The sequence below is a fragment of the Arthrobacter sp. STN4 genome (assembly GCF_024539665.1).
Taxonomy (GTDB): domain Bacteria; phylum Actinomycetota; class Actinomycetes; order Actinomycetales; family Micrococcaceae; genus Specibacter.
Genome location: NZ_JAKZGX010000028.1, coordinates 1 through 51,300 on the forward strand (window position 1 = coordinate 1; position 51,300 = coordinate 51,300).

The 51,300-nt window shown below is 66.9% G+C and carries 41 protein-coding genes, 3 pseudogenes and 2 riboswitches; of the genes and pseudogenes, 34 read left to right on the forward strand and 10 right to left on the reverse strand.

Features of this window, described 5'->3' with window-relative positions; all coding sequences use genetic code 11:
* From MMF96_RS19815 to ald, 5 genes and pseudogenes are all read right to left on the reverse strand, one after another.
* Positions 1–130 (reverse strand): annotated as a pseudogene (locus MMF96_RS19815) (pyridoxal 5'-phosphate synthase lyase subunit PdxS); the annotation flags it as partial.
* A 363-nt stretch (positions 131–493) separates the two neighbouring features.
* Complete coding sequence (locus tag MMF96_RS16095) at positions 494–1,705, reverse strand: M20 family metallopeptidase (RefSeq protein ID WP_256884144.1); 1,212 nt, start codon at positions 1,703–1,705, stop codon at positions 494–496.
* Complete coding sequence (locus MMF96_RS16100) at positions 1,702–2,955, reverse strand: PLP-dependent aminotransferase family protein (RefSeq protein WP_176618710.1); 1,254 nt, start codon at positions 2,953–2,955, stop codon at positions 1,702–1,704. The genes MMF96_RS16095 and MMF96_RS16100 overlap by 4 nt, the downstream gene beginning before the upstream one ends.
* 3 nt (positions 2,956–2,958) lie before the next feature.
* Complete coding sequence (locus tag MMF96_RS16105) at positions 2,959–4,167, reverse strand: M24 family metallopeptidase (RefSeq protein WP_256884159.1); 1,209 nt, start codon at positions 4,165–4,167, stop codon at positions 2,959–2,961.
* 126 nt (positions 4,168–4,293) lie between these two features.
* On the reverse strand, positions 4,294–5,412 hold the full coding sequence (gene ald / locus MMF96_RS16110; RefSeq protein ID WP_256884145.1) for an alanine dehydrogenase: 1,119 nt from the start codon (positions 5,410–5,412) through the stop codon (positions 4,294–4,296).
* Between the two features lie 347 nt (positions 5,413–5,759).
* Between ald and ehuB the strand changes: the two genes are divergently transcribed.
* The 4 genes from ehuB to ehuA are packed head-to-tail and all read left to right on the forward strand — an operon-like array spanning position 5,760 to position 8,882.
* Positions 5,760–6,647: an ectoine/hydroxyectoine ABC transporter substrate-binding protein EhuB gene (gene ehuB, locus MMF96_RS16115; RefSeq protein ID WP_176618560.1), complete on the forward strand. Its 888-nt coding sequence runs from the start codon at positions 5,760–5,762 to the stop codon at positions 6,645–6,647.
* Between the two features lie 30 nt (positions 6,648–6,677).
* Positions 6,678–7,379 (forward strand): ectoine/hydroxyectoine ABC transporter permease subunit EhuC, encoded by a 702-nt coding sequence (ehuC, locus tag MMF96_RS16120; protein WP_176618561.1) that lies wholly within the window; start codon positions 6,678–6,680, stop codon positions 7,377–7,379.
* Positions 7,376–8,032 (forward strand): ectoine/hydroxyectoine ABC transporter permease subunit EhuD, encoded by a 657-nt coding sequence (ehuD, locus tag MMF96_RS16125; RefSeq protein ID WP_176618562.1) that lies wholly within the window; start codon positions 7,376–7,378, stop codon positions 8,030–8,032. Before ehuC ends, ehuD begins: the two co-directional genes overlap by 4 nt.
* Positions 8,016–8,882 (forward strand): ectoine/hydroxyectoine ABC transporter ATP-binding protein EhuA, encoded by an 867-nt coding sequence (ehuA, locus tag MMF96_RS16130; RefSeq protein ID WP_256128113.1) that lies wholly within the window; start codon positions 8,016–8,018, stop codon positions 8,880–8,882. Before ehuD ends, ehuA begins: the two co-directional genes overlap by 17 nt.
* A 748-nt stretch (positions 8,883–9,630) precedes the next feature.
* Here ehuA and MMF96_RS16135 read toward each other — a convergent pair.
* Positions 9,631–9,969: a MerR family transcriptional regulator gene (locus MMF96_RS16135; protein WP_256884146.1), complete on the reverse strand. Its 339-nt coding sequence runs from the start codon at positions 9,967–9,969 to the stop codon at positions 9,631–9,633.
* A 195-nt stretch (positions 9,970–10,164) separates the two neighbouring features.
* On the opposite strand from MMF96_RS16135, the gene MMF96_RS16140 reads away from it, so the two are divergent.
* From MMF96_RS16140 to MMF96_RS16195, 12 genes are all read left to right on the forward strand, one after another.
* A complete protein-coding gene (locus MMF96_RS16140; protein ID WP_256884147.1) occupies positions 10,165–10,587 on the forward strand; it encodes an Hsp20/alpha crystallin family protein in 423 nt (140 codons plus the stop codon).
* A 240-nt stretch (positions 10,588–10,827) separates the two neighbouring features.
* Positions 10,828–11,190 carry a J domain-containing protein gene (locus MMF96_RS16145; RefSeq protein ID WP_176618565.1) on the forward strand — a complete coding sequence of 121 codons (363 nt, stop codon included), beginning with the start codon at positions 10,828–10,830 and terminating at the stop codon, positions 11,188–11,190.
* 12 nt (positions 11,191–11,202) lie between these two features.
* The gene (locus MMF96_RS16150; RefSeq protein ID WP_176618566.1) at positions 11,203–11,577 is read left to right on the forward strand and encodes a hypothetical protein; all 375 of its coding nucleotides are present in this window, start codon (positions 11,203–11,205) and stop codon (positions 11,575–11,577) included.
* Between the two features lie 1,883 nt (positions 11,578–13,460).
* The gene (locus MMF96_RS16155; RefSeq protein ID WP_176618572.1) at positions 13,461–14,003 is read left to right on the forward strand and encodes a PadR family transcriptional regulator; all 543 of its coding nucleotides are present in this window, start codon (positions 13,461–13,463) and stop codon (positions 14,001–14,003) included.
* A 5-nt stretch (positions 14,004–14,008) separates the two neighbouring features.
* Positions 14,009–15,718 (forward strand): AarF/ABC1/UbiB kinase family protein, encoded by a 1,710-nt coding sequence (locus tag MMF96_RS16160; protein WP_256884148.1) that lies wholly within the window; start codon positions 14,009–14,011, stop codon positions 15,716–15,718.
* Positions 15,719–15,890: 172 nt separating this feature from the next.
* On the forward strand, positions 15,891–16,670 hold the full coding sequence (locus MMF96_RS16165) for a phosphatase PAP2 family protein (protein WP_176618568.1): 780 nt from the start codon (positions 15,891–15,893) through the stop codon (positions 16,668–16,670).
* A complete protein-coding gene (locus tag MMF96_RS16170) occupies positions 16,667–17,473 on the forward strand; it encodes a DUF1206 domain-containing protein (protein WP_256884149.1) in 807 nt (268 codons plus the stop codon). Before MMF96_RS16165 ends, MMF96_RS16170 begins: the two co-directional genes overlap by 4 nt.
* Positions 17,474–17,577: 104 nt before the next feature.
* The gene (locus MMF96_RS16175) at positions 17,578–17,955 is read left to right on the forward strand and encodes a glyoxalase superfamily protein (RefSeq protein WP_176618570.1); all 378 of its coding nucleotides are present in this window, start codon (positions 17,578–17,580) and stop codon (positions 17,953–17,955) included.
* Between the two features lie 254 nt (positions 17,956–18,209).
* The gene (locus tag MMF96_RS16180; RefSeq protein ID WP_256884150.1) at positions 18,210–19,796 is read left to right on the forward strand and encodes an ABC-F family ATP-binding cassette domain-containing protein; all 1,587 of its coding nucleotides are present in this window, start codon (positions 18,210–18,212) and stop codon (positions 19,794–19,796) included.
* A 145-nt stretch (positions 19,797–19,941) separates the two neighbouring features.
* Positions 19,942–22,005 carry a hypothetical protein gene (locus tag MMF96_RS16185; protein ID WP_256884151.1) on the forward strand — a complete coding sequence of 688 codons (2,064 nt, stop codon included), beginning with the start codon at positions 19,942–19,944 and terminating at the stop codon, positions 22,003–22,005.
* A gap of 204 nt (positions 22,006–22,209) precedes the next feature.
* On the forward strand, positions 22,210–22,644 hold the full coding sequence (locus MMF96_RS16190) for an acyl-CoA thioesterase (protein WP_256884152.1): 435 nt from the start codon (positions 22,210–22,212) through the stop codon (positions 22,642–22,644).
* A 91-nt stretch (positions 22,645–22,735) separates the two neighbouring features.
* A complete protein-coding gene (locus tag MMF96_RS16195; protein WP_256884153.1) occupies positions 22,736–23,632 on the forward strand; it encodes a PaaX family transcriptional regulator C-terminal domain-containing protein in 897 nt (298 codons plus the stop codon).
* 110 nt (positions 23,633–23,742) lie between these two features.
* Here MMF96_RS16195 and MMF96_RS16200 read toward each other — a convergent pair whose 3' ends face one another.
* Positions 23,743–24,159, reverse strand: coding sequence for a RidA family protein (locus tag MMF96_RS16200; protein ID WP_176618196.1), 417 nt, complete (start codon positions 24,157–24,159; stop codon positions 23,743–23,745).
* A 144-nt stretch (positions 24,160–24,303) separates the two neighbouring features.
* Here MMF96_RS16200 and MMF96_RS16205 point away from each other — a divergent pair, with 144 nt between their 5' ends.
* From MMF96_RS16205 to MMF96_RS16245, 9 genes are all read left to right on the forward strand, one after another.
* Positions 24,304–25,194, forward strand: a complete 891-nt coding sequence (locus tag MMF96_RS16205; RefSeq protein ID WP_176618195.1) for a fumarylacetoacetate hydrolase family protein — start codon at positions 24,304–24,306, stop codon at positions 25,192–25,194.
* Entirely contained in the window at positions 25,191–25,673 is a 483-nt protein-coding gene (locus MMF96_RS16210) for a cupin domain-containing protein (protein WP_176618194.1), read from the forward strand. Before MMF96_RS16205 ends, MMF96_RS16210 begins: the two co-directional genes overlap by 4 nt.
* Before the next feature lie 5 nt (positions 25,674–25,678).
* The gene (locus MMF96_RS16215; RefSeq protein ID WP_256884154.1) at positions 25,679–26,557 is read left to right on the forward strand and encodes an acyl-CoA thioesterase II; all 879 of its coding nucleotides are present in this window, start codon (positions 25,679–25,681) and stop codon (positions 26,555–26,557) included.
* Positions 26,558–26,625: 68 nt separating this feature from the next.
* Positions 26,626–28,278, forward strand: coding sequence for an AMP-binding protein (locus tag MMF96_RS16220; RefSeq protein WP_256884155.1), 1,653 nt, complete (start codon positions 26,626–26,628; stop codon positions 28,276–28,278).
* Positions 28,279–28,288: 10 nt separating this feature from the next.
* Positions 28,289–30,688 carry a bifunctional salicylyl-CoA 5-hydroxylase/oxidoreductase gene (locus MMF96_RS16225; protein WP_256884156.1) on the forward strand — a complete coding sequence of 800 codons (2,400 nt, stop codon included), beginning with the start codon at positions 28,289–28,291 and terminating at the stop codon, positions 30,686–30,688.
* Positions 30,689–31,122: 434 nt separating this feature from the next.
* Complete coding sequence (locus tag MMF96_RS16230; protein WP_256128062.1) at positions 31,123–31,725, forward strand: MFS transporter; 603 nt, start codon at positions 31,123–31,125, stop codon at positions 31,723–31,725.
* A 140-nt stretch (positions 31,726–31,865) separates the two neighbouring features.
* Positions 31,866–32,639: a cyclase family protein gene (locus MMF96_RS16235; RefSeq protein ID WP_256884157.1), complete on the forward strand. Its 774-nt coding sequence runs from the start codon at positions 31,866–31,868 to the stop codon at positions 32,637–32,639.
* Between the two features lie 49 nt (positions 32,640–32,688).
* A complete protein-coding gene (locus tag MMF96_RS16240) occupies positions 32,689–34,347 on the forward strand; it encodes a thiamine pyrophosphate-binding protein (RefSeq protein WP_176618189.1) in 1,659 nt (552 codons plus the stop codon).
* A 74-nt stretch (positions 34,348–34,421) separates the two neighbouring features.
* Positions 34,422–35,327 carry a PaaX family transcriptional regulator C-terminal domain-containing protein gene (locus tag MMF96_RS16245; protein ID WP_176618188.1) on the forward strand — a complete coding sequence of 302 codons (906 nt, stop codon included), beginning with the start codon at positions 34,422–34,424 and terminating at the stop codon, positions 35,325–35,327.
* A gap of 56 nt (positions 35,328–35,383) precedes the next feature.
* Here MMF96_RS16245 and MMF96_RS16250 read toward each other — a convergent pair.
* Both MMF96_RS16250 and MMF96_RS16255 read right to left on the reverse strand, forming a co-directional pair.
* Positions 35,384–36,025: pseudogene (locus MMF96_RS16250) on the reverse strand (alpha/beta hydrolase family protein); the annotation flags it as partial.
* A 106-nt stretch (positions 36,026–36,131) separates the two neighbouring features.
* Positions 36,132–36,617: a cupin domain-containing protein gene (locus tag MMF96_RS16255; protein WP_176618187.1), complete on the reverse strand. Its 486-nt coding sequence runs from the start codon at positions 36,615–36,617 to the stop codon at positions 36,132–36,134.
* Between the two features lie 181 nt (positions 36,618–36,798).
* Here MMF96_RS16255 and MMF96_RS16260 point away from each other — a divergent pair, with 181 nt between their 5' ends.
* From MMF96_RS16260 to MMF96_RS16270, 3 genes are all read left to right on the forward strand, one after another.
* Positions 36,799–37,860, forward strand: a complete 1,062-nt coding sequence (locus MMF96_RS16260; protein ID WP_176618186.1) for an MBL fold metallo-hydrolase — start codon at positions 36,799–36,801, stop codon at positions 37,858–37,860.
* Positions 37,857–39,290: an MFS transporter gene (locus tag MMF96_RS16265; protein ID WP_176618185.1), complete on the forward strand. Its 1,434-nt coding sequence runs from the start codon at positions 37,857–37,859 to the stop codon at positions 39,288–39,290. The genes MMF96_RS16260 and MMF96_RS16265 overlap by 4 nt, the downstream gene beginning before the upstream one ends.
* Positions 39,291–39,376: 86 nt before the next feature.
* Complete coding sequence (locus tag MMF96_RS16270) at positions 39,377–41,323, forward strand: penicillin-binding transpeptidase domain-containing protein (RefSeq protein ID WP_176618184.1); 1,947 nt, start codon at positions 39,377–39,379, stop codon at positions 41,321–41,323.
* A gap of 96 nt (positions 41,324–41,419) precedes the next feature.
* On the opposite strand, the gene MMF96_RS16275 is transcribed toward MMF96_RS16270, so the two are convergent.
* On the reverse strand, positions 41,420–42,904 hold the full coding sequence (locus tag MMF96_RS16275) for an amino acid permease (RefSeq protein ID WP_176618183.1): 1,485 nt from the start codon (positions 42,902–42,904) through the stop codon (positions 41,420–41,422).
* 137 nt (positions 42,905–43,041) lie between these two features.
* A riboswitch (glycine riboswitch) is annotated at positions 43,042–43,139 on the reverse strand.
* Between the two features lie 187 nt (positions 43,140–43,326).
* Positions 43,327–43,424: riboswitch (glycine riboswitch) on the forward strand.
* A gap of 150 nt (positions 43,425–43,574) precedes the next feature.
* Between MMF96_RS16275 and gcvP the strand changes: the two genes are divergently transcribed.
* The 6 genes and pseudogenes from gcvP to MMF96_RS16305 form a co-directional block, all read left to right on the forward strand.
* Positions 43,575–46,469 carry an aminomethyl-transferring glycine dehydrogenase gene (gene gcvP / locus MMF96_RS16280; RefSeq protein ID WP_176618182.1) on the forward strand — a complete coding sequence of 965 codons (2,895 nt, stop codon included), beginning with the start codon at positions 43,575–43,577 and terminating at the stop codon, positions 46,467–46,469.
* A gap of 18 nt (positions 46,470–46,487) precedes the next feature.
* Positions 46,488–47,624, forward strand: a complete 1,137-nt coding sequence (gcvT, locus tag MMF96_RS16285) for a glycine cleavage system aminomethyltransferase GcvT (RefSeq protein WP_176618181.1) — start codon at positions 46,488–46,490, stop codon at positions 47,622–47,624.
* A 101-nt stretch (positions 47,625–47,725) separates the two neighbouring features.
* Complete coding sequence (gene gcvH, locus MMF96_RS16290) at positions 47,726–48,109, forward strand: glycine cleavage system protein GcvH (protein ID WP_256884158.1); 384 nt, start codon at positions 47,726–47,728, stop codon at positions 48,107–48,109.
* Entirely contained in the window at positions 48,106–49,425 is a 1,320-nt protein-coding gene (glyA, locus tag MMF96_RS16295) for a serine hydroxymethyltransferase (protein ID WP_309145235.1), read from the forward strand. Before gcvH ends, glyA begins: the two co-directional genes overlap by 4 nt.
* A 164-nt stretch (positions 49,426–49,589) precedes the next feature.
* The gene (locus MMF96_RS16300) at positions 49,590–50,999 is read left to right on the forward strand and encodes an L-serine ammonia-lyase (protein WP_176618179.1); all 1,410 of its coding nucleotides are present in this window, start codon (positions 49,590–49,592) and stop codon (positions 50,997–50,999) included.
* Positions 51,000–51,175: 176 nt separating this feature from the next.
* Positions 51,176–51,300 (forward strand): annotated as a pseudogene (locus MMF96_RS16305) (lipoyl synthase); the annotation flags it as partial.

Here is a 51,300-nt window from a genome sequence, read left to right on the forward strand (position 1 = left end):
CAAGGGCCATGACGGCCACTGCGCCGGCATCCTCGGCAATCTTGGCCTGCTCGACGTTGACAACGTCCATGATGACGCCGCCCTTGAGCATTTCAGCCATTCCGCGCTTGACGCGGCTGCTGCCGGTTATGGGACTGGGCGTCGTGTTGGAGCCAAGTTCAGTTGTTGCCACGAGTACATCCTTCGGTGAAAGACTGACAGTAGTGACCAAAGGCCGGTCACGTTTTCAGGTCCAGGTTCCACCACTTGACCCCTTGTCCATCGACAAGAAGTCAAGTGCCGGTGATGACCTCTGTTCTTCAAAGAGCCAGGACCGAGCTCGTTATATTTGGGTTGTTGTCACGGACGCGTCGTCCTTCTGTCTAGGGCGAGCAACGTGGATCATTCCATGCCTCATTTGTATGGTCTGGCGGCTTGCGTATTGCTTCCGGCGCAAACCCACTTGGCCGGCAGGGCCCGGACCGCTGAAGCAGAATGCGCAGCCGGGCGGAGACTAGGCATTGCTGTGTCGAAGGCACATCAGGGTATAGGCGCGTGCAGCCGCGGTTAGTTCTGCGATGCTGACGGATTCGTTGACTTGATGAGCCTGGTCGTTGAGGCCACCGGGACCCATCACGATCGTGGCTACCCCAAGATCCCGGGCGATGAAGCCACCGTCGCAGGCGGCGGTCCATCCGCCTATCGGGCTTGTCCACCCAGTGTCCGCCAGCGCCGAAACCGAGTTTGCCACGAGAGGATGCGATGTCTCGGTGCGGAACCCCGGCATATCCATGGTTACCTTTGCGTCGACGGAAATTCCATTGGAATCGATGCCGGCCTCACTGATTTGCACGCGGAGCTTGTCGAGGATCAGGTGTGCATCTTCATTCGGCATGAGCCGGCGATCGAGGGATAAGGTGCATTCGGCCGCCACCATTGACGTTCCGGTGCCGCCCCTGACAATGCCGGTGTTCCAACTCCCGGCTCCCAGCAACGGGTCTTGGTCGTCTTGCAGGCGGTCATGGTCGGCGCGGATCAGCTCCAAGATTTTGGCCGCGGCATCGATGGCGTTTCGCCCATCCGCCGGCCGGCCCGAGTGGGCAGACTTTCCGGTCACGGATATCTGAATGTAGCTGTCCCCGCGGCAACCAATGACCGTTTCCAAATCAGTGGGTTCTGCCACGACGCAGGCGGAATAGGACATGGCCAAGCCAGGAGGCGCCGTCTGGCTGGCCAAGGCGGCGTTGGTGTAGGCCCTGATACCTAGTCCCAGATCCTCCTCATCCACCGTGCAGGCCAAGGCGACGTTACCGGGCAGGTGGACTCCTCCTTCTTTCAGGGCCTTCAGGGCAACGGCTACGGCCGCCAGCCCTCCCTTCATGTCCGTGGAGCCCCGTCCGTAGAGCCGCCCATCGCGGATGAACGGCTCAAACGGCGGACATTCCCAACCGTCCCCGACGGGGACGACGTCAGAATGACCGAGAAACATGAACCCGGGCAAGCTCCCACCCGGCAGAACGGCCGTGAAATTTGGCCGGCCCGGAGCAATGGCCTGTGTTTGGGTTTCGAGCCCGGCGCTGCAGCAGAACTCATGGAGGACTGCAACCGTGGCCTCCTCGGTACCGCCGGGATTCTCCCCGCCTGCAGCGATCAGCGCGGAGGTGAGCGAAACAAGTTCGGACTCGGAAATCAGCCCCAGAATGCGTTCTTCCTGTGGCGTGATCACGCGCCGTACCCGACTCTCATGCCGGCGAGTTCCCGGTCCACTGCCCGCCGGAGCCTTACTATGCCTTCTTCGGCCCGTTCGGGGGTGGTGGTTGCAAAGCAGAGCCGCAGGGCGTCGTCGAACTTTCCGCTTGCGGACAGGGCGGGCCCGGGGATGAAGGCGACACCCTCCGCCAGGGCCGTCTCGAATAGCCTGCGGGTGGAGATCCGCGCATCTTCACCCTGTAGCGTGAGCCAGAGGAAGAAGCCGCCTTCGGGATCGGTGGTGGTGACCCTGCCGCCCAAGTGGCGGCGAAGGCTTTCCTGCATGGCGTCCTTGCGGCGCTTGTACTCCGTGCGCAGGCCGGCGAGGTGACCGTCCAGGCCGCCGCGTCGGATGAACTCCGCAATAATGTGCTGGGCAGGAACGTTTGCGCACGTGTCCATGGCCTGCTTGGCATTGATGACGAGCTGGCGCAACGCTGGGTCTGTGTCCACCCAGCCCACACGCAGGCCGGGTGCCAGGATCTTGGAGAACGTCCGAACGGAGAAGAGCAGCGGATCCCCGGGGCTCAGGGCCTGTAGCGAGGGCAGGTCCTGGCCTTCGAAACGCAACAGACCGTAGGGGTCATCGTCAATGATGACCGAATTCCATCGGTGCGCCAGCTCCAGAAGCTGGTGGCGGCGGGGCAGCGAAAGGGTCGTTCCGGAGGGGTTCTGAAAGTTCGGAATGGTGTAGATCGCCTTGGGTGTGCGGCCTGTGGCGGCTACCAGCTCGGGAAGTGCCTCTACGATCAGGCCGTTCTCGTCCATGGGTGCCTCGAGCAGTTCGGCGCCGTAGCTCAATGCCGTGGCGCTGCCGTTGGTATACGTCGGGCTTTCCACGATCACCAGGTCGCCGGGGTTGATGAAGATCTTGCACGCCAAATCAAGGCCCTGCATGCCGCCGGCGGTAATGGTGATCCGTTCCTCGGAGGTGGGCTCCGAAGTCCCGGCCAGGTAGCCAACGAGGGCCTTCAGCAGCACAGGTTCGCCCTCGGTGGCGCCGTAGGTCATGGAACTGTGGTCGATGACCGTGTCGGCGATGTCGCGGAACTCGGCCAGCGGCACTGCTTCATCTGCCGGTGAACCCATGGCGAAGCGGACTATGTCGTGGCTCTGTGCAGCCAACAGGGAAGTGCTGGAATCAATGACCGACCCGACGAGGTCGGCTGCACGGTCAGCCAGTGGCAGGGTGGCACGGGATCGGGTGTCAAAGCGATTAGCAGTCATGGCCTAGGCGCCTTTCTGGATGAGTTCACGGGGGAAGCTGGTAAAGGTTTCCACGCCGTCGGCGGTGACGCGGATCGATTCGGAGAGTTCGTAGCCATAGTTCTCCATCCACATACCTCCGATTATGTGGAACGTCATGTTTTCCGAGAGAACTGATTCATCCTCGGAACGGACGGAAATGGTGCGCTCGCCCCAGTCTGGCGGATAACCGATGCCAATCGAGTAACCAATGCGGGACGGCTTTTCGAGGCCATACTTGGCAAGCGTCCAGTTCCAGGTTCGGGCCAGTTCGCGGACGGGAACACCCGGCCGTACCTCGTCCAGCACCGCGTTCAGGCCGTCTGCGACGGCATCAGCAAGCTTTGCGAGGCGCTCTGGCTTCTTGCCCAAGGTCAGTGTGCGTGCCAGCGGCGTGTGGTAACGCTGGTGTGCGCCGGCTAGTTCGATGACCACGGATTGTCCCGCCTCGAAGCGGTCTTCGCTCCAGGTTAGGTGCGGGGTGTCTGCTGCCTCGCCGGTGGGGAGCATAGGTACGATTGCCGGGTAGTCCCCGCCGATCCCGCCGGTTCCCTTGATCTGGGCCTGGCTTATGGCCGCTGCGGCATCACATTGGCGGAGTCCCACGTCGATCGTGTCGACTGCAGCCTGCATCGCCACCATGCAGACCTGTGCTGCACCGCGCATGAGTTGTACTTCGGCAGGGGACTTGATGGAGCGGACCCAGTTAACCAGCTCGAAGCTGTCCACGAGAGTCCATTCGGGGATGGCATTGACGAGGGACCGGTAGGCCTTGGGAGAGAAAAAGTGGGAGTCCATTTCCAAGCCTACGCAGCCCTTGGCCGCGGGGGCAATGAGATAGCGCTCCCGGAGCGCGAAGGCCACCCAGTCGAAGGGATGTACATGCGGCCGGTGGACGTATTGTTCCGGGTACCCAATGATGCAGCCTTGCGGCAGCCAGCTCGTGCGGGTAGCCCCGCCAGCATCCATGGCCCTGGTGAAGAGGAGCATGGGTCCATCAGCGGGGACGAAGACGAGCTGGGGCGTATAAAAGGACCACGCGTTGTACCCGGTCAGATAGTAGATGTTCGACGGGTCGGTCACAAGCAGGGCCGCCAGGCCTTGCTTGGCCATCCGCCCACGGACGCCCGCAAGGCGGGCGGCATATTCTTCTTGGCTAAAGAGCAAGGAAGATACCCCTAACAAATAGTAGATTGTTTACAATGTAATTCATATGGCGGGCCTCACACAACTGACCTCCACTGACCAGCTCAGCAGCCCGCCAGTTACCGTTCAGTGACGGCGGGAGAGGGAGGTGCGGGCCCCGTCGTGATTCCCGTCCTACGCGGAGACCAGTCGGTGCCAGTCGGCGGCGAGGGGCAAGTCGTGGGCATCCGAGACTGAGCGATGCGCGACCTCGCCGGCGGCGATGTTGAGGCCGGCTGCCAGGATGGCGTCACGCTCCAAGGCTGCCTTGACGCCTAGATTGGCCAGGGCCACGGCGTAGCGGAGCGTGACATTGGTCAGGGCGTACGTGGACGTGTTCGGCACCGCGCCCGGCATGTTGGCCACGCAGTAAAAGACGGAGTTGTGCACCGTGAACGTGGGGTTTTCATGCGTCGTGGGATGGGTGTCCTCGAAGCAGCCGCCCTGGTCCACGGCGATGTCCACCAGCACCGAGCCCGGCTTCATCCTGGAAACCAGCGCATTCGTGACGAGCTTGGGCGCCTTGGCCCCGGGGATCAGCACCGAGCCGATGACCAGGTCCGCCTGCAGCAGCGCACCCTCGATCTCAAGGGTGTTGGAGGCCACGGTCTTCAGCCGTCCCTGGTATTGGGCGTCAAGCTCGCGCAAGCGGTTGATGTTGATGTCCAGGATCGTGACGTCGGCGCCGAGGCCCAAGGCCGTGACGGCGGCGTTGGTGCCGGCGACCCCGGCGCCCAAGACTACGACCTTGGCCGGGCGGACGCCCGGGACGCCGCCAAGCAGGATGCCCTTGCCGCCGGCCGGTGCGGTGAGGCACTGGGCGCCCACCTGGACGGACAGGCGCCCCGCCACCTCGGACATGGGGGCCAGCAGCGGCAGGACACGGCCCTGCTGCACGGTCTCGTAGGCGATGGCGGTGACGCCGCTCTCCATGAGCGCGTGGGTCAGCTCCGGCTCGGCCGCGAGGTGCAGATAGGTGAAGACGATCAGGCCCCTGCGGAAGCGGTGGTATTCGGCCCTGACTGGCTCCTTGACCTTCATGACCATGTCGGCTCGCATCCAGAGCTCATCGGCATCGTCCACAATCTCGGCACCGGCAACCGCGTATTCCTCGTCCGTGATGCCGGGGCCCAGGCCTGCGCCGCGCTCCACCAGTACCGTGTGGCCGTGGGTGCGGAATTCGTGCACGCCTGCGGCTGTGATTGCGACGCGGAATTCGTTGTTCTTGATCTCTTTGGGGACACCAATGATCATTTTTAGGCTCCTTGGTCGCGACCTTACGGCCGCCGTTGGGGGTGGATTACGACTGCAAATCAGCCTCGGCTGCAGGCGGGGGCGATGCCGAGAGACAGCCTTCTGGCTGGGATGCAAGCCTGACTATACGAGTGGGGGCCGGTGATGCCTCCACGGTGGCGAGGCGCGTTGTCGTAAGGCTTGACGCCCGACCCGGTAGGCGAATGAAACGATGACTCAATACAAACTACAACATTACATTCAGGTTGTTGACAATAGTACATTCGCACACTAATTTTGTGTAACACAGGTCACAGAAGATGGCTGGTGCTGACGAGGCCGGGCTAGCCCGGGCGAATGGAGTAGAGATGAACCTTTCACGCCGCAACGTCCTTCGGGGCACAGGAGTGGCTGTTCTAGGCGTCGCTGTAGGGGGGTGGGCGACAGCCTGTTCGAGTGTCGTCCCTGGTGCTACCGTCTCAGGCGGGGCGGGCAACCTGCTGGAAATCGCCAAGTCGCAGGGCTTCCTGCGCGTGGGCATTGCCAACGAACCGCCCTACACACAGGTCAACACGGACGGAACCGTCAGTGGCTGCGAGCCGGACGTGCTCCGTGCGGTTTGCCAGCGGATGGGAATCAAGGACATCCAGGGCATCATCACCCCTTACGAATCGATGATCCCCGGGCTGAATGCCAACCGCTGGGACGTCATCGCCGCCGGATTGTTCATGAAGCAGTCGCGCTGCGGGCAGGTGCTGTACTCCGAGCCCGTTATCGTATCCACTGAATCCTTCGCTACGCCCAAGGGCAACCCGAAGGGCATCACAAAAGTGGCCAATATTGTGGCTGACAAATCGCTGAGGATCGCGGTGCTGCCTGGTGGGTTCGAGGAGGGTGTACTCAAGTCCGCGAACGTCCCTGCTTCCCAGCAGGTCAAGGTGAACGACGGACGGAGCGGGATCGAAGCAGTCAAGGCCAACCGCGCGGATGCCTTCATGCTGCCCACACTGTCCCTGCGGGCGCTGGCCAAGAACGATACCAGCTTCGATGTCACTGCGGCGGTGACGGATGCACCTAAAACGGGCTCGGGGGCCGCCTTTAGGAAAACAGATGCATCGTTTCATGATGCCTACAACATCGCGCTGGCGGCGTTCAAGAAGACCAGCGGATTCTCCGACATCCTCACCAAGTGGGGCTTCGATCCGTCCGCCGTGGTCGGCGTCACCACGGAAGAGCTATGCAAGACGGCCGGATGATCAGCGTCCCACAAAAGGATAGAAGAGCCCATGTATGCAGTAATAGAATATGCGCCGCTGCTGTTGCAGGGGCTGTGGACCACCATTCTGGTAACAATTTTCAGCGGGGCGCTCTGCCTGGTGGTCGCATTCGCAGCCGGCTTGGCCCGACTCTCCACGCACAGATATCTGCGATGGCCCGCGGGCGTCTTCATTGAAGTCTTCCGTGGAACCTCGCTGCTGGTGCAGATGTTTTGGTTCTTCTTTGCCCTGCCATTCTTCGGCATCCAGCTCTTCCCGCTGACCGCAGCGGTTCTGGCACTGGGACTCAACGAGGGGGCCTACGCCGCCGAAGTTGTCCGCGGCGCCATCGCCAGCCGGGCCAAGGGCCAGACCGAGGCGTGCATTGCGCTCGGAATGGAACCGGCGCTAAGGCTGCGCCGGGTCATCATTCCACAGTCCATCCCGGCCATGCTGCCGCCCTTCGGCAACGTCATGGTGGACCTTCTGAAAAACACCTCGTTGGTTTCACTGGTGACGGTGGCGGACCTGACTTTCCGGGCCCAGATGATCCGCAGCACTACCGGACAGACGACAGCGATCTTCCTCACCATCCTGGTGATCTATTTCATTCTCTCCTACCTGCTGACGCTGCTGACCAGCTGGCTGGAACGGCGTTTCGCCCTGGACCGTAAGGCCCTAGTGGCCCAGCGCAAGGAAAACCGGTTGATCAAGGTCGGTGTTGACGCATGATCTGGGACAACCATTTTGCCATCTCGGTCATTCCACTGCTGCTGCAGGGCTTGTGGGTAACCATCGAAATTACGCTGCTGGGCACCCTGATCGCAGCTGTGCTGGGCCTGGTCTTTGCCGTCCTTCGACGGCTGGCCATTCCAGTGCTCTCGCACTTGGTCGCTTTCCTGGTGGTGTTTGTCCGGGGAACCCCGCTACTGGTGCAGGCGTACTGCGCCTTCTTTGTCCTCCCGGCCTACGGCATCAGCTTCGACGCATTCACCACGGGTGCGGTTGTTATCGGCATCAACTACAGCGCCTACATGGCCGAGGTGTATCGCAGCGGCATCCAGGGCGTGCCCGCCGGACAATGGGAGGCGGCGACCGCCCTGAGCCTGCCAGGCGTGCGGACCTGGGGGCGGATCATCCTGCCGCAGGCACTTCGGACGGTAGTCCCGATGCTGGGCAACTACCTCATCCAGATGTTCAAGGACTCTGCGGTGCTCTCCGCCATCACGGTGGTGGAACTGATGGCCGCCGCACAGGCGATCGGGAGCGCCAGCTTCCGATATCTCGAACCACTCACCCTGGCTGCCGGCCTGTTCCTGGCCATCAGCTATCCGGCCTCGCGGCTGATTAACAGATTGGAGCGGCGCTATGCGCCCCAGCATTGAGTCAACACACGTCAGTTCACCCCCTGTCCCGCAGGACACCGTCGTCGCACCGGGCCTGGCAGCTCCGGTCTCCACCGGCGTCGGGGCCGACGCGATCATCAGGTTCCAGGGCGTCAGCAAGAACTGGGGATCCAACCACGTCCTCAAGGCGCTGAATTTCGACGTCGCCGCGGGCGAAAAGGTCTCGATAATAGGTCCATCCGGATCTGGCAAGACCACCATCCTGCGCATTCTGATGACCCTCGAGACGCCGAGTGAGGGACTGGTCACGGTGGACGGCGACGTTCTTTGGAGTGTCAACGCGGGTGAAAAAGTTCGGGAAACCCGCCAGCTGCGTGAGACCCGTCGCAAGATCGGCATGGTTTTCCAGCAATTCAACCTCTTCCCGCATATGACGGCCCTGGAGAACATCATCGAGGCACCAGTCCATGTCCTTGGCATGAATAGGGCGGAGGCGCAGGAACGTGCGGCGGACCTGCTGAAGCTGGTGGGCCTGGCCAAGCACATGAACCACACACCGCCGCAGATGTCCGGCGGCCAGCAGCAGCGCGTGGCCATCGCCCGGGCCCTTGCCATGCGGCCCAAGGTGCTGCTCTTCGATGAGCCGACCTCGGCCCTGGACCCGGAATTGATCGGCGATGTACTCAACGTAATCCGCAACCTTGCCCACACCACCGACATGACAATGCTGATGGTCACTCACGAGATGCGCTTCGCCGAAGAAATCTCTGACCGTGTGGTGATGTTTGACAACGGCGGCGCAGTGGAGAGCGGACCGCCAGCCCAAATCTTCAAGAATCCCCAGCAGGAACGGACCCGGACTTTCCTCCGCGCCGTCCTGCAGCATTGAAAGATGCCCGTGTCCTTCCAGCTCCGGTGGATTGTCCGCCGTCGTCGGGCGCTTGAAAAACGCCAACGGCTCGTATGGGAAGCCTGATGTCCGAATCACTAAACCGTCTGACTGACAACTGAGCCAATCGGCTGTTGAGAACGACTGAGGCGTCCAAAGGGTCCGGGGCAGAGCGCCGAACGCCGTCCGGCGCTCAGCCCCGGCTGATTCCCGAACGGCAGGTGAGCAGGGGTCTGCACCTCCAAGGGAGGTCGGGCGAAAACCTGCAGTTCGCCACTGTCGACTTGTGCCAACGTACAACCAGCGGAACGGAACAAGCCCTCAGCCTCCCTGGTCGGTCCCTGGGCGTGGACTCGGGAATTTCGAGCAGAAAGGGTTGCCAGCCGCTTCACAGTGCCCGTTTGCAGTTGTAGATTCCCTTGAATCCTTATTGGGCGGCCCTGTCCCCGTTCTGGCGGAAAATCAGGTGGCTGGGCGCCAAAGCCTTGACCGTCGAACCGTAGTTGCCCCTTATCGTGCGAAACTGCCCACCAGGAGGACAGGAGTTCGAATCTGCTTAGATCCACCCCGAAAGCCCTCTGACCTGCGGAAACGCTGGGTTGGAGGGCTTTATGTTTGCCCCAAAACTGCGCATTTGAAATCGGTCCCGTTTGCCACGATTGCCTCGCCACGAACGTGTGGTGATCTGGTCCGTCACCGGGTCCTTAATTTTTCGCTGGCGGCCTGTGATCATCAGCCATACGGTGCTTTACCGTGGCGCAGCCGCGCCTGTGTAGTTCCGGGTTCGCCGCGGCACGGCGCCCGGGGCGGCAGCCCTGCGCGACAGTTTTGCCCGTAGGGCCCGGTTTTCCGATTCCAGGGCCAGGACAAGCCGGATGCCGGAGAGGTTTAGCCCCTGACCGAGCAGTTCCGCAATCCGTCGCAGGGTCACCAGGTCATCCTCGCTGTAGCGGCGGGTTCCCTTTTCGGTGCGCCCCGGTTCCACCAGGCCCCTGCGTTCGTAGAGCCGGAGGTTTTGCTGGCCTGTCCCGACGAGTTCTGCTGCGACGGAGATGGCGTACACGCCAGCTGCGTTTGGATTGGGCACCACGCTATTTCGCTCCCGACTTGCCTTCTCGTTTTTGAAGAATTGCCTCTTGCACAAGTATGCCTGTCGTGTTATAAAAAATCTATGTCAGCCACGATAGGTTGTGGCGGGCGTGAGAGAACTGAACAGGACATTGGGTGGCACTAAAATCTAGTGACACTCGGATCAAGTGGCTTTGTGAAGGAGTGAATAGCCATGTTGATGCGTACCGACCCGTTCCGTGAAATCGACCGGCTGGCCCAGCAGGTGCTGGGAACCGCGGCGCGACCGGCCGCCATGCCAATGGACGCATGGCGTGACGGGGACACCTTTGAGGTTGAATTTGACCTCCCGGGCGTGGGCCCGGAGTCCATCAACCTGGATGTGGAACGCAATGTGGTCACCGTGCGGGCCGAGCGTCCGGCCTTGGACGGGGAGAAGGAGATGCTCGCCGCCGAGCGGCCCCGGGGCGTGTTCAGCCGCCAGCTGGTCCTGGGCGACAATCTGGACGCGGAGAACATCCAAGCCAGTTACAACGCCGGTGTGCTGAGCCTGCGCATCCCGGTGGCCGAGCAGGCCAAGCCCCGCAAGATCGCAATCGCCACCAGCGAAGGCGACCGCCAGGCCATCGACGCCTGAGCATCCCAAACTCAAAGGCAGTTCCCGAGACCGGGAAGGCAATCCAGGGCCGTCAGGAGATGCGGGCGGTAGCCATACGGCACGCCACAGCGCCTCACGCGCAATGAAAAGCGGCCACTGGCCCATGCCCTCCCGTACCGGCGGTCCCCGGCGCCCCATGGCCGGGGACCGCTTCAACCACCAATGGACGCCTCTCCTTGGTCCATGGGGCCAGGAGGCTGAGAGGACGTGTGAGCAATCGTGTCAGGATTGCCGGACTTTTATGCTGTGCTGCACCTCGGACCCGATGCCACCGGCGCAGAAGTTGGCCGCGCCTACAGGTCGCTGATGCGCCGCCACCATCCAGACACCCGCCCGTCGCCTGCTACATCCGAGCAAGCTTGCCTCGAGCGGGAGCAGTTGACGCAGATCATGGACGCCTACACCGTCCTGGCGGACCCGGTCCAGCGGGCCCGCTATGACCGCGGCCAGCTGGCAAAAGCGGGCGCAGCGGCATCCCATCCCGGCCCTTCCAACGGGGCCCGCGTGTTCAAGCCGGGGTCACCCACGCATGGGCAGCCGCCCATCGTCGCCGGTCCGCTGCGGTGGGAACCACCCCGGTAGGAGGAACTTTCAATGAGTGCATGGCACCGCTTCGACTCCCCCTTGCTACCGGTTTTCCATGAACGCTTCGAAAAGCGTTGGGGCAAGGGCACCGGACCTTTCCTGGATCCGGAACTCCACGAAGAGCCGTTGCCCCGGGCCCAGTGGATCAACGCCGACACCGGGGCCGCATTGGCCGTTGTCCCGGTATGGTCGGACGACGACGACACCCGCCGCTGGTTTGCCGTGTTCTACCTTCCACCGGCTGGGGACATCTGGCTGCTACGCCCCGGGATAACCAATTACATCCAATCCCCGCGCCAGGACCAGATCACCTTGCGCAACGACGCCTTCAAAAAGGCTGTCGACTACGCCGAAGCCTTTATCCATGGCCCCGGCGGCCAGTAGACCCACATCCGGATCAGCGCCGGCGCTGACGCCGGCATGACGCTTGGCGGCGGATAGGCACGCCGCAAGAGCGGTCACCGCCCCACCAGCTTCCAGGCCCACTATCCGCGGAAGTACCCACGGGCTTTGGCGCCTGGTCATGGTGCTTCCAAGGTTCCCGGTGACTACTGTGCGCCAGGGAGCAGCGGTGCGCTGGCCCGGGCAGCCGTCCGGGCGCTGGTGGGCATTTCCCCCGGGCCCTCAGGGGCCTGGTCAGTTACTGCGGGACTGGCCCGGCGGGCGCTGAGGTGGGCAAGGACCGAAGCCCGGCCGCAGTGCGGGCATGTCGTTTCCCCCGGACCCGTGGGATCGGGGCATTGAATCCCGTCTCGAAAGAAATAGTCCCGCGCGTGGCCATGGCCATCCTCCACATGTTGGGCGTCATAGTCGGCCACCCAGGCATGCCCACATCCGGTGCAGGTAAAAATGAACCGTTCGACTGAAATTTCCTTAAGAATCATGGTCCTCTCCTCCCTTATCGCCCCGTCAGGTCCCGTGCGCCACGGTGGTCCCGCCTGATATGGTGTGCCGCGCCATCGCCGCCCTCTCATCCCATCATGTCACCACGACGGCAGTAAATCTATATTGTCGACCATAGGTTTGTTTTCGTTCGGGGCCTGCTGCCATCCGGCTGGGGGACTTTGCTGTTGAGCCGACGGGCTGCCCTCTCAGGATCAAGGAACGAGCCCGGCCCATCTCCCGCCCGTAAACCCCGGGCGGGCTTTTTCATGCCGCGCCAGACGCCGTTTCCTGCCCAAAAACAGGGCAAAGGCTCCGTGAAGAAAACCGGCCAGGCCACTGGTGTTGGGGGCCGAGCGTTGGTGGAATCCCAGAGGCATCCGTGGTGCCGGTACGACGGCGGCGGGCACCGTCGTTCTCCGTGGGCCAGTCGGTTGCCCAGGCCCTGAAGCGCGCCGCCAGCCCTCCGGATGCAGGGAGTCAGCGTGCTGTACCTGGCAGCTGACGCCTACGAATCAATCCCGGTGGCGTGTTTCCCGTGCACGCGGTGGCCGGCAGCGTGGGGCAGGTGTTCACCCAGGATGCCTCTATTTGCCAGGCGACGGTCACCGGTGCAGTCCCCAACGCGGGGAAGGTTCGCACCGGCCGTTCGGCTGGCGCCGGCCGCATCATGTACTACGAGGGGTTCGTTGAAAAAGCATCCAGCCTGACAAGCGGCGAAGGAGTGGCCGCGGTCCATGACGGCGGAAGCAAGGCGACATTCCCGGGCTGCGGCGTTGCGCTTGGGACGCGCGGCACGCTTGCTGTTTACCGAACCTCCAGCGGCCCGGACTCTGCCCTTGTCCTTCCGCGGTGGATAGCCGGGGGATCCTTGTCGGTGACGCGTCCCTCCGTCGTCCACTGCCCCTAAATGCCGAGAGCTGTGAGCGCGGACAAGGGACCCCTTGCGTGGGTCACGGGCGGCCAGGCCAAGGCGGACATCGGCGTCCGCTGCCTCGGTGCCATGGCCAGTGGGGTGTTCAACGCGTTCGGATCCTTGCGGGCCAGCCGGGCCCGGACACACGCCCGGACCCGTCCCCATTGGCCGACGTCGTCCGTGGCCGGCAATGCCCCACCCCTGCAATGCCCCACCCCGGCAACGCCATGCGTGGGCCGGGGTGTGGTGGATTTGTCATGTGCCGCGCCGGGGCAGGAATGTATCGTTCACTATCGCAGTCGAGGCAGCATGCCTCCGTTGGCGACTGGTCGTCGGGTCCAAATGACGGCCATGGGTCCATGAATAAAAGCAGCAGCTTTTGATTCCCCGGGCTATGGATCTTTGTCCGGGCGGGGCATATCGTTAACTATCGCTATGCATCGTTAGTGACTGACCCGAGGAGACCATGATGCACAATTCATTCCCATCCGGCGGATTTGGCGCCAACGGCCTGGACGGCATCTGGCAGGCCGTTGACGACCTGCGGTCAAGGTTTGAGAAGCGCTCCGGCACCCGGGCCGGCCGCGGCGAAGTCCGGTCGGCAGTGCTGGCGCTCCTTGCGGAGCAGCCGATGCACGGCTACCAGATCATCCATGAAATCGAGGAGCGCAGCGGCGGCAGCTGGAAGCCCAGTGCCGGCTCCGTCTACCCAACCCTGCAGCTGCTGGCCGACGAAGGGCTGATCACCGCCGAAGAGTCCAACGGCCGCAAGATCTACTCACTGACCGAGGCGGGCAGGGAGGAAGCGGCGGGCAGCGACGCGACGGCGCCGTGGGACACAACAGGTCCCACATCGGGCGGTGGGTTCGCAGCGCTGCCCAAGGCCGGCGTCGAGCTTGCCCAGGCCGTGGCCCAAGTGGGCCGCACCGGGACATCCAAGCAGGTGGAGGAGGCCGTGGCGGTGCTCCATGAGGCCCGCCGCCGGCTATACGCCATCCTCGCCCAGGACTGACAGGGTTGGGACCGGCTCGACGCGGCCGGGCAGATGCGGTGCCCGGCGCAGGGGACACCCGCGCCCGCTACCGGCGCATCCTGCGCTTCGCCGCGTGGCACCTGGCGGTGATCTGGTGGTTTGAACTGCTCCTGCCCCGCCTCGGGCTGGGCAGGGTGGCCGAACGCAGCCGGGCCAGGAGGATGCGGCGCTTCGCGCAGCGCTTCCACGTGCTCGCGGTGGAGCTTGGCGGGTTGATGATCAAGGTGGGCCAGTTCATGTCCTCCCGGCTCGATGTGCTCCCACCGGAAATCACGGCCGAACTTGAGGGGCTGCAGGATGAGGTGCCGCCCGTCCCGTTCCCGGCGATCCGTGCCCTGGCCGAGGCGGAGCTGGGCGCGCCGCTGGAGGCCTTGTTCGCCTCGGTCGAGGAAACGCCCGTCGCCGCAGCCTCCCTGGGGCAGGCGCACAGGGCGCAGCTTCTTCCCGGCGACGCTGCCGACACCGGGCTGCAAAGCGTCGTGCTGAAAGTGCAGCGGCCGGGCATCAGCGCCATTGTGGACGCGGACCTGGCCGCGCTGCGCAAGGTGGGCGGCTGGCTCAGCCACGTGCGCCTGGTCTCCGACCGTGCCGACATGCCCGCGCTGGTCAAGGAATTTGCGCAAACCAGCCTCGAGGAGATCGACTACCTGAACGAGGCGGCCTATTTGGAGCGCTTTGCCGTCGATTTTGCCGACGACGGGAGGGTGGAGGTGCCCGGCATCGTCTGGGAACGGACCACCCGCCGCGTGCTCACGCTTGAAGACGTCACGGCCATCAAGATCACCGACGTGGACGCGTTGCGTGCGGCCGGCATCGACCCCGTGAAGGTGGCCCCCGTCTTTGCCGCCGTCATGTTTGACCAGTTGTTCACGAACGGCTTTTTCCATGCCGATCCGCACCCCGGCAACATGTTCATCACCCCCGTGCCCGGCCCTGACGCGGAACATCCCTGGCAGCTGACGTTCATCGACTTCGGCATGATGGGCGCGGTCCCGCCCCAGACCCGCAGCGGCCTGCGGAAACTGCTGATTGCCGCCGCCGCCCGGGACGGCAAGGGACTGGTGGCCGCCATCGCCGAAGTGGGTGTGCTGGTGCCCTCGGCCGACACCGCCGGGCTCGAGCGGGCGATGACAGGGCTTTTCGCCCGGTTTGGCGGGATGGGTTTCGCCGAGCTTCGCGAGGTGGACCAGCGCGAATTCCGTGATTTTGGGGTGGAATTCGGCGAGACGGTCCGTTCGCTGCCGTTCCAGCTGCCGGAGAATTTCCTGCTGGTCATCCGCGCCATGTCACTGACCTCCGGCGTGTGCAGCTCGCTGGACCCCCGGTTCAACCTGTGGGACTCGGTGGAGCCCTATGCCGCGCGGCTGCTGCGGGAAGAGCGCGGCAACATCGCTCGGGACGCGGCCGCCCAGGCGCTCGACGCCGCCGGGACGGCCCTGCGCCTGCCCAAGCGCCTCGACGGCCTCCTCACCCGCATCGACGACGGCTCGCTGGCCGTCTCCAACCCCCGCCTTGAGCGGCAGCTGGCGCGGCTGACCCGCGTGGCGCAGGGGGTGGCGTCGGCCGTCGTGTTCGGCGCCCTCCTCATCGCCGGTTCCGTGGTCCGGGCCGGCGACACGGTCCTTGGCAGCGTGCTGATGGTTGCCTCGGCGGTTCCGCTGCTGTACCTGCTGTGGCCGGGACGCCGCCGCTGACGGCGCCGCCGGGGTGCCGGGGCCGCCATGCCCCGCCCGGCGAAAAAAATTACCTCCTGCGTCCTTTCTTCCGAAGCGGCGGCGGGGGATACTTGGCCAAAGTCGCCATCGGCCCGGCAACGGCCGGGTTGACGGACGGATCGGGACGCTGACATGAGGGAAAGGACGGGTCATGGCTGGACATGGAACCACTGACGGTTCACGGTACTCACGATGGCATGGGAAGTTCGTTGTTGAAGAGCGGCACCTGGCACCCGAAGCGCGACACCGCCTGCAGGTCACGGCAGGCGTGTTGATCGGCGTCGGGCTGGCGGCCTTCCTCTTCCTGCTCATCAGCGTGCTCACGCACACGGGCTTCCAACGTCTCGACGAACCCGTGGAGACATGGTTCAGGACGTTGAGGTCCCCGGGGCTGACGGCCGTCATGATCGGACTGGCCGTCATTTTTGGGCCCATCGCCTTGCCCATCATCGTCCTGGTGGTCGTGGTCGCATGGGCCATTGCGGCCCGGCATGCCTGGCGCCCGTTTCTGCTCGCCGCGGGCATGGTCACGGGAGTCATCCTGGCGGGTGGACTGGCCCCGCTGGTCCGGCACCCGAGGCCGCCGGTTGACCTGATGCTCTTCGGCGCAGACCACTCATATTCCTTTCCTTCCGGCCACGTCCTGGGCACGGCGGACTTCCTGCTGCTCCTTGCCTTTCTGATTGCCAGCCGCCGCCAAAGGACCGGGTTTACGGTGGGCGCGTTCACGATCGCCATCATCGGCATTGCGATCCAAATTGCCAGCCGGCTGTATCTCGGCTACCACTGGATCAGCGACACCACAGCTTCCGTTGCCCTGTCCATGGTGGTCGTCGGCGTGGTCATCGCCATCGACACGCACAGGACGGTCCTGGATCCCGGGGAACAGCCGCAGGGCCCGTACTCGCAACTTCAAGTGGATGGGTCATGAGCGCCGGCGACGTCCGGCGCGCCGCCCGCACCGCCGGCAACAACCCTGCGCTCACCGTCGTCGCCCGGGCCGGTTATGCGGCCAGCGGACTCATCCACCTGCTGATCGGCTGGGTGGCCATCCGGGTGGCGACCCACCACGGCGGCGAAGCCGACCAGTCGGGGGCCCTCGCGCAGCTGACAAAGCTGCCCGGCGGGACCCTCGGCCTGTGGGCGACGGTCGTGGGGCTGGGAGCGCTGGCCCTCTGGCTGCTGCTGCAGGCAGCGCTGGGCATTGGCACCTCGTCCAAGAAGCGGTGGGTGCGCAGCGTGGTGTCGTTCGGCAAGGCGGTGGCCTACCTGGCACTGGCCGGCACGGCGCTGACCTTCGCCGTCGGCGGCTCCTCCCACGCCAGCACGTCAACACGCAGCGCGAGTGCCACCATCCTGTCCCTCCCGGGTGGCGAGGCGCTCCTGGTGGCCGTGGGCCTGGCGACGGCGGGGATCGGTGGCTACTTCATCTACAAGGGTGCCCGGCAGAAGTTCCGGGAGGACATCGCGGTGCCGGACGGGCATTACAAACACGCCGTCGTCGTGCTCGCGGTTGCCGGCTACGTGGCCAAGGGCATTGCCGTGGCGATCGTGGGGGTCCTGTTCATCGTCGCCGCCGCCACCGTCGACCCCCGGGACGCCTCCGGACTGGACGGGGCGCTCAAGGCGCTTGTCGGTCTGCCGTTCGGTGCGCCGGTCCTGGGGATCGTGGCCGCCGGCCTCATGGCCTATGGCGTCTACAGCATTGCCCGTGCCCGCCTGGCGCTCTTCTGAGCCGGGCTGCGTGCGATGTGCCCGCGGCCCGTGGCAGGCCATGGCCGCAGCCCGCTTCGCGCGGGGCACTACCGGCCCGGTTCCGCCTGCACTACCGTGAACCCATGGACTGGAAACTTGAACTCGTGTTTGTGCCTGTCTCCGACGTTGACCGCGCCAAGGACTTTTATGTGAACAAGGTGGGCTTCAACGCCGACTTTGACGAACGCCCCGGCGGGGACATCCGCTTTGTGCAGCTGACGCCCCCCGGTTCCGCCTGCTCCATCTGCATCGGCGAGGGCCTCACGGACGCCCCTCCCGGCACCGCACCCTTGATGCAGATCGTGGTGGACGACATCCAGGCCGCCCACCGCCAGCTCACGGCGAACGGCGTGGACGTGGGCGACGTCGACATCCAGCCCTGGGGCCACTTTGTGAACTTTGCCGACCCCGACGGCAACAAGTGGGCCCTGCAGTACATCCCCGGCCGGCACCAAGGCTAGGGAAAGGTCGACGCCGGGCGGTGCCTTGGGCGCCCAAGGCACCGCCCGGCGTCGTCCCTCCCAAGGGGTGCGAGCGGCACGCGTGCGGTGAATTCCGGGCTGCCCTCCACCGCCGGCGGGTACCGGAGGGCCTGTGCGCGGCCGTCCGTGGCGTTGGCGCTGCGCCGGGACCCGGCACATCCGCCGTGCCGGTACAGTGGGGGCGGGTGTTCCGTCAGGGCCCGCCACCGACCCGCACAACAAGGACCGCACCCATGAGCTTGATCCGCCTCAACGACGTCAGCGTCCGCTTCGACCAAATCCAGGTGCTGCGCGAAGCTTTTTTCAGGCTCGACGCCGGCGACCGCGTGGGCTTGATCGGCCGCAATGGTTCGGGAAAGTCAACGCTGCTGAAACTGGTACTGGACCAGGTGCAGCCGGACACCGGCACCGTGGCCGTGGAACTGGGCACCAGGATCGGCTACTTTTCCCAGTTTTCCGAACTCAACGGCGCCGCCACCATCCTTGAGGTGCTCCAGGACGTGTTTGCCCATGTCGTGGAGCTGGAAGCCGGGCTGGCCGGCATCGCCGCCGCGCTCGCAGCCGGCCCCGCGGAGAAGGAACTGGACCTGCTGGTCCACCGCCAGTCGGAGCTGTTCGCGGACATGGACCGGCTGGACGGCTGGGACTACCAGCGCAGCATTGACAAGGTGTTGACCACCCTTGGCTTCAGCGAAGCCCACCGCAGCTGCCCCATTGACGACCTTTCGGGCGGCTGGCGCAACCGGGCCGCCCTGGCAAAAATCCTGCTCGAGGCCCCGGACGTCCTCCTGCTCGACGAGCCCACCAACTACCTGGACGTGGCCGGCGTCGAATGGCTGGAGGGCTGGTTCAAGAACTTCCAGGGCGCCGCCATCATCGTCTCCCACGACCGCCGCTTCCTGGATTCGGTGGTCACGCGGATCATTGAGGTTGAGAACTTCCACCTGCATGAATACCCCGGAAACTTTGACGACTACGTCGTGGCCAAGCAGTTCCGGCTCAAGACCCTCGAGAGCCAGTTTGTGCACGAATCCGAGCTGCTGGCCTTTGAAGTGGAGGGGATTTCCGACCGCCGGGCGGCAGCGAAGGCCGCTTCCAAGGGGCTCGATTCGAAGCTGTCCAAGATCAAGAAGGCCCGCGCACCCCGTCCCGTGGACAAGATCATCACCGACATCTACGCAGGCCTGCACGTGAAGGACGTGCTGTGCCGGGTGGAATCGCTGGCCAAGGCGTACGGGGACCGGACCCTGTTTCGCGACGTCAGCCTGGAAATCCGCCGCGGCAACCGGCTTGCGGTTGTGGGCGCCAACGGTTCCGGAAAGTCGACGCTGCTGCGGGTGCTGATGGGGGAGGAGCCCGCCGATTCCGGCCATGTCGCGTGGGCCAAGGGAGGCGGCCCGGTCTCCTACAACCAGGTCCTGGCCGCACTGGATCCCGCGGACACCGTCACCCATGCCGTCAACGCACTGCCGGACAGCCTGGCGCTGACCGCCACCAAGAAGTCCGTCAACCGCTTCCTGGCCATGTTCCAGTTTTCCGAGGCGGACCTGAAGCAACGCATCGGCCAGCTGTCCGGCGGGCAGCAGGCGCGCGTGGCCATGGCCCAGTGCCTCCTCTCCGGTGCCTCCGTGCTGGTCCTGGACGAACCCACCAACCACCTGGACCTGGCCAGCACCCAGGTCATGGAGCGCGCGCTCCTGCACTTCCCCGGCGCCGTGCTGGTGGTCAGCCACGACCGCTTCTTCACAGAGAAGATTGCCACGCGCCGCCTGGTCTTTGACCCGGCCGCGCCGGCGAAGGTTGAATTCCTCCCGGCGTAATCTTGCCCGCAGCCACCCTCCCGCCGCGCCGCACAGGTACGATCACAGTGGCCCCACCTCGCAGCCATGGCCCCATGGCCCACGCGGTGAAGCCGGCCCCGGCCCGGCGACATCCGGCGCTGCAGAACCCGTGAAAGGACCGCACGTGACGAAGCCAGGCAGATTCGGGAGGCTCGCTTACAAGACCGGTGCCGCCGCCGTCGGCGTCCTTCTGTCAATCTGCCTGGGCGGAACGGCCCATGCCGAGACGCCTTCCCCGCCGCCTCCCCCCGCGGCCGCGTCCGTGGCCGTCCACCCGGACATCAACCGCAACGTCAAGGCAGCCCTGGCCGGGCACAGGCACCGGCCGGTATGTGCACCCGCCACCCTGCGCCATGCCAGCTGCAACTCCGTCAAGGACCTCGACGTGGGCGGCCCCCTGGCCTCCGCCGCCACGGTGCCCGCCGGATACGCGCCCACAGACCTGCAGGCGGCCTACAAGCTGCCGTCGGCCACCGCCGGAACGGGCATGACGGTGGCGGTGGTCGACGCCTATGACGACCCCACCGCGGAGGCGGACCTGGCCACCTACCGGGCCAAGTACGGATTGCCGCCCTGCTCCTCGGCCAGCGGGTGCTTCACCAAGGTGGACCAGCGCGGCGGCAGCGCCTACCCTGGCCCCGACACCGGGTGGGGCACCGAAACCAGCCTTGACCTCGACATGGTTTCGGCTGCCTGCCCGCTGTGCAAAATCCTGCTGGTCGAGTCCGACACCACCGCGGTCTCCGACCTGGGAGCCGCAGTGGACACGGCCGTTGCCAAGGGTGCCGTGGCCGTCTCGAACAGCTACGGCACACCCTCCGGCAGCCTCGACTCCTCCTATGACCCGTACTACAACCACCCGGGGGTGGCCGTCACCGCCAGCGCCGGCGACAACGGCTACGGTGCGGACTATCCGGCCGCGTCCAGCTACGTCACGGCCGTGGGCGGCACGAGCCTGGTCCGTGACGGCAGCACGCGCGGCTGGTCGGAGAGCGCATGGTCCGGCACCGGCAGCGGCTGCTCCTACGCATCGGCGAAGCCCGCCTGGCAGCCGGACACGGGCTGCACCACCCGGACCACCAGTGATGTGTCGGCCGTGGCGGACCCGGCCACCGGCATGGCCGTCTACTACTCCTCCGGCGGCTGGATGGTGGTGGGCGGCACCAGCGCCTCCGCGCCCATCATCGCCGCTGTCTATGCCATGGCCGGGACCCCCGGATCAGGCTCCTATCCGGCACAGTTCCCGTATTTGCACCCCGCCCAGCTCAACGACGTGACGACGGGCGCCAACGGCATTTGCACCCCGTCCTACCTCTGCTCCGGCACCGCCGGCTATGACGGCCCAACCGGGCTGGGGACGCCCTCGGGGGTGTCGGCATTCGCCGACGCCGCGACCCAAACAGCCCCCACACCTACGCCCGCTCCGACCCCGACCCCGACACCGCCACCGGCGCACGCCATCACCTCGCCGGGCGACACCGTGTATGCCGATTCCTCCGGGCGGCTCTATGACGTCCCGGCCACCGGGGCCATGAAGTCCGGCGCCGCGCGCCAGATCGGCCACGGCTTTTACAGCATCCGCGACATGCACGTCACCGACTGGAACAGCGACGGCGTCCTGGACCTGCTGGTCCAATGGAGCAGCGGGCGGGTCAGCGTGTACCTGGGGTCAGGCGGTGGCCTGGGATACGGTCCGGTGATCGCGACCCAGGGCTGGCAGGGCATCACCCTCACCGTCGGCAAGTGGACAACGTCGGCGCCCTACCCGTGGCTGGTCGGGACCAACAGCGCCGGAGGGCTGTATTACTGGGCCAACCGCCGCGGGACAACCGTTGACACGGCAGTGCGGATCGGCACGGGCTGGAACGGCCTGAAAATCACGCAGCTGGACTTTGACGCTGACGGCCGCGCTGACCTGTTGGTCCGGACCAGCACCGGTGCCATGCTGCTTTACCGCGGCAACGGCTCCGGCGGGATCATCAGTGAACCGCGCAAGGTGATCGGATCCGGGTGGCAGGGCTATGACATCCTGAGCCCGGTCCCCGGATTTGCCAGTCCGGGCAGCCGGGGCCTGATCGCCCGATACGCCGCGACCGGAACCCGTTACTACTACCCCGTCTATACGGGACGCTGGGGTGCCAGGGTTGCGCTGGCCGGAAGCTGGAAGTACCTGGTGATCGCCGACTGACTTGGGTGGACGGCTGGGGGTGCGGCGCACCGGCACCGGGGGCGCCCGCACCCCGCAGGCCTGACCGGCACGCAAGACATGGAGACTTAATGATCACCGTAACGAATTTGATATGTCATTGGCCAAAAGGCCGATAGACTCGGGCTGGGCCGCACCACACCGGTGCTGCCCCCGCGGACATGTTCCGTCATCGAAAGGACCCCAGTGCACACCTTGGATCAGGCCTGCGGGCCGCGGGCCTGCGTTGAGCGGACGGTGGAATGGGTGGACACCGACGCCTCCGGCCACCAGCACAACTCCGCCGTCCTGCGCTGGGTGGAAGCGGCCGAGGCGGAACTGTTCAGGACGCTGCACCTCCCGGACTACTTCGCCTGTGCACCCCGTGTCCAGCAGGTTGTCAACTACCGTGCGAAATTGTGGTTTGGCCAGCGGATCCGGGCCACCGTTGCCGTTGAAGCCATCGGCCGCACGTCCATGACCTTCGCCTTCGAAGTCGAGGGCATGGCCCATAAGGGGGCGGCCGGGGGAGGCCTGGCGGCCCACGGCACGTTCACCACGGCCCACGTCGCCCCGGGTGCCCAGGCCGCCTCCCCCTGGCCGGCCGGCATCCTGGCGGCCATCGGGCCGGCCGTCCCGTGAGGGAGGCCAGCCCGGGACGTGGCCGGGCCGCCGTGCGATGCCGTGCCGCCGTGAACTGCCGTGCCGCCGTGCGATGCCGGGGTGGAAAGCCGTGACGGAAACAGGCACCCGGGCCAGGCTGGAATTTCCCGCGCCTCCGGTGCGCCACCAGCAGCTGATTGTCACGATCTTCGGGCTCTACAGCCGGGGGCCGGACGCCGCGATGCCGGTCTCGGCACTTGTTGCGCTGCTCGGTGACCTCGGCTACGACGCGCCCGGTGTGCGGTCCTCCGTGTCCCGGCTCAAGGCCAAGGACGTGCTCAAAAGTGTCAGGACGGACAAGGTGGCCAAGTATGCCTTGTCGGAAAGTGTCCTGGAGGTGTTCAAGGAAGGCGACGCGCGCATATTCTCGCCCACCCGGTCCGTGGCCGGGGACGCGTGGGTCCTGGCCATCTTTTCCGTGCCGGAAGCGGTGCGCAACAAGCGCCACCAGCTGCGCTCCGAGCTCTCCTGGCTGGGGTTCGGTTCCGTCGCCTCGGGCGTGTGGATTGCACCGGCGGGCGTGCTCGGCGAGACCAGGCGCAGGCTGGAAAAGCGCGGGCTGGGCCAGTTTGTTGAGTTCTTCCGCGGCGACTACCTGGCCGAAGGCGACATGCGCACCAAGGTGGCCCAATGGTGGGACCTGGCTGCCCTGGACGAACAGCTTGGCGAGTTCCTTGACTTTTACCACGATGCCGCCGAACAGTGGCTCGGCCTGCTCGGTGACGACCCGGACCAGGCACTGGCCCGGTCGACGCCGGAACTGCGCGCCGATGCGTTCCGCTACTACATCCCCATGCTGACCGCGTGGCGGCGCTTTCCCTACCGGGACCCGAGCCTGCCGCTGGAGTTTCTGCCGGACGGCTGGAAAGGCCCCCAGGCCAGGGCGGCGTTCTCGACCGTGCACCGCCTCATTTCCCGGCTGGCGGCAGCCCACGCCCACAGCATCATCGACGCCGCCGGCCGCTGACCGGGGCACTTCAAAACCGGAAAACACGCAGTCGGGGCGCGCGGGCACAGTGCCCCCCGGCCCCGCCTGCACCCGGGGCGCGCCCGCGGAAACCAGTGCGCCTGCGGAAATCAGCGCTCCTGGATCACCGCGACGCCCTGGATTTCGATGAGGGCCTCCTTTTGCCAAAGCCGGCTGATCCCGATGCCTGCCATGGCGGGGTATTTGGAGCCGGCCATCTCGCGCCAGAGCTGCCCGATTTCCTTGCCGTTGGCCATGTAGTCGTCCACATCGGTGAGATAGATCGTGACGCTGACGAGGTCCTCGGGCTGCCCGCCGGCTTCTGTGAGGGTTGCCAGCACGTTGGAGAACGCCTGCCTGAACTGTGCCACGATGCCGCCGGGCACGATGTTCATGTCCTTGTCCAGGGCCGTCTGCCCGCCCAGGTATACCGTGTTTCCGGCGAGCACGCCGTGGGCGTAGCCGCGTGGCTTGGGCAGCGATTCCGGGTTGATGGTGGTGTTGCCCGTCGCTGTTGTGTTGTTCATGTCCAGCCTCCTTGCGGCGCCCCTGGGGCGATTTTGAAAAATCCATGTTCAGATCGTGACGATCGTGCTACGTTGAGCATATGTGACGATCGTAAATAAGTCGATACATAATCAGTGATCACCAATGTGAGAGGGAAAAGACCCGTGAAACTTGCCACCCTGCGCACCCGTTACGGCACGACGGCGGCGCTCCTCCTTCCCGGTGTCGGGTTCCTGCCGTTGCCGGCCGGGGACGTGGGCGGACTGTTGGCCGGCCCGGACTGGCGCGGCACGGTTGCGGCCGCCGTGGACACTGCCGCGGCAGGCGCCACGGTCCCGGAGCGCGAGGCGGACCTGGCGCCGCTGCTCCCGCGGGCGGCGAAGGTCATTTGCTGCGGCCTGAACTATGGGGACCACATTGCCGAGATGGGCCGGGACCGGCCGGAGTTCCCCACCTTGTTTGTGAAGTTTGCCGATTCGCTGGCCGGTGCCAGGGATGTGCTGGAGGTTGCCGGCAGCGCCAAGGTTGACTGGGAGGCCGAGCTCGCCGTCGTCGTCGGGGCCACGCTGCACCGGGCGGACGAAGCGGAGGCGGCGGCCGCCATTGCCGGGTACACGGTGGCCAATGACGTCTCCATGCGTGATTGGCAAAACCGGACGCTGCAGTGGTTCCAGGGCAAGGCCTTTGATGCCGCGACGCCCGTGGGCCCGGTGCTGGTGACGGCCGATGAGTTTCCGGCCGGCGCGGGCTTCACGGTCCGCGGCTTTGTGAACGGGGAGCCTGTCCAGGCCGGAGACACCTCGACCCTGGTGTTCGGGCCGGCCCGGCTGCTCTCCTACATTTCCCGGTTCACCACCCTGCGTGCCGGGGACCTGGTGCTCACGGGCACGCCCGGCGGCGTCGGGATGGGGATGGTGCCGCCGCGTTTCCTGGCCGACGGCGACGTGCTGCGCACGGAAATCGACGGGATCGGCGTGCTGGAAAACGTGCTCCGCATCCACCCCCAAGACCAAGACCTGCATCAACAACTCGTGACGAAGGAGTCCGCAGCATGACCACCGACATTGAGGAATACCGCACCGAAGGCGACAATTCCGTGTATGCCGGGCCCGACGGTGCAGTGGTGCCCGTCGTGACCCGGGCCGGGGAGGAGGACACGAACACGGCGCAGTCGGGGGACTGCGTCCGGGTTTCCGGCGTCAGCATCCAGCACACCCCGGCCACGAAGATCTGGTTCGGCCAGGTCTCCAACACCCCCGGATACCGTTCGCTGCCCCACCACCACGGGGAGGCGGAGACAGGCGGCTACGTGCTGCGCGGCCACGGCCGCATCTACTACGGGGAAAACTACTCGCAGTTCCAAGACCTGTTGACGGGCGACTGGGTGTTCGTGCCGCCGTTCATGCCGCATGTGGAGGCGAACATGTCCACCACGGAGGAACTGGTCTGGCTGACCGCCCGCACGCCTGAGAACATTGTGGTCAACCTCGAGGACGTCCCCGACGAATCCCTCGCCGACTACCGGAGGGCTTGAGGACCATGGACATCCAGACGCTTTCCGCGCAGACCTTCCTGAACGCGGTGGAACTTTCTGCCGTGGCCCCCGAACACGGCGACGAGGCATTCGAGGCCACCACCCAGTACGTGCCCTGGCCCAAGGCCTATGGCGGGGACATGGTGGCCCAATCCGCGGCGGCCATGATGCGCTCGGTGGGTGCGGACCGGAGCATGCATTCCATGCACAGCTACTTCCTGCGCCCGGTCGACGTCGGTTCGGTGGTCCGCTACGAGGTCGAGCACCTGCGCGACGGCCGCGGCTATTCCACCCGCAGCGTGCGCGGCCATCAAAACGGCAAGGTCGTCTTCACCGCCATGGGCTCGTTCCAGGTCCCCGAACAGGGGCCGGACTTCCAGGGGGACGCGCCGGCCGCCGTCGACCCGGCAACCCTGCGCAGCGCCGCCGAGGTGCTCAAGGGTGTTGAGGGCCCTGCCGCGGAGTACTGGTCGGGCGGGCGCAGCTTTGACATGCGCCATGTGCCCGGCCCGGTGTACCTGGAGGTGGACGGCGGGGTGGCGGCGCACCAGTGCGTGTGGGTGCGCGCCTTTGGCGCCCTGCCCGATGACCCGGACCTGCAGCGGACGGCGCTGGCGTACGTGTGCGACTACACGATCCTGGAGCCGCTGCTGCGCGTCCGCTCGCTGAACTGGTCCACGCCGGGCCTGGCGACCGCGAGCCTGGACCACTCCATGTGGTTCCACCGCGAGGGCCGGGCGGACGGTTGGATCCTCTACGCCCAGGAAGCGGTGTCCGGGCAGTCGAACCGGGGCCTGGCCCTGGGCCGGTTTTACGACCGCGAAGGCAGGCTGCTGGCCACCGTCGCGCAAGAGGGCATGATCCGCAGTGTGGACCGGCCATGAGCACCACACACCTTGGAGCACCCGTCGATCTTGAAGCACCCGTCGAAGCACCAGCGAAAGGACAGGCCATGACGGCACCATCGGCCCACGTGGACACCTTCACCCGCGACCACCTCCCGCCCCGTGACAGCTGGCCCGTCCTGGAGTTCACCATTCCGGAGGTGCAGTACCCGGAACGGCTCAACGCGGCCACCGCGCTCATTGACGACACGGCCGCGGCGTTTGGCCGGGGCCGCACCGCGCTGCGCACGCCCGACGGCGGCACCTGGAGCTACGGGGAGCTGCTCCGCCGGGCCAACCAGGTGGCCCAGGTGCTCACCGAGGACCTCGGGGTGGTGCCGGGCAACCGGGTCATGCTGCGCGGCCCCAACAACCCCTGGCTCGTCGCGTGCTGGCTCGGCGTGCTCAAGGCCGGTGCCGTCGTCGTCACCACGATGCCCATGCTGCGCGCCGGGGAGGTCGCTGCCATGATCGGGCTGACCCGCCCCGTCGTGGCGCTGTCGGACCACCGGTTCATGGACGGGCTGCTCGCCGCGGCCGGGACCACCACTGTCCTGGCCTATGGCGGCGGTGGCGAGGCGGACCTGGTGGCACGGTGTGCGGCCAAGAGCGGGGAGTTCACCAATGTGGACACCGCCGCCGACGACGTTGCCCTGCTGGGCCCGACGTCGGGCACCACCGGGGTCCCCAAGGTCACGATGCACTTCCACCGGGACATCCTGGCCAACGCGGACACCTTTGCCCGGCACCTCCTGCGGCCCACGCCCGAGGACGTCTTTGCCGGTTCCCCGCCCCTGGCGTTCACGTTCGGGCTCGGCGGGCTGGTCGTCTTCCCGCTGCGGTTCGGCGCCTCGGCCCTGCTGACCGAACGCGCCGCGCCCGTGGAACTGGCCGAAGCGGCCGCCGCGGCCGGGGCAAGCATCTTTTTTACCGCGCCCACCGCCTACCGGGCCATCCTGAAGGCGGGCCGCAGCGAGCTGCTGAGCCGCCTGCGCGTGGCCGTGTCCGCCGGCGAACACCTGCCCAAGGAGACCTGGGACGCGGTATATACGGCCACCGGGCTCCGGCTCGTGGACGGGATCGGCTCCACCGAAATGCTCCACGTGTTCATCTCCGCCGCCGGCGAGGACATCCGCCCGGGTGCCACCGGCGTCGCGGTGCCCGGCTACCGTGCCACGATCCTTGACTTCGAAGGCAACGAACTGGGCCCCAACGAGGTCGGCCGGCTGGCCGTGATCGGCCCCACCGGGTGCCGCTACCTGGACGATCCGCGCCAGGCGAACTACGTGTGCAACGGCTGGAACGTCACGGGCGACACGTTCCTGCGCGACGACGAGGGCTACTTCCGCTACCAGGCCCGCTCGGACAACATGATTGTCTCCTCCGGCTACAACATCGGCGCCCCCGAGGTCGAGGCGGCCATCGACCAGCACCCCGACGTGATGGAAAACGCCGTCGTGGCCCGCCCCGACCCGGAACGCGGCTCGGTTGTCTGCGCCTTCGTCGTCCTGCGCGAAGGCGTTCCTGGCGACGCCGCCAAGCGCAAGGAAATCCAGGACTTCGTCAAGCAGACAATCGCCCCCTACAAATACCCGCGCGACGTCCAGTTCGTGGCGGAACTGCCGCGCAACCCCAGCGGAAAGCTGCAGCACTTCAAGCTCCGCGACCGCCTCCGGGACGAATCCCGACACCCCGCGGCCACCCTGCCGTCCAACGCTTAAGGAGACCACCATGAAAATCGCCATCGTCGGAGGCGGCCCCGGCGGCCTGTACTTCGCAGCCCTCATGAAGCAGCTCGACCCCGCCCACCAGGTCACCCTGTGGGAACGCAACGCCGCCAGCGACACGTTCGGCTTCGGCGTCGTCTTTTCCGATGAGACCCTGGGCGGGATCGGCAACGCGGACCCCGTCATCGCCGACTACATGTCCCGCCGCTTCGCCCGCTGGTCCGACATCGACATCCACTTCCGCGGCGAGACGGTCACCGTCGGCGGCCAGGGCTTCGCCGCCATGAGCCGGAAGGAACTGCTCGAACTGCTCCAGCACCGCTGCGCCGAACTCGGCGTGGACCTGCGGTTCTCCACGGTGGCACCGCCGGTGGCGGAACTGGAGGCACACTACGACCTGGTCCTGGCCTCGGACGGCATCAACTCCCAGATCCGTGCCACCTACGCCGACACCTTCAAACCGTCCCTGGACCCGCGCGCGAACAAGTTCATGTGGCTGGGCACGGACCAGGTCTTCGAGGCGTTCAAGTTCTTCGTCAAGGACACGCAGTGGGGCACCATGCAAATCCACGGCTACCCGTACTCCGACCAGGGCTCCACGTTCATCGTGGAAATGGGCGAGGACGTCTGGCGTGCCGCCGGGTTCGACGAGACCGCCGGGGAGGTGTTCCCGCCCGGCGCCTCGGATGAAAAGGCCGTCGCGAAGATCCGCAGCATCTTCGCCGAGGAACTCGCCGGCCACGAGGTGCTGGTCAACAACTCCAAGTGGCTGAACTTCACCACGGTCCGCAACGGCACCTGGCGGCACGGCAACGTCGTCCTGCTCGGCGACTCCGCGCACACCGCCCACTTCTCCATCGGCTCCGGCACCAAGCTGGCCATGGAGGACGCCCTGGCCCTGGCCGCCTGCCTGCACGAACACCCCGGACTGGAAGCCGCCCTGTCGGCGTACGAGACCGAACGCCGCCCCGTCGTCGAATCCACCCAGCGCGCGGCCCAGGCGTCGCTGGAATGGTTCGAGCAGATCTCCCAGTACAAGGACCAGGACGCCACCCGGTTTGCCTTCAACCTGCTCACCCGCAGCCGCCGGATCACCCAGGAAAACCTGCGCCTGCGCGACCCCCGGTTCGCCGGGCGCGTCGAGGCCGGCTTTGCCGCCGCCCAGGGCCGCACCGACGTCGTTCCCGCCATGTTCCAGCCCTTCCGGATCGGCGGGCTGGAACTGAAGAACCGCATCGTCGTCTCCCCCATGGACATGTACTCCGCCGTGGACGGCGTCCCCGGCAACTTCCACCTGGTCCACCTCGGATCCAAGGCACTCGGCGGGGCCGGGCTGGTCATGACCGAAATGGTGTGCGTCTCACCCGAGGGCCGCATCACCCCGGGCTGCACCGGCCTGTACACGGACGGGCAGCGCGAGAGCTGGAAAGGCATCGTGGACTTTGTCCACGGAAACTCGACGGCGAAGATCGGCGCCCAACTCGGCCACTCCGGGCGCAAGGGCTCCACCCGCCTCATGTGGGAAGGCATCGACCAGCCCCTGGCGAACGGCAACTGGCCCGTGGCCGGCGCCTCGGCGCTGCCCTACGGCCCCGGCAGCCAGGTCCCCGTGGAACTGGACCGGGCCGGCATGGACAAGGTCGTAGCCGACTTCACCGCCGCGGCACGCCGCGCCGGGGAAGCCGGATTCGACCTGCTGGAAATCCACGCCGCCCACGGCTACCTGCTCTCCTCCTTCCTCTCACCGGTATCCAACACGCGCACCGACGGATACGGCGGCACGCTGGCACAACGGCTCAGCTTCCCCCTGGAAGTCTTCGACGCCGTGCGCGCCGCCTGGCCCGCCGGCAAGCCGCTGACCGTGCGCATCTCCGCCACCGACTGGATCGACGGCGGCAACACCGCCGACGACGCCGTCGAGATCGCCCGCGCCTTCGTGGCCCACGGCGCGGACGGCATCGACGTGTCCACCGGCCAGGTCGCCGCCGAGGAAAAGCCCGCCTACGGACGCAGCTACCAGACACCCTTCGCGGACCGCATCCGCCAGGAAGTCGCCGCCCCCGCCGGCGTGGCAGTCATCGCCGTGGGCGCCATCTCCAGCTACGACGACGTCAACTCCATCCTGCTGGCCGGGCGCTGCGACCTGGTCGCCATGGGCCGCACGCACCTCTACGACCCCCAATGGACGCTGCACGCCGCCGCCGAACAGGGCTACCGCGGCGACGGGGCCGGGTGGATCCCGCAATTCCGGGCCGGGCGCCGCAAGCCCCCGAGCGCCCGCACGGACGCCGTGCGCCCGCGCCTGTCCCTGCTCACCGAGGCTGGCGCCGACGGCGCGCCAGAACACCTGCGCTGGACCCCGGCCCAGGCAGCCACGCCCGCAACCGAACCCGCCATGGCATAACCGCAACAACCCGAAAAACAACGGAACGGGGCGGCACGGAAACGTGCCGCCCCGTTCCGTACCGATGCCGGGCCGCCGGCCGGCTGCACCGCCCCAGTGAATGTACGCCCCTGTGAAATGGCGTGACCAATGACCCCTGCGCCGCTGAACGACTGGAACGTGCCACGTGGGACCACCGGAATTCTCTTATTTTGTTGTTGGCTCGCCTTCCTCTCGGAAGGCTGCGACGTGGGCGTGCTTGGCGCCGTGCTGCCCGCCCTGGCACAGTACAAGGCCTGGGGCCTGTCACCGCTCGCCCTCGGCGCCCTGGGCGCCTACGGGCTGGCGGGCATGTTGGCCGGTGCCATGCTCATTGGGACGCTCGGCGACCGGGCGGGCCGGAACCGACGCCGGCCGACGTCGCCGCGGAACCGTGGCGGGCGGCCACTTTCACCATGTTCAGCAGGAAGTACCTTCGGTCCACCGTCTTTTTCTGGATTTCCCTGTTCCGCGGAATGGTGTTGGTGTATGGGCTGAACACGTGGCTGCCGTCCATCATGAAGGCGGCCGGCTACGACCTCGGGTCCTCCCTGGTGTTCCTGGTGGTGTTCAGCCTTGCCTCCGCCATCGGCGGACTCCTGCTGGGCCGGGCCGCAGACAAGTATGGCCAGAAGCTGGTTTTGATGGTTTTCTATGTGTTGTGCGGCCTGGGCATCCTGCTGCTGATGTTCCCCAACAACATGGCCGTGAACCTGCTCTTCGTAGCCTTTGCCGGCGTTGGATCGATCTCCACGTCGCTGATTCTCACCGGCTACATTGCCGATCACCATCCCGCCGGCGTCCGGGCCACGGCCACCGGGTGGGCCCTGGGCTTCGCCCGGATTGGCGCCATCTCAGGGCCGCTGATCGGCGGGTGGATCGGCAGTGCGGCGCTGCCCCTTGAATGGAACTTTGCCACTTTTGCCGCCATTGCGGTGGCCGCAGCGGCTGCCGTGGCACTCATTCCCCGGCGTGTGGTGCACCACCAGTCGCGGGTGCCTGTCTACGACATTGTCTGACGGGGCCCTCCCGGCGGCCGGCCGCATTGCCGGTACCTTGTCCAGCAACAGGTTGGCCGTGACCGCCGTCACCAAAATTCAACAAACAATGTCCCGGACGGGTGCCAAGGCGCCCTCCGCCATCGAACACTGGAGATTCAATGCGTCCTGTCCATGAAGTCCTCGCCTCGCCGGCCGCCGGTGCCGTCGACATCCATGACCTGACAGTGCCGCTGTCCGCGGACACGCCGACGCCCGTGCTGCCGGAGCCGTTGGCCAACCTGGCTGATTTCAGCCTCACCGAGGTCTCCGCCTACAACGGGCCGGGCCCCTACTGGAAGCACCACAACATCCACACGGGCGAGCACATCGGCACGCACCTCGACGCCCCCATCCACTGGATCTCGGGCCGCGACGGAAAGGACGTCTCGCAACTGGACCCGGCGCGCCTCGTGGGCCCGGCCGTGGTGCTTGATTTCAGTGCCGGGTCCGCAGTGGACCCGGACTTCCTCATCGACACCGGGCACCTGCTGGCGTGGGAGGAAGAACACGGGCCCTTCCCGGCCAACTCGTGGCTGCTCTTCCGCACCGGCTGGGACCGGTTCGGGCACGACAAGCAGGCCTTCCTGAACCTCGACGACTCCGGATCACACACCCCGGGCTTCACGGCGGACTGTGCCCGGTGGATCGCCGGACAACCGGGGGTCTCCGGCGTCGGGGTGGAAACCGTGGGAATCGACGCCGGCAACGCCGCCGCGTTGAACCCGCCGTTCCCCATGCACCACTTCCTGCTGGGTGCCGACAAATACGGCATGACCTCGCTGAAGAACCTGGACAAGCTGCCCACCCACGGCGTCATGGTCGTGGTGGCCCCGCTGCCGATCGTCGGCGGAACCGGCGCGCCGGCCCGCGTGCCGGCCATGGTCCAGAAGTGATCCGCCCCCGCCTACACCCCGCAGCCGCCCAGCAACCAAGGAAGCAACCATGAACGTTTCACAGCTTGTCGGCAGGACGCTGGCCGGACTCGGGGTCGGGCACTGCTTCGGGGTGGTGGGGTCAGGGAACTTCGCCGTGACCAATGCGCTCATGGAGCACGGCGTGCCGTTTACCGCGGCCCGGCACGAGGGCGGCGCAGCGACCATGGCTGACGCCTATTCACGCACCAGCGGCAAGGTCGCCGTGGTCTCGGTCCACCAGGGCTGCGGCCTCACCAACGCCGGCACCGGCATCGGCGAGGCCGCCAAGTCCCGCACCCCCATGATCGTGCTCGCCGCCGAGGCGGCACCCAGCGCCGTCTACTCGAACTTCGCCATGGACCAGGACGGCTTTGCCGCGTCCGTCTATGCGGTGCCCGAGCGGGTGCATTCGGCCGCCAGCGCCGTGGCCGACACCGTCCGCGCCTACCGCCGGGCGGTCAACGACCGCCGGACGGTGGTCTTGAACCTGCCGCTGGACGTGCAGGCGCAGGAAGCCCCCGCGGAACACGCCGCGGCGGCCGCTGCCGTCACGGCCGTCGAACCGATCCGCCCCTCGCGCGCTTCCGTCCGGGCCCTGGCCGGCCTGCTGGCCGGCGCGCGGCGCCCCGTGTTCATTGCGGGCCGGGGCGGACGCGGGGCGGGGGAGGAAATCCTTGCCCTGGCCAACCATGCGGGCGCACTGGTCGCCACCTACGCGGTGGCCAAGGGCCTGTTCAACCAGGACCCCTTCAACCTGGGCATCTCCGGCGGCTTCTCCTCCCCGCTGGCCGCTGAACTGATCACGGACGCGGACCTGTTCGTCGGCTTTGGCTGCGCCCTGAACATGTGGACCATGCGGCACGGGCACCTGATTGGTGCGGGCACCACGGTGGTCCAGGTTGACCTCGACGAGCAGGCGCTGGGCGCCAACCGGCCCATCGACCTGGGCGTTGTGGGGGACTCGGCACAGTGCGCCATCGACACCCTGGAGGCACTGCTCGCCGGCAAGGTGCCGGCCCGCGAAGGCTACCGCAACGCTGCCGTGAAAGCGCGCATCCAGGAAGCAATCCACTGGCAGCAGGTCGACTTCGAGGATCTCTCCGACGGGCGGTCCATCGACCCGCGCAGGCTCACGAAGGCCTTGGACGGGATCCTGCCGGCCGAACGCATCGTGAGCGTGGACTCGGGCAACTTCATGGGCTACCCCAGCCAGTTCCTCTCGGTGCCGGACGAATTCGGCTTCTACTTCACCCAGGCGTTCCAGGCCATCGGGCTGGGCCTGTACACGGCGATCGGGGCCGGCCTGGCGCAGCCGGGACGGATCCCGGTGCTGGGCACCGGCGACGGCGGCTTCTACATGGCCATCGCCGAGCTGGACACGGCGGTGCGGCTGGGCATGCCGCTGGTCTGCATTGTCTACAACGACGCCGCCTATGGCGCCGAAGTGCACCACTTCGCCATCGACACCCCGGAGGCGGACATGGGCTCCGTCCAGTTCCCGGACACCGACTTCGCGGCCATCGGCCGCGGGTTCGGCGCCACCGGAATCACTGTGCGCACCCTCGCGGACCTGGACGCGGTGCGGGAGTGGGTGGCCTCGAAGCCGGTCCGGCCGCTGGTCATTGACGCAAAAATCGCCTCCGATTCCGGCTCCTGGTGGCTGGCGGAGGCCTTCAAGGGGCACTGACCCCGGGCCGGGCGGGGTGCAGCCATGGCGGCCGTCCGTAGGATGGGGGGAGAACTCCAAGCGACGGGAATTGCGTGACCTCCACCCCAACAGCCGGGCCCCGGCTGCTCCACCAGCAATTGATTGTGACCCTGTACGGGCTCTACGGCAGCCTCGCCGCCGGTTCCCTGCCCGTGGCCGGGCTCGTTGCCCTGCTGGCGGACCTGGGCGTGGACGGGCCGGCGGCCCGTTCCTCGGTGTCGCGTCTCAAGCACAAGGGGGTGCTGCGCAGCGTGCGCGAAGGCCGCGTGGCCAGGTACGAATTGTCCGACGCCGTGTTGGACGCCTTCCATGCCGACGACCAGCGCATCTTTGCCCCCGTGCGATCCCGGCCCGGGGACCCCTGGTCACTGGTCGTCTTTTCCGTCCCCGAAGCCGAGCGCAACCGCCGCTACGAGCTGCGCTCGGAACTCGTCAGCCTGGGCTTTGGCACGGTGTCGGCGGGCGTGTGCATAGCACCCGGCACCGCGCTTCCGCAGACAGTTGCGCGGCTGGCCGAACGGGGGCTTGACGGGTACGTGGAATATTTTGACGCCGCCATTCCCGGCGGGGAGGACGTCAGGGGCAAGGTGGCCAGGTGGTGGGACCTGGCGGAACTGGACGCGCAGTACCAGGAATTCCTCGACGGTTTTGGGGCGGAGCCGCGGCGGTGGGCCGGCCTGCTGGCCGCTGCCGGCCCCGGCGGCCTGGACCCGCTTCAGCGCGCCGACGCGTTCAAGACGTACGTGTCGATTTTGACCGTGTGGCGCCGTTTCCCCTACCGGGACCCCAACCTGCCGTTTGAATACCTGCCTGATGGTTGGAAGGCCCCGCTGGCCAAGAAGGCATTCCTGGATGTCCACGGGCTGATTGCCGGGGTGGCACGGGCCCACGCCCAGGACTTGTTGGGTGCCTTCCCATCCGCGAGGGAGCCCAGCCAGGTGAGTACGGCGTCCCAGTGACCGGCCGTGGGGCTGATCGCGGCCAGATGGCCAAGGTCGGCGGGCTCCAGGAGGGTGATGCGGTCACCCGCGCTGCGCGCGGCCCGCACGTAGTCGAGCGAGTGGCTGACGGGCACGCGCGCGTCATTGGCGCCGTGGACCACCAGCGCGGGAATGCCGAGGGGCAACTGCCGCACGGGTGAGGAATCCGCATACTGTTCGGGCAGTTCCCGCGGGCCTGCGCCAAAGAACTCCGCAGCGGCGTCTTCGCCCAGCCGTTCGTGGAAGGTGCGTGCGGTATCCGTCACGGGTGCCAGGGCGACCACGGCGTCCAGCCCGGACGCGGCGAGCAGCGCCAGCTGGCCGCCCACGGAGTGCCCCACGCCCACCACCGGACCGGGCGCGGCGCGGCACCATGGAGTCCCGGTGATGGCGCGGACCGCGGCCCGGACGTCCTCGATGGTTTCCGGCCACCCGCCGCCGTTGCCGTGGCGGCGGTATTCAACATTGCCGACCTGCCAGCCCCGCCGCTGGAACTCGGCGGCGAGCGGTTCCATGAGGCCGGCGTCGAATTGTGCGCGCCAGTATCCGCCGTGGACCAGCAGCACCGTCCCGTGTGCGGCGGCGCCGGGACGCCCAAGGGCAGGCAGGCAGTGGACATGTTGCCCGCCGCCCGTGCCATACCGGATGGTGAAGCGCTCCCGTTGTTTGACGCTCATGCGTTTCTCCCTGCGTTCGTGGCCCGGAGAAGATGCTGCCGTGGCCGGTCGCTGAAGTGGCTCAAGGCGGCGGCAGGCACCATGGTCCCTGCCGCCGCCGGGCGGGCTACGCCCCGGGAACGGCGCCCGGCGGCAGGAAGTTGACGTCGTACAGGGCCGAAATGCGCACCACTTCCTCGGGGTCGGTCAGGTTGTGGAGCTTGCCAAACAACGTTGACAGGCTGCCGGAGGGGCTGACCCAAAAGAGCGACTTGCCGGGCGTTTCCCCCTTGTTGTAGTAGGCGTGGGGGAGGCCCATGGGCATGCGGACGGTGTCGCCGGGGCCCGCCGTCGTCCATTCACCGTCAAGGTAGAGCGTATAGACGCCTTCCATGATGTAAATGTGTTCGTCCTGGGTGGGGTGCACATGGGGCGGGACACCCGTCCCGGTGGGATCCAGGGACAGCCACGCAAAGCTTGATGCGCTCTCAACCTTGGCCAGGTACGTGTGGCCCAGGACATTCCAAGTCTTGTTGCCGTAGGCCTCGCTGGCCAGGGTGATGCCCTTGGGCAAGTTCCCCAGGATTATTTCCTCGCCGGTCTGGATTTCCATGGTGTTCCTTTCATCGGGCTGGTGATGAAGCCAGCATGCCACGGACGGAACAATATATGCGATAGCTATTGCGATCGCGAAAAACACTGCATATGCTGTAGCTCACATCACCGCAACCGCGTTTACCGCGTTGGCCGGACACCCTCCCCACAACATCTCCCCCTGAATCGAGGCACCATCCATGAGCACTTCAAGCCCGAAGGGAATGACGGTCCGCACGCTGGGAACCGGCGGCGGCCCCATCGTCTCCAGCGGACGCGCCGGCACCAGCACCGCCATCACCGTCGACGGCGCCACCTACGTGGTGGACTGCGGCATGGGCAGCATCCGCAACTACCGCAACGAGTGCCGCTGGGACGGGTTGAGGGGCATCTTTCTGACCCACCAGCACTCCGACCACATCTACGACCTCGGCTCCTTTTTGGTCACGGGGTGGGAAGTGCCCGGCGAATCGTTTTCACGCCCCGTCCACGTGTTCGGGCCCGGCCGCCCGTCCCGGCCGCCGGCCCTGGATGAAGAACAGTCACGGGCCATTGCCGCCCGGCTCGGCGGACGGCGGATGTCCGGGACGGTTGAAATGGTGGATGCCCTGCTTGACACCGTGTTCGCCTCGGACGTGGCCGTCCGCATGGCCGATGAGGGGCGCGGGGATCCGCACGCGTGGATCACGGCCCATGACATCGCCATCCCGGACGCGGCCAACGCCGATCCGGTCACGGCCCGCCATCCGCACATGGAGCCGTTTGAAATTTACCGCGACGAGTTGGTGGTGGTCACCGCCATCCTCGTCGACCACCGGCTGTGCTTCCCCGCCTTCGGCTTCCGGTTCGACTCCGCCTACGGCTCAGTGGTGGTTTCCGGCGACACCGCCTATTCGGAAAACTGCATCCGCCTGGCCGAGGGGGCGGACCTTTTGCTCCACGAGGTGATTGACCTCGAGGCCATTGTTGCCACCTTCCCCGACGGCCCCGCCCGGGCCGGCATCATCGAACACCTCAAGGAGTCGCACACGCCCTACGGCCAGGTGGGCCTGGTGGCCCGGGCCGCCGGCGTCGGCGCCCTGGTCCTGCACCACATTGTGCCCAATACGCCCGGGGCGGCGGACCTGGCGAAAATGCTCCTGGCAGTGCGTGCAGACTTCGCCGGCCAGGTGTCCATCGCAGAAGACAACGATATGTTCCCCGTGGGGGCGGACTTCACCACCATCAGCAGACTGACAATGAAGACAGGTGCCATGCCATGACAGTACGAAGCGAGATTCCCCCACACACACTCCGGGCAGCGGTCGCCCACGGACGCATGAACCGCCGGGCCTGGCTGGTGACCGGGGCCCTGGTGGTTTTCCAGATCATCAACTTTGCCGACAAGGCCGTGCTTGGCCTGGTGGCCGACTCGGCCATGCGCGACCTGGGCCTAACAGCTGGCCAGTTTGGCTTCATCGGCAGCGCCTTCTTCTTCCTCTTTGCCATTTCCGCGGTCCTCGTGGGGTTCCTGGCAGGACGCGTGCCGACGCGCTGGATCATCGTGTCCATGGGCGTGTGCTGGGCCGTGCTGCAGTTCCCCATGCTGTTGGGCGGAGGTGCGGCCGTGCTGCTCGTCGCCCGGATCCTGCTGGGCGCCGCGGAAGGTCCGGCCACGCCCATCACGCTGCAAAACGTCCATGGCTGGTTCCCCGCCAAGGAGCGCGGCCTGCCCAGCAGCCTCATCGCCATCGGTTCCACGCTCGGCCCCATCATCGCCGCGCCCATCCTCATGTGGATCATTGTGAACCCGGCCCTCGGCTGGCGCTGGGCCTTCGGCTTCCTCGGCCTGGCCGGCCTGGCCTGGACATTGTGCTGGCTGCTGGTCGGCCGGGAAGGCCCGTACAGCCACCACTCGCAGTCCAAGGGCCTTGCGGAGGCGGCCCCGGGAGCGGACCAGGCGCCCTTGAAGCCTGCCGGCGCCAGCATCACGGACCGGGCGGACCTGCTGCAGGTGGTCCCCATCCGCAGGGTGCTGGGCAGCGGCATGTTCGTGGCGGCCGTGTTGGCAGGTGCCGGCTGCTTTTGGGCCCAGGGCTTCCTGACCACCTGGTCGCCGAAGTACCTGTCGTCCGTTGTGTCCCTGGGCCCGGAGATGATTGGCGTCGTCTCCACGCTCCCGTGGGCCGTCGGCGCGCTGACGCTCATGGTGCTGGGCTATTCCTCGCGGTTCCTCATGTGCCGGGGCGTCACCGTGCGGTGGGCACTGGGCGCCCTCTTCGGCGCTGCCCTGCTGCTGTCCGGGGCCAGCTTCCTGGTCCTGCCACATACCCACGGCTTCATTGCGGTGTCGCTGCTGACCGTCGCCGCGGGCCTGGCCCTGGTCTTCCCGCTGGCACCGACCGCGGTGGCCTTCTGCGTCGGCTCCCGGCAGCGTGCCGCCGTCATGGCCACGCTCACGGGCCTGGCGTCCCTGGGCGGCGTCATTGCCCCGGCCATGGTGGGCATGCTGATGGACAACACGGGATACCGGCCCTCTGCCAAGGGCGTGCCCGAGAGCGCCCACATGATCACCTTGCTGACGCACGGCATGAACACGTCCTTCACCATGATCGGCGTTTATCTCGTGGTCGTCGGGATCGGCTGCATCCTGCTGCTGAACCCGGACAGCACCGCAACGCGCCTGCAGCAGCGCTTCGCCTGCAACGGCTGAGCGGCGGGCCCGGCCTGCCGCGCATCGGGCGTTGGGTGTCCCCGCTTTATCGGTAAGCTGGGCACACCATCAACGCTAGGGGTTTCATGCTTCGTCGTGCCGCGGGTCTCCTGTCCGTCCTCTCACTGGTCCTGGCCGGGGCCGCCTGCTCCGCGCCGAAGGACGACGGCACCGCCACCGCCAAGGCCCTTGCAGCTGCGCTCTCCACCCACACGGTGGGTTCCGTGGCCTTCGACCAGCCGGCCGCGGAGGTGCAAAAGGAGCTGACCGGACTGTCGAAGGGGATGGGCCCGGTGTGGCCCAAGGTCACCGTGGACGGCGTCGCGGTCAAGGCGGACAACACCGCGCGCGTCTCCCTGGGCTATTCGTGGACCATCCCGAATGTGGCGAAGCCGTGGACGTACAAGACGGCCGCGGACATGAAACGCAACGGCGACGGCTGGACCGTCACCTGGAACCCGTCCATCGTGGCGCCCCAGCTCGCGGCCGGGGACCAGTTGAAGATCTCCACCAGCCATCCCCAGCGGGCGGGCATCCTGGCCGCCGACGGCCAGGCCATTGTCAAGGACCGGCCCGTGGAGACCCTGGGCATCAACAAGGACGGACTCACCGACGCCCAGGCCCAGGCCTCCGCCACGGCGCTGGCCGCCGTCGTCGACATTGACCCGGCCGCCTACCTGGCCAAGGTCAAGGCCTACGGCCCCGTGGCATTCGTGGACGCCATCACCCTGCGTGCGGAGGCCTACTCCGCGCTGGACCAGGCGAAGCTCAAGGGCATCAAGGGCTTCCTGGCCACGCCGGGCACACTGCCGCTGGCGCCGTCGCGCACCTTCGCCCAGGCGGTCCTCGGTGCGGTCCACGAGGCCACCGCGGAGGACATCAAAAAGTCCAACGGCAAGGTGGTGGCCGGGCAGGTGGTGGGCGGCAGCGGGCTGCAGGCATCCTTTGACGCCCAGCTCGCCGGCACCCCGGGCGTCACCATCGAGGCCGTGCCCGGGGCCGCCGCCACGCCGACCGCCACCCCGACGCCCGGCGCCGGGGCCCCGGCCGCCGGTCCCGCCGCCGCTGCGAAGGAGCTGTTCACGCAGGCACCCATCAACGGCAGGGACGTAAAGACCACCCTGGTGCCCGCGCTGCAGACGGCCGCCGAGGATGCCCTGGCGGACGTCAAGACGCCCAGCTCCATCGTCATCATGAAGCCCTCCACCGGCGCCATCCTGGCCGCCGCCAACGGGCCCGACAGCAACGGTTACAACACGGCCTTCCTGGGCCGCTACGCCCCGGGGTCCACGTTCAAGATCGCCACGTCCCTGGGCCTGTTCCGGGAAGGGAGGAACCCGCAGTCCACGCTCAGCTGCACGCCCGAATTCACGGCGGACGGCAAGAAGTTCTTCAACGCCCCCGGCTACGACGTGAATGCGGAAGGCCAGATCCCCATGACCCTGGCCATCGCACACTCCTGCAACACCGCCTTTGTGTCCCAGTACCAAAACCTGGGCCAGGACAAGCTGGCCGACGCGGCAGGGGCGCTGGGCATCGGGATGGCCAACGACCTGGGCCTGGACGCCTTCATGGGCTCCGTGCCCCGCGACTCGGCCGGCACCGAGCACGCCGCCTCCATGATCGGCCAGGGCAACGTGCTGGTTTCCCCGCTTGCCATGGCCACGCTGATCTCCTCCACCGTGAAGGGGGCCGAGGTGGTGCCGGTGCTCGTGGCCGGCCACGACGGCAAGGCCAAGCCCGCCGAAGGCACGCCCGTCACCGCCAAGGAGGCCGAGGGGCTGCGCACCCTCATGCGGGCGTCCGTCACCGAGGGCTACCTGACCAACCTGGCGGACCTGCCCGGCGCCCCGGCCATCGGCAAGACCGGCACGGCCGAGTTCGGCACGGACAACCCGCCGCACACCCACTCCTGGGTCATTGCCGCCCAGGGCGACATTGCCGTGGCCGTCTTTGTCGAGGACGGCGACCTTGGCGCCATCACGGGCGGCCCGCTGGCCAAGGCCGCGCTGGAGGCGGCAGCCGGGAACTGATCTTCCGGCCGACGGGTGGGCCGGAAACAGGGCGGGCCGGCGGCGGTCGGCCGGAAAACCGGCCCCGCCGCCGGCCCTTGCCGTCAGTGTCTGCCGTCAGTGTCCGGAGTTCGTGCCCTGCAGTTTCACGGACGCGTCGCGTTCGGACTGCAGCTCGCCCTGGAACGTCTCGTAGCGGGACACGTGGCGGGGGCGCTTGCGCAGGAAGAACCAGACCACGCCGAGCACCACGAACCAGATGGGCGTGACCAGCAGGGCCAGCAGGGTGTCGATCTGGGTCGTCAGTGCCCAGAGGACAAAGGCGAAGAAGGCAAAGACCACAAAAACCATGGGAATGCCGCCGGGCATCTTGAAGGCGGATTCGGCATGCTTTTCAGGCCGGCGGCGCCGGAAGGCCAGGTAGCTGGCGAGGATGATCGACCAGACAAACACGAAGCAGACTGCGGAGACCGTGGTGACCATTTCAAAGGCCTTGCCAATGTCCTGACCGGCGTACATCAGCACCACGCCGGAGAGAAGGAGGACGCAGGAGAGGAAGAGTGCGTTGCGGGGCACCTTGCGGCCCGACAGCTTGCCGAACGGCTTGGGTGCGTCGCCTTCCTTGGCCAGGCCGTAAACCATGCGCGACGTGGAGTAGATGCCGGAGTTCGCCGAGGACATGGCGGAGGTCAGCACCACCAGGTTGACCACGGTTGCCGCGGCGCCCAGCCCGGCCAGCGAGAACATGGCGATGAAGGGGCTGTGCCCGGCGGCAAACTCGGTCCACGGGATCACGGACATCAGGATGACCAGGGCGCCGACGTAAAAGAGCAGGACGCGCACGGGGATGGAGTTGATGGCCTTGGGCAGGTTTTTCTCCGGGTCCTTGGCCTCGGCCGCCGTGGTCCCCACCAGTTCAATGCCCACGAAGGCAAACACGGCGATCTGGAAGCCGGCCACGAAGCCCATGAACTCGTGCGGGAAGAAGCCGCCATGGGTCCACAGGTTGGTGAAGCTTGCGGCCCCGGCGTTGGAGTGGAAGCCGCTGAAGATCATGAACAGGCCCACGATGATGAGTGCGGCGATGGCAACAATCTTGATGAGGGCAAACCAAAATTCGGTTTCGCCAAAGGCCCGGACCGTGGTCAGGTTCAGCACCAGCAGGATGCCGATCGTGACCAGGCCGGGAATCCAGAGCGGAAGCCCCGGCCACAGTTCCTGGGAATAGCCGGCGATGGCAATGACGTCGGCGATGCCGGTGATCACCCAGCAGAACCAGTACGTCCAGCCGGTGAAGAATCCGGCCCAGGGGCCCAGCAGGTCCGCGGCGAAGTCACTGAACGACTTGTAGTGGAGGTTGCTCAGCAGGAGCTCGCCCATGGCCCGCATGACAAAGAACAGCATGAAGCCGATGATCATGTAGACAAAGATGACTGAGGGCCCGGCCGCCGAGATGGTCTTGCCCGAGCCCATGAACAGTCCGGTCCCGATGGCACCGCCAATGGCAATCAACTGGATGTGCCGGTTGCTGAGCTGGCGCTGCAGTTGGGGTGGTGCATCGTGGACGGAACCGGGTTGATGAATCGTCACAGGGAACTCCATCGTTCAGGTGGCCGGGGCCACGAAGGGTTGGGTTCCTCCCCGCTCTGTCATGGACCTGAGAGTTTCCGCGCCCTTGCTGCCAAGGGTCGCTTGCACCGTCGGTGAGACCGGTTTCCCGGACTGCTTTCCAGAGTTGCCTTGCCGCGGCGGTACAGGGGCCTGAGAGATTCCCGGGGAGGGTTTGCTCCTTCGGCGCCTGCCGAGCATGCCGGCAGGACTCTCCCGCCGCGGGTCATGGGCACTTCACTTTTATGGGTGACGCGAGTCACACGGTAGCGCATGGCGGGGCTGAGCGCAAAACGGCCACCCCGGGTGAAGTCCGCCCGGGTGCACGCCAGGCCCCGTTGCCCGCGGCCTGATTTGGGGCGCGGGTGTTTTTCGTGTATAGTGTGGCGGGAATCACCACAATTTCATAGGCCTTTCAAATCGTGGCGGGAGAGTCCTCCCAAGCATTTTTGGCGGCGCCGTAGGAGCAAATCCTCCCCAGGAATCTCTCAGGCCCATGTACCGCCACGGCGAGGCAACTCTGGAAAGCAGCTCGGCGCAAGCCGCGCTCACCGACGGTGCAAGCGGACGTGCAGTCCTGCGGAATCTCTCAGGTCCAAGACAGAGCGGGGAGGAACCCAAATCCTTGCCGTACCCACCGGGCGGCCTTCCCTTGGAGTTCCTTTTGACGATTCAATCCAACTCGACAGTGTTTGCGGACCGGCACATTGGTGCCCGCCGGCAGGCCGACATCGACAGCATGCTCAAGGCCATCGGTTATGACAGCGTTGATTCGCTGGTCGACACCGCCGTCCCCGACGCCATCCGCCAAGGCAAGCCGCTGGGACTGCAGGCGGCACTGAGCGAAGTTGAAGTGCTGGCCGAACTGCGCGCACTCGCCGCCAAGAACAAGACCGCCGTCCAGATGATCGGCCAGGGCTACTACGACACCGTGACGCCGGCGGTCATCCGCCGCAACGTCCTCGAAGCCCCGGCCTGGTACACCGCCTACACGCCGTACCAGCCCGAAATCTCCCAGGGCCGCCTCGAGGCCCTGCTGAACTTCCAGACCATGGTCAGCGACCTGACCGCGTTGCCGGTGGCCAACGCATCACTGCTTGATGAAGCGACCGCCGTGGCCGAGGCCGTGCTGCTCATGCGCCGGGCCAACAAGACCAAGGGCGCCGCGGACGGCAAGACCGTCCTGGACTCCGACCTGCTGCCGCAGACGCTTGCCGTGGTCCTGGGCCGGGCCCGGGCGCTGGGCTTCGAGGTGGAAATCGCCGACCTGTCCCAGGGGCTTCCGGAAGGCGAGATCAACGGCGTCGTCCTGCAGCAGCCGGGCGTGTCGGGCCGTGTTTTCAACCACGCCCCCGTCATCGCCGCGGCCAAGGAACGCGGCGCGCTCGTCACGGTCGCCGCGGACCTGCTGGCGCTGACGCTGATCACGCCTCCCGGCGAGCAGGGGGCGGACATTGCCGTGGGAACGGCACAGCGCTTCGGCGTGCCGTTGTTCTTCGGCGGCCCGCACGCGGCCTACATGGCCGTGCGCAAGGGCATGGAACGGTCCCTGCCGGGCCGCATCGTGGGTGTTTCCGCGGACAACACCGGCCTCCCGGCCTACCGGCTGGCCCTGCAAACACGTGAGCAGCACATCCGCCGAGAGAAGGCCACCTCCAACATCTGCACCGCCCAGGCCCTGCTGGCCATTGTGGCCTCGATGTACGCCGTCTACCACGGCCCCGACGGATTGAAGGCGATCGCCGAAACCGTCCACGGCCATGCCCGCACGCTCGCCGCGGCCCTGGACGCATCCGGCGTCGAGGTCCTGCACACGTCCTTCTTCGACACCCTGACGGTCCGGGTTCCGGGCCGGGCCGGCACGATTGTTGCCCTCGCCGAGCGCGACGGCATCAACCTGCGCCCGATCGACGCCGACCTCGTGGGCATCTCCGTGGATGAAACGACGACGGCGGACATCGTGGCCCGCGTGGCCGCCCTGTTTGGCGCGGCCCCCGCCGGCGACGGCACCGACCACCAGGGCGGGGCGGCCTTCGCGCTGCCGGCGGAGACCCTGCGCACCTCGGACTTCCTCACGCACCCCGTCTTCAACAGCCACCGCTCCGAAACCCAGCTGCTGCGCTACATCCGCCGCCTCAGCGACCGCGACCTGGCACTGGACCGCACCATGATTCCGCTGGGCTCCTGCACCATGAAGCTCAACGCCACGGCCGAGATGGAAGCCATCTCCTGGCCCGGCTTCGCCTCCATCCACCCCTTCGCCCCCGATTCCCAGACGGAAGGGTGGCGCGAACTCATCGGCGGCCTGGAAGCGGACCTTGCCGAGATCACCGGCTACGACCAGGTCTCCATCCAGCCCAACGCCGGTTCGCAGGGCGAACTGGCGGGCCTGCTGGCCATCCGCGGCTACCACGTCTCCCGCGGCGAGGGCCAGCGGACCGTGTGCCTCATCCCGCAATCGGCCCACGGCACCAACGCGGCCTCCGCCGTGCTGGCCGGCATGAAGGTGGTGGTCGTGGCCACCGCGGCCGACGGCACGATTGACCACAACGACCTCACGGCCAAGATCGAGGCCCACCGGGAGCAGCTCGCGGCCATCATGATCACCTACCCGTCCACGCACGGCGTGTACGACGCCGATGTCCGTGACGTCTGCGACGCCGTCCACGCCGCCGGGGGACAGGTTTACGTTGACGGTGCCAACCTCAACGCCCTCGTGGGGCTTGCCCAGCCGGGCAAGTTCGGCGGCGACGTGTCCCACCTGAACCTGCACAAGACGTTCTGCATCCCGCACGGCGGCGGAGGCCCCGGCGTCGGCCCCGTGGCGGCCAAGGCGCACCTGGCGCCGTTCATGCCCGGCGACGCCAACAGCCCGGCGGCGCCCGCGACGGCTGGTTCGACGGCCGGGATCCCGATCTCCGCCTCGCGCTTCGGCTCGGCCGGCGTCCTGCCGATCTCCTGGGCCTACGTGAAGCTCATGGGCGGGCGGGGGCTGACCGAGGCCACCAAGTCCGCGCTGCTGGCAGCGAACTACATCGCCTCGCAGCTCAACGAGCACTTCCCCGTCCTCTACACGGGCGCCGGGGACCTGGTGGCGCACGAGTGCATCCTGGACCTGCGCGAACTGACCGCCCAGACGGGGGTCACCGCCGAAGACGTGGCCAAGCGCCTGATCGACTTCGGCTTCCACGCCCCCACCCTGTCCTTCCCCGTGGCCGGCACGCTCATGGTGGAGCCGACCGAGTCGGAGGACCTGGGCGAAATCAACCGCTTCATCACCGCCATGGTCTCCATCCGCCAGGAGATCGACGAGGTGGCCGCGGGCACCTTCACCCTCGAGGACAGCCCGCTGCGCAACGCGCCCCACACGGCGGCCGCCGTCGTCGATTCCGCCTGGGACCGCGGCTACACCCGCGAACAGGCCGTGTTCCCCGTGGATTCCCTGCGCCAGGACAAGTACTTCCCGCCCGTGGGCCGCATCGACGGGGCCGCAGGGGACCGCAACCTGGTCTGCTCCTGCCCCCCGATCGAAGATTTCGCCGAAGACTTCGCAAACTAACACCGCAAAGGAATTCCCATGACTGAGAAATCACAGACTGAGAACCACACAGCCCTTTACGGCGAACACGAAAAGGCCGGCGCCTCGTTCACCGACTTTGGCGGCTGGCAGATGCCGCTGAAGTACTCCTCGGAGCTGGCCGAACACCACGCCGTGCGCAACGCCGCGGGCCTGTTCGACCTGTCCCACATGGGCGAGGTGTGGGTGGACGGCCCCGATGCGGCCGCCTTCCTGGACTACGCGCTGGCCGGCAAGCTGTCCGCCGTGGCCGTGGGCAAGGCGAAATATTCGTTGATCTGCAACGCCGACGGCGGCATTGTCGACGACCTGATCTCCTACCGCCGCTCCGAGACCAACTACCTGGTGGTTCCGAATGCCGGCAACGCCGCCACCGTGGCAGCATTGCTGGCCGAGCGCGCCGCCGGCTTTGACGCCACCGTCCGGGATGCCTCCGCCGAGACGTCCCTCATCGCCGTGCAGGGGCCCGAGGCTGAGGCCATCCTCCTGACGCTGGTGCCGGAAGCGCAGCACGAACTCGTGACCGGACTGAAGTACTACGCCGCGGTGGAGGTCGGGATCAACGGCCAGCAGCTGCTGCTGGCCCGCACCGGCTACACGGGCGAGGACGGCTTCGAGATCTACCTGCCCAACGCGGACGCGCCGGCCCTGTGGCAGGCACTGCTGGAAAAAGGCACCCCGCACGGACTCATTCCGGCCGGCCTGGCGGCGCGCGACTCCCTGCGCCTGGAAGCCGGCATGCCGCTGTACGGCAACGAGCTCTCCACGGAAGGCCACGCCTACTCCGCCGGGCTGGGACCCGTCGTGTCCCTGGCGAAGGAAAGCGACTTTGTCGGCAAGGCCGCCCTGGCTGCCATCAAGGAATCCGGGGCGGGCGTCACCACGGGCCGCAAGCTCGTGGGCCTGAAGGGCGTGGGGCGCCGGGCCGCCCGCGGCCACTATTCGGTCCTGAAGGACGGCGCCACCATTGGCGAGGTCACCTCGGGCCAGCCGAGCCCCACCCTGGGCTACCCGGTTGCCCTGGCCTATGTCGACGTCGAACACGCCGGCCTGGGCACGCAGGTCGACGTCGACCTGCGCGGCAAGGCCGAGCCCTTCGAGGTTGTCGCCCTGCCGTTCTACAAGCGCCAAAAGTAGCCGCCCCTTTTGCTGGTCGAGCATCAAGACCCGCATTCATGTTTTTCGCTGGTTGAGCTTGTCGAGACCGCAACCCACCGCACCTGACCCAAAGGAACAATATGAGCAAGGTAGCAGCAGAACTGAAATACTCCGCCGAGCACGAGTGGATCGCCTCCGACGGCGCCGGCCCCACCACCGTGGGCGTCTCCGCCGTGGCCGCCGACGCCCTCGGCGACATCGTCTATGTCGACCTGCCCGAGGTGGGCGCCACCATCACCGCAGGCGAGACCTGCGGGGAGATTGAGTCCACGAAGTCCGTCTCCGACCTTTACGCCCCCGTCACGGGCGAGGTCACCGAAGTGAACACCGCCGTCGTGGAGGATCCGGCCGTGGTCAACGCCGACCCGTACGGGGCCGGATGGCTGTTCAAGGTGGCCGTTGCCTCCGAAGGCCCGCTGCTGACCGCGGCCGAGTACGCCGCAGCCAACGGCGGCGAACTGTGACGGCCGCCGCTGCAACGGACTTCGTCCAGGTGGCCTCACCGAGCCTGAACGCGCCGCTGTCCGCCCTGGACCCGGATGTCGCCGTGCAGATCGACGCCGAGCTGGCACGCCAGCGCAACGGCCTGGAAATGATCGCCTCGGAAAACCACACGGCGGCCGCCGTCATGCAGGCCCAGGGCTCCGTGCTGACCAACAAGTATGCTGAGGGCTACCCGGGACGGCGCTACTACGGCGGCTGCGAGAACGTCGATGTCATTGAACAACTTGCCATCGACCGGGTCAAGGCCCTGTTCGGTGCGCAGTACGCGAACGTGCAGCCGCACTCCGGGGCCCAGGCCAACGCCTCGGTCATGCACGCGCTGATCAAGCCCGGCGACACCATCATGGGGCTCAACCTGGCCCATGGCGGCCACCTGACGCACGGCATGCGGATCAACTTCTCCGGCAAGCTGTACAACGTGGTCCCGTACCAGGTCCGCGAGGACACCCACCAGGTGGACATGGCCGAGGTGGAGCGCCTGGCGCTGGAGCACAAGCCGGCCCTGATCGTGGCCGGCTGGTCCGCCTACGCCCGGCAGCTGGACTTTGCCGAATTCCGGCGCATCGCGGACCTCGTGGGCGCCTACCTCATGGTGGACATGGCCCACTTTGCCGGCCTGGTGGCCGCGGGGCTGCACCCCTCACCGGTGCCGCACGCCCACGTCACCACGTCCACCACGCACAAGACCCTGGCCGGTCCGCGCGGCGGCATCATCCTCAGCAACGATCCCGAGATCGCGAAGAAGATCAACTCCGCCGTGTTCCCCGGACAGCAGGGCGGGCCGCTGGAGCACGTCATCGCCGGGAAGGCCGTGGCCTTCAAGATCGCCGCCTCCGCCGAGTTCGCCGAACGGCAGGAGCGGGTGCTGGCAGGCGCGCGCATCCTCGCCGGGCGCCTCATCCAGCCGGACGTTGCAGCGCGCGGGATCTCCGTCGTCTCCGGCGGCACCGACGTCCACCTGGTCCTGGTGGACCTGCGCAACTGCGAGCTTGACGGGCAGCAGGCCGAGGACCGCCTGGCGGCCATCGACATCACCGTCAACCGCAACGCCGTGCCGTTTGACCCCCGTCCGCCCATGGTCACCTCCGGGCTGCGCATCGGCACGCCGGCCTTGGCCACGCGCGGCTTTGGCGAGGCGGCGTTTGCCGAGGTGGCGGACATCATCGCCGAGGCCCTCACGGCCGACGCCGGTGCCGACCTTGCGCCGCTGCGCGCACGGGTCGCTGCGCTGGCGGCTGCGCATCCCCTGTACCCGGGGGTTTCCGCACTGTCCTGACCGGTACGGTTGGCCGGCCGTTGTGCCGGCCAACCGCGCCGTGGGGTTCCAGCCTGTTGGGGGTGTTGGAATCCCAAGGTGCAAATTTTCTTCCGCTCGCAGTATCCCCAGTTCCACGGCTCTTCGCCGGGGAAGCACTGGCGGACCTTGAAAGGGATGTTGTCATGTCTGTTGGTGTTTTTGACTTGTTTTCCGTGGGGATCGGCCCGTCGAGCTCGCACACGGTGGGGCCGATGCGGGCGGCTGCGGCGTTTGTGGCGGAGGTGGCCGGGGCCGGGCTCCTGGACCGGGTCGGCGGCCTGCGCGTGGACCTGTACGGGTCGCTGGCCGCGACGGGACGCGGGCACGGAACCATGACGGCGGTGCTGCTGGGGCTCGAAGGCCGGGAACCGGAGCTGGTGCTGCCGGCAGAGGTGGAGTCCCGGCTGGGTTCCTTCGCCGCGGGCGGGCCGTTGCTGCTGGGCGGCAGCGTGGCCCTGGCGTATGGCGCCGGGGACATGGTCCTGCATCCGTTGACCGTGCTGCCCCGCCACACCAACGGGATGAAGTTCGCCGTTCTGGACGCTGCCGGGGCCGTGCTGGCCGAGGCGACGTATTTTTCCGTGGGCGGGGGTTTCATCATCCGCGAAGGCGGGGTGGAGGCCGCCGTGGCCGAGCTGGAGTCCTCCAAGGCGAAGCTGCCCCACCCGTTCCGCACGGCCGCCGAGCTGTTGGAGCATTGTGGGGCGGTGGGCGGGAACTTTTCGGACGTGATGCTCGCCAACGAACGTGCCTCCCGCACCCTGGCGGAAGTCAGGGAAGGGCTGCTGCACATCCGCGACGTCATGGAGGACTGCAAGAACTCCTCCCTGACCCGCGAAGGGCTGCTCCCGGGCGGGCTGAAGGTCCGCCGCCGCGCCCCCGCCTGGCACGCCCGGCTGCTGGAGGAGGACCCGGACCGGGACCCGAAGTTCTGGCAGGAATGGGTGAACCTGGTGGCGCTGGCCGTGAACGAGGAAAACGCTTCCGGCGGGCGCGTGGTCACGGCCCCGACCAACGGGGCGGCGGGGATCATCCCGGCCGTGATGTTCTACGCCACCCACTACCTCGACGCCGTCCGCAACGCCCCCGCCGACCGGCACGATGCCGTGGTGGAGGACATTGTGGTGAGGTTCCTGCTGGCCGCCGGTGCCGTCGGGGTGCTGTACAAGGAACAGGCGTCGATTTCCGGGGCGGAGGTGGGCTGCCAGGGCGAGGTCGGCTCGGCATCGTCCATGGCCGCCGCAGGCCTGGCCGAGGTCATGGGCGGCACCCCCGGGCAGGTGGAAAACGCCGCGGAGATCGCGATGGAACACAACCTGGGCCTGACCTGCGACCCCATCGGCGGGCTCGTGCAGGTCCCGTGCATCGAACGCAACGCGATAGCCGCTGCGAAGGCCATCAACGCCGCCAAGATGGCGCTGTGGGGCGACGGGCAGCACCGCGTCTCGCTCGACGAGGTCATCGTCACGATGCGTGAAACAGGCAAGGACATGTCCTCCAAATACAAGGAAACAGCCATGGGCGGCCTCGCCGTCAACGTCGTCGAATGCTGACCGTACCGAAGCGGTCCGCAGGCTGAGGCCGCTTTCGGCAGGCGCCGGACCCGCAACGGGTTTGGCGCCGGTGGACGCGCTGCGCCAAACCCGGCCCCGGTCCGGCGCAGAATAATTCCCGGGCGGCAGCCGTCGCAGCGCATGGCGGTGCAGGAACCAAACAATCAAGGAGAATCATGAGCCTGGCCCCTGAGGGACGGAAGATGCTGCGTATTGAGCAGCGCAATGCGGCGGTGCCGGTGGAGCGCAAGCCGGACTGGATGAAGGCCAAGGTGGAGATGGGGCCGGAGTTCATTGCGAT

Excerpts from the sequence above, each read along its gene's own strand:
- ald (WP_256884145.1), bottom strand. The coding sequence starts at position 5,412 with ATGATCATTGGTGTCCCCAAAGAGATCAAGAACAACGAATTCCGCGTC.
- MMF96_RS16150 (WP_176618566.1), top strand. The coding sequence starts at position 11,203 with ATGAGTGCATGGCACCGCTTCGACTCCCCCTTGCTACCGGTTTTCCAT.
- ehuA (WP_256128113.1), top strand. The coding sequence starts at position 8,016 with ATGCGCCCCAGCATTGAGTCAACACACGTCAGTTCACCCCCTGTCCCG.
- MMF96_RS16225 (WP_256884156.1), top strand. The coding sequence starts at position 28,289 with ATGAAAATCGCCATCGTCGGAGGCGGCCCCGGCGGCCTGTACTTCGCA.
- MMF96_RS16140 (WP_256884147.1), top strand. The coding sequence starts at position 10,165 with ATGTTGATGCGTACCGACCCGTTCCGTGAAATCGACCGGCTGGCCCAG.
- gcvH (WP_256884158.1), top strand. The coding sequence starts at position 47,726 with ATGAGCAAGGTAGCAGCAGAACTGAAATACTCCGCCGAGCACGAGTGG.
- MMF96_RS16270 (WP_176618184.1), top strand. The coding sequence starts at position 39,377 with ATGCTTCGTCGTGCCGCGGGTCTCCTGTCCGTCCTCTCACTGGTCCTG.
- MMF96_RS16180 (WP_256884150.1), top strand. The coding sequence starts at position 18,210 with ATGAGCTTGATCCGCCTCAACGACGTCAGCGTCCGCTTCGACCAAATC.
- MMF96_RS16200 (WP_176618196.1), bottom strand. The coding sequence starts at position 24,159 with ATGAACAACACAACAGCGACGGGCAACACCACCATCAACCCGGAATCG.
- ehuB (WP_176618560.1), top strand. The coding sequence starts at position 5,760 with ATGAACCTTTCACGCCGCAACGTCCTTCGGGGCACAGGAGTGGCTGTT.
- MMF96_RS16165 (WP_176618568.1), top strand. The coding sequence starts at position 15,891 with ATGGCTGGACATGGAACCACTGACGGTTCACGGTACTCACGATGGCAT.
- MMF96_RS16255 (WP_176618187.1), bottom strand. The coding sequence starts at position 36,617 with ATGGAAATCCAGACCGGCGAGGAAATAATCCTGGGGAACTTGCCCAAG.
- MMF96_RS16300 (WP_176618179.1), top strand. The coding sequence starts at position 49,590 with ATGTCTGTTGGTGTTTTTGACTTGTTTTCCGTGGGGATCGGCCCGTCG.
- MMF96_RS16155 (WP_176618572.1), top strand. The coding sequence starts at position 13,461 with ATGCACAATTCATTCCCATCCGGCGGATTTGGCGCCAACGGCCTGGAC.
- MMF96_RS16235 (WP_256884157.1), top strand. The coding sequence starts at position 31,866 with ATGCGTCCTGTCCATGAAGTCCTCGCCTCGCCGGCCGCCGGTGCCGTC.
- MMF96_RS16260 (WP_176618186.1), top strand. The coding sequence starts at position 36,799 with ATGAGCACTTCAAGCCCGAAGGGAATGACGGTCCGCACGCTGGGAACC.
- MMF96_RS16210 (WP_176618194.1), top strand. The coding sequence starts at position 25,191 with ATGACCACCGACATTGAGGAATACCGCACCGAAGGCGACAATTCCGTG.
- MMF96_RS16230 (WP_256128062.1), top strand. The coding sequence starts at position 31,123 with ATGTTCAGCAGGAAGTACCTTCGGTCCACCGTCTTTTTCTGGATTTCC.
- MMF96_RS16100 (WP_176618710.1), bottom strand. The coding sequence starts at position 2,955 with ATGACTGCTAATCGCTTTGACACCCGATCCCGTGCCACCCTGCCACTG.
- ehuC (WP_176618561.1), top strand. The coding sequence starts at position 6,678 with ATGTATGCAGTAATAGAATATGCGCCGCTGCTGTTGCAGGGGCTGTGG.
- MMF96_RS16240 (WP_176618189.1), top strand. The coding sequence starts at position 32,689 with ATGAACGTTTCACAGCTTGTCGGCAGGACGCTGGCCGGACTCGGGGTC.
- MMF96_RS16215 (WP_256884154.1), top strand. The coding sequence starts at position 25,679 with ATGGACATCCAGACGCTTTCCGCGCAGACCTTCCTGAACGCGGTGGAA.
- MMF96_RS16265 (WP_176618185.1), top strand. The coding sequence starts at position 37,857 with ATGACAGTACGAAGCGAGATTCCCCCACACACACTCCGGGCAGCGGTC.
- MMF96_RS16175 (WP_176618570.1), top strand. The coding sequence starts at position 17,578 with ATGGACTGGAAACTTGAACTCGTGTTTGTGCCTGTCTCCGACGTTGAC.
- ehuD (WP_176618562.1), top strand. The coding sequence starts at position 7,376 with ATGATCTGGGACAACCATTTTGCCATCTCGGTCATTCCACTGCTGCTG.
- MMF96_RS16170 (WP_256884149.1), top strand. The coding sequence starts at position 16,667 with ATGAGCGCCGGCGACGTCCGGCGCGCCGCCCGCACCGCCGGCAACAAC.
- MMF96_RS16275 (WP_176618183.1), bottom strand. The coding sequence starts at position 42,904 with ATGGAGTTCCCTGTGACGATTCATCAACCCGGTTCCGTCCACGATGCA.
- MMF96_RS16220 (WP_256884155.1), top strand. The coding sequence starts at position 26,626 with ATGACGGCACCATCGGCCCACGTGGACACCTTCACCCGCGACCACCTC.
- gcvT (WP_176618181.1), top strand. The coding sequence starts at position 46,488 with ATGACTGAGAAATCACAGACTGAGAACCACACAGCCCTTTACGGCGAA.